This window comes from Streptomyces laurentii, assembly GCF_040635425.1.
Lineage (GTDB): Bacteria > Actinomycetota > Actinomycetes > Streptomycetales > Streptomycetaceae > Streptomyces > Streptomyces laurentii.
This window is the reverse complement of sequence record NZ_JBEYHT010000063.1, coordinates 1-44973: the sequence shown is the minus strand read 5'-3', so window position 1 is coordinate 44973 and position 44973 is coordinate 1. Positions and strand designations below refer to the sequence as shown.

Genomic DNA, 44973 nt, shown 5'->3' with positions numbered 1-44973 from the left:
AAGACCGCGTCAGTGGTGACCGCCCTGCTGTTCGTCGCGGCGGCGCTGCCACCGGTCCTCGATCCGGGTCATCATCGTGCGGCGCTGCCGGGTCTTGATGACCTCGCCCTTGACGAAGATCTGGCCCTTGCCGTTGCCGGAGGCGACACCGAGATCGGCCTCGCGGGCCTCGCCGGGGCCGTTGACGACGCAGCCCATGACGGCCACGCGCAGCGGGACCTCCATACCGTCGAGGCCGGCGGTGACCTCCTCGGCGAGCTTGTAGACGTCGACCTGGGCGCGGCCGCAGGACGGGCAGGAGACGATGTCCAGCTTCCGCGGGCGCAGGTTGAGCGACTGGAGGATCTGGTTGGCGACCTTGACCTCCTCGACCGGGGGTGCGGAGAGGGAGACGCGGACGGTGTCGCCGATGCCCTGGCGCAGCAGCGCGCCGAAGGCGACGGCGGACTTGACGGTGCCCTGGAAGGCCGGGCCGGCCTCGGTGACACCGAGGTGCAGGGGGTAGTCGCAGGCCTCGGCGAGGAGTTCGTAGGCGCGGACCATGACGACGGGGTCGTTGTGCTTCACGGAGATCTTCAGGTCGTGGAAGCCGTGCTCGGCGAAGAGGCTCGCCTCCCACAGCGCCGACTCGACGAGGGCCTCGGGCGTGGCCTTGCCGTACTTCTGGAGCAGCCGGGCGTCCAGGGAGCCGGCGTTGACCCCGATGCGGATGGGGGTGCCGTGGTCCTGGGCGGCCCGGGCGATGTCCTTGACCCGGTCGTCGAACTTCTTGATGTTGCCGGGGTTGACGCGGACCGCGGCGCAGCCCGCCTCGATGGCGGCGAAGACGTAGCGCGGCTGGAAGTGGATGTCCGCGATCACCGGGATCGGCGACTTGGCGGCGATGGCGGGCAGCGCGTCCGCGTCGTCCTGGGAGGGGCAGGCCACCCGGACGATGTCGCAGCCCGCGGCGGTGAGTTCGGCGATCTGCTGAAGGGTGGCGTTGACGTCCGAGGTGAGCGTGGTCGTCATGGACTGCACCGAGATCGGGGACCGGCTGCCCACGCCGACCTTGCCGACCCGGAGCTGGCGGGTGGGGCGGCGGGCGCCGAGGACCGGGGCGGGCATCGACGGGATACCGAGCGCGACCGTCATGGGGTGTCTCCTGCTCTGGTACGGGTGAGGGGTGGGCGGTTCACTGGTCGGCGCCGACGGGCTGCGGGGCCAGGTCGCCGATCGAGACGGAGTCGTCGCGGCCGGCGAGGGCCTCGACGACGGCGCGGGCGATGTGGCGGCCGGTCAGGCCGTGGGCGGCGAGGATGTCGTCGCGGCGGCCGTGGTCCAGGAAGCGCTGGGGCAGCCCGAAGGTACGGACCGGGGTGCGGGCGCCGGCGTCGGCGAGGGCCTGGGAGATCGCGGCCCCGGCGCCGCCGCTGCGGCCGCCGTCCTCGACGGTGGCGACCAGCGCGTGGCCAAGGCCGAGCTCCACCAGGGCGTCGGGGACGGGGGCGATCCAGCGCGGGTCGACGACGGTGACGCCGAAGCCGTGCTCCGCGATGCGGTCGGCCGCCTCCAGGCAGACCCCGGCCATCGCGCCGACGGAGACGAGGAGCACGTCCCGGGCGTAGGAGCCCGGACGGCGCAGGACGTCCATGCCGTCGAGGGTGGCGACGGCGGGGATGTCGGGGCCCGCGGAGCCCTTGGGGAAGCGCAGCGCGGTGGGGCCGTCCTGGACCGCGAGGGCCTCGCGCAAGGCGCGGCGCAGGGTGGCCGCGTCACGCGGGGCTGCCACGCGCAGGCCGGGGACCATCTGGAACAGGGTCAGGTCCCACATGCCGTTGTGCGAGGCGCCGTCGTCGCCGGTGACGCCGGCCCGGTCGAGGACGAAGGTGACCGGGGCGCGGTGCAGGGCGACGTCGAGCAGCATCTGGTCGAAGGCCCGGTTGAGGAAGGTCGCGTACACCGCCACGACGGGGTGCAGTCCTCCGAGGGCGAGGCCGGCGGCGGAGGTGACGGCGTGCTGCTCGGCGATGCCGACGTCGAAGGTGCGGTCGGGGAAGCGGTCGGCGAAGGCGGTGAGGCCGGTGGGGGCGAGCATGGCCGCGGTGAGGGCGACCACCTCGGGGTGCCGGTCGCCGAGTGCGGCGAGCTCCTCGCCGAGCACGTCGGTCCAGGCGGGTTCCGGGGCGGGGCGCGGGGCGGTCCGGGCGGCGGGGCGGGGGCGTACGGCGTGGAAGCGGTCGGCCTCGTCCTGTTCGGCGGGGGCGTGGCCGCGGCCCTTCTCGGTCAGGCAGTGGACGACGACGGGCCGGCCGAGTCCGGCCGCGTGGCGCAGGGCTTCTTCGAGGGCCGCGATGTCGTGTCCGTCGACGGGTCCGACGTACGCGAGGCCGAGGTTCTCGAAGATGGAGTGCGAGGAGCGGTCCTCGGTGCGCAGCCGCGCCAGGTGGGCGGGGATGCCGCCGACGGTGGGGGCGTAGGAGCGGGTGTTGTCGTTGAGGACGACGACCACCGGGCGGTCGGCGCCGTCGGCGAGGTTGTTCAGGGCCTCCCAGGCCATGCCGCCGGTGAGGGCGCCGTCGCCGATGACGGCGACGACGGCGCGGTCGGTGGCGCCGGTCAGCCGGTGGGCCTTGGCGAGGCCGTCGGCGTAGGACAGGACCGTCGAGGCGTGGGAGTTCTCGATGAGGTCGTGCGCGGACTCGGCGCGGGAGGGGTAGCCGGAGAGTCCGCCGGGCTGGCGCAGGGTGCCGAAGGCGGCCGCCCGGCCGGTGATGATCTTGTGGGGGTAGGTCTGGTGCCCGGTGTCCCACAGGATCTGATCGCGCGGGGACTCGAAGACCCGGTGCAGGGCGAGGGTGAGTTCGACGACGCCGAGGCCGGGGCCGAGGTGGCCGCCGGTGCGGGTGACCTCCTCGACGAGGAGGCGCCGGATGTCCGCGGCGAGTTCCTCGGTCTGCGGGAGGGTGAGGGCGCGCAGGCCGTCGGGGCCGTGGACCGATGCGATCGACGTCATGACAGATCCTGTTCTGGTCACAGGGCCTCATCGGCCAGAGGGGTCCGGGGGACCCGGCCGGTGACCGGGTCGGCCAGCCGGGCGGGCATGGAGAAGACGACGTCCTCGGCGATGCCGTCGTCCAGTTCGACGTCGTGCCAGCCGAGTGCGGCGAGCCGGTCGACGAGCCCGCGGACGAGGATCTCCGGGGCGCTGGCGCCGGAGCTGACGCCGATGCTCGACGCCCCGGCGAGCCAGGACTCGTCGAGGTGGCCGGCGTCCGGGACGAGGTGCGCGGCGCTGCCGTGCTCCCGGGCGACCTCGACCATCCGGATCGAGTTGCTGGAGTTGCGGGAGCCGACGACCAGGACGAGGTCGTTGCGGCGGGCGAGGGCCTTGACGGCGTTCTGGCGGTTCTGGCTGGCGTAGCAGATGTCGCCGTCGGCGGGGCCGGCGAGGTCGGTGAAGCGGGCGCGCAGCGCGTCGACGACCCGCCGGGTCTCGTCGAAGGACAGGGTGGTCTGGGTCAGGTAGGCCACCGGCGCGTCGTCGGGCAGGTCGAGCGTGGCGACGTCGTCCTCGTTCTCGACGACGATGGTGCGTTCGGGGGCCTCGCCGCGAACGCCCTCGACCTCCTCGTGGTCGGCGTGGCCGACCAGCAGGATGGTCCGGCCGTCGCGGGCGTAGCGGACGGCCGCCTGGTGGACCTTGGAGACCAGCGGGCAGGTGGCGTCGATGACTTCGAGGCGGCGCCCGGCGGCGCCGTCGCGTACGGCCGGTGAGACGCCGTGGGCGGAGAAGACGCAGACGGCGCCTTCGGGCACGTCCTCCTCGCTGTCGACGAACCGGGCACCGCGCTTCTCCAGCTCGGCCACGACGTGGTGGTTGTGCACGATCTCCTTGCGCACGTACACCGGGGCGCCGTGGAGGTCGAGGGCGCGTTCCACGATGCCGATGGCACGGCGCACCCCGGCGCAGAAGCCGCGCGGCTGGGCGAGGACGACGCGCGGGGGCCGGTCGCCGGCCGGGGCGTCCGGGCCGGCCGGTTGCATGGTGGCGCTCATGAAGCGCTCCGTTCGTAGGAGTCGTGGGTGAGGGTGGTGGGCCGCGGGGCGGGGGCCGCGGGCGGGCGCCCCTGCGAGGCGCGCCACAGTGCGGCGTAGATCCCGTCCAGGGCGAGGAGTTCGTCGTGGGCGCCGTCCTCCCGGATCCGGCCGTCGTCGACGACGACGATCCGGTCGGCGCGGGAGGCGACGCCGAGGCGGTGGGCGACGATCAGGGCGGTACGGTCGCGGACGAGGCGTTCGGTCGCCCGGTTGACCAGGGCCTCGGTGGCGAGGTCGAGGGACGCGGTGGCCTCGTCGAGCAGGAGGACGTCGGGGCGGACCAGTTCGGCGCGGGCCAGCGAGATCAGTTGCCGCTGTCCGGCGGAGAGGTTGTGTCCGCCTTCGGTCACGTGGTGGTCGTAGCCGCGGTCGAGGGAGCTGAGGGTGTCGTGGGCGCCGACCCGGCGGGCCGCGTCGGCGATCTCGGCGTCGGTGGCGTCCGGCCGGCCGTAGGCGATGGCCTCGCGGACGGTTCCGGCGAAGAGGTACGGCTCCTGGGGGACGACGCCGAGCCGTTTCCGGTAGCCGGTGAGGTCCAGGTCGCGCAGGTCGGTCCCGTCGATCCGGACGGCCCCGCGGGTCGGGTCGTGGAACCGGGCGGCGAGCTTGACGAGGGTCGACTTGCCGGCGCCGGTCGTGCCGACGAAGGCGACCGTCTGTCCCCGCGGGATGCGCAGCCGGATCCCGCTCAGCGCCGGACGGCCGTCCTGGTAGTGGAAGTCGACGTCGTCGAAGACGAGTTCGCCGCGCAGGGAGCGGACGGTGCGCGCGTCGGCGGCGTTCGGGGTGGTGCTGCGCAGCCGGAGCAGGTCCCTGATCCGCAGCAGGGACACCCGTGCCTGCTGGTAGCCGTCGAAGAGCTGGGAGAGCTGCTGTACCGGGACGAAGAACAGGTCCATGTAGAGGAGGTACGCGACGAGGGCGCCGACCGTCAGAGTGCCCGCGGCCACCCGGTGCGCGCCGACGGCGAGGACCGCGGCGGTGACGCAGGCGGCCAGGAGCTGGATGAACGGGAAGTAGCGGGCGGACAGGAGCTGGCCGCGGACCCGGGCGCGCCGGTAGGCGTCGCTGTGCCGGGCGAAGGCGGTGACGACGGACTCCTCGCGGCGGAACGCCTGCACGGTGCGCATGCCGGCCGCGCCTTCCTGGAACGCGCCGTTGACGGCGGCGAGCCGTTCCCGGGCGTCCGCGTAGCTGCGGGCGGAGGCCCGGCGGAAGACGACGGTGGCGAGGGCGATCGGCGGGAGGACGACGAGGACGACAAGCAGCATCCCGGCGTCGGCGGCGCCGAGCGCGACGAGCACGCCGAACAGGGTGAGGACGCTGACGAGGACGCTGAGCAGGCCGGTCTGGAGGAAGGAGGAGAGCGAGTCGACGTCGGTGGTCATCCGGGTGAGGGTGCGGCCGGGCGCCTCGTTCTCGAAGTGGTCGAGCCCCAGGCGGTGCAGGTGGGCGAAGACCCGGATCCGCAGGCCGTACAGCAGCCGCTCCCCCGTGCGTCCGGTGACCCGGACCGCGGCCCACTGGACGGCGTACTGGGCGAGGACGAGCGCCAGCGCGGCGAGGGAGGCGGTGGCGACGGCGGTGAGGGCGAGGCGGTGGGCGCCGCCCTCGATGCCCTGCCGCAGCACGAAGGGCAGGGTGAGTCCGGCGAGCGCGTCGGCGACGACCAGGGCGAGGCCGAGGGCGAGCGGCAGGCGGTATCCGCGCAGCAGGTGGCGCAGTCCGAACTCGCCGGTGCCGTCGGCCCCGGGGTCGCGGGCGGCCTCGGTCTCGTCGACGCCGGGGAGGTCGAGGGCCGGCGGCAGCGCCGCGACCCGGGCCTGCATGCGCGCGGCGGCGGAGGACGGGGCGGGGGCCGGCTTCAGGGCTTTCGGGGCGTTCGGGGCAAGGCGGTTCCGGTCCCCCGCGGGGGCCGCGGGCACGGCGGCGGCCGTCTCGGCCGGAGGCGTGGCGGGGTCGTGCTGGAGGATCGTGCGGTAGAGCGGGCAGCGGGCGGTGAGTTCGCGGTGGGTGCCGAGGTCGACGATCCGGCCGTGGTCGAGGACGGCGATCCGGTCGGCGAGCGCGAGGGTCGAGCGGCGGCGGGCGACGATCAGGGTGGTACGGCCCTCGGCCTGGGCGCGCAGGGCGTCGTGGATGCGCTGCTCGACGCGGGCGTCGACGGCGGAGGTGGCGTCGTCGAGGACGAGGACGCGGGGGGCGGCGGCGAGGGCCCGTGCGAGGGCGAGGCGCTGGCGCTGGCCGCCGGACAGCGCGCCGCGTTCGCCGAGCGTCGTGGCGTAGCCGTCGGGCAGGGCGGTGACGAAGGCGTGCGCCTGGGCGGTTCGGGCCGCGGCGTGGATCTCCGCGTCGGTGGCGTCGGGCCGGCCGTAGGCGACGGCTTCGCGGACGGTCCCGGTGAGCAGGGCCGTGTCCTCGGGGACGCCGGCGACCGCGCCGCGCAGGGACTCGAAGGTCAGGTCGCGGACATCGGCGCCGCCGATCCGTACCGCGCCCTCGGCGACGTCGTGGAACCGGGAGAGCAGCAGGGCGAGGGTGGACTTGCCCGATCCAGGGGCGCCGACGAGGGCCAGGGTCTCGCCGGGTTCGACGCGCAGGGAGAGGTCGGTGAGGACGGGCCGGCCGGGGCCGTAGGCGAAGGTGACACGGTCGAACTCGACGCCGAGGGGGCCCTCTTCGGGCAGCCGGCCCGCGCCCTCGGTCAGCAGCGGGCGGGTGTCGATCACTTCGAGGACCCGCTCGATCCCGGCGCCGGCCTGCTGGCCCATGGTGAGCAGGGCGGCGAGGGTCTTGACGGGGCCGACGAGCTGGGCGAGGTAGGAGGAGAAGGCGAGGAGTGCGCCGAGGCTGAGTTCGCCCCGGGCCGCCAGCCAGCCGCCGACCGCGAGGGCGCCGACCTGTCCGAGGGAGGGCACGCACTGGAGGGCGGGCCCGTAGCGGGCGTTGAGCCGCACGGCGCGCATCCGGCCGGCGAAGAGCCGCCGGGCGGCATGGGCCAGCCGGTCCGTCTCCCGCTGTTCCTGGCCGAATCCCTTGACGACGCGGATGCCGGCGGTGGAGCTGGCGACGACTCCGGCGACGGCGGCGGCCTGGTTCTGGGCGTACCAGGTCGCGGGGTAGAGCCAGGTGCGGCTGCGCCGGCCGATGAACCACAGGGCGGGGACCAGGGCGAGCGCGACCAGGGCGAGCAGCGGGGACAGTGTGGCGATGAGGACCAGGGAGACCACCAGCAGGGCCGCGCTGGAGATCGCGGTGGGCAGGGTGGAGACCAGTCCGAAGACCATGTTGAGGTCTCCGGAGGCCCGGCCCAAAAGCTGGCCGGTGCTCAGTTCGTCGCGCCGTACGCCGTCCAGACGGGAGAGCGAGCGGAACAGGTCGACCCGCAGGTCGTGCTGGACGTCGGCGGCGAGCCGCCCGGCGTACAGGCGGCGCAGGTACGCGGCGAGGTAGCCGAGCGCGGCGACGGCGAGCAGCGCTCCGGTCCACCACGCGGCGGAGCGGGCGGGGCGCAGGACGACGTCGTCGACGATCACCATCGTGACGAGGGGGACGAGGGCGCTGGTCGCGGTCCCGAGGAGCGCGGCGAGGACCGCCACGAGCACGCTGCGCCGGTGCCGCAGACAGCGGCGGGTCAGCCGCCCGGTCCAGGAACCCCGGCCGGTGTCGTCGGTGGGGTGGGCCATCCCGGGGCCTCCTCTCGTGAAGGTGGTGGTGGGTGGGGTGCGGTGGGGGGTCATGCGTCGCAGCGGCGCAGGTCGACCGGTGTGCCCGGGCCGCCGAGGCCGGCGACCGCGAGGACGTGCGGGCCGGCGCCGGTCGGCAGGACCGTGCAGGCGGCCCCGGTCCCGCCGGGCAGGGCCCGCAGGGCGGGCGTCCCGCCCGCGGCGGGGGGCGGGGGCCAGTGCGGGGGGTGGGCCAGCGGCTGGGTGAGTCCGCCGTGGGCGAGTCCGTGGCCGCGGGCCTTGCCGACGGCCTCCTTCTGGGTCCAGAGCCAGTAGAAGGCGGGGACCCGGTCCGGCGCGGGGAGGCGGCCGACCCAGTCGGCGTCGGCGGGGGCGAGCCAGCGCCGGGCCAGCGCGAGGGCGGGCACGGGCCGTACGGTCTCGATGTCGACGCCGACCGGGGTCCGGGCGAGCGCCACGGCCCGGGCTCCCGGGCTGTGGCTCACGCTCACGTGGAGCCGGGCGGCGGATCCGGTGAGCCGGGGGCGGCCGCCGGGGTCGTGGGCGAGCCCGATCCGGTGGAGCGGACTGCCGGTCAGCTCCGCGGCGGCGCGCAGCAGCGTGGTGTGCGCCGCGCGCCGTTCGCCGGAGGCGACGGGGCCCCAGAGCACCGTGACGGCGTCGGGGCCGGTCACCGGGTCAGGACGCCATCGCGCGGACGAGGCTCTTCGGGCGCATGTCCGTCCAGTTGGCCTCGATGTGGTCGAGGCAGGCCTGGCGGTCGCTCTCCCCGAAGGCGACCTCCCAGCCGGCCGGGACCTCGGCGAAGTCCGGCCACAGGGAGTGCTGGCCCTCGTCGTTGACGAGGACGAGGTAGCGGCCGTCGGCGTTCTCGAACGGGTTCGTCATTTCTTTTCCCTTTTCCTTTTCCCGAAGCGAATGCAGCGACTTCTTGTTTCCGTTGCCACTCTTTCTAGCCAATCAGAGAAAGAGTGGCAACCTCTTTCGAAAAGATTTCAGCGCATATCCGTGAGGCCGGGTTCCGGCGCGTTCACGAGGACCGCCACATTGCCGGGCGGCTGCTTGTTCTCGTAGACCATCTGGTGCGCCCGGCCGATCTCGGTGAACGGCAGGGCGAGGCTGAGGCAGGGGTCGATGTGGCCGGCCGCGACGAGCTCGATGACCGCCGCGGTCTGGCGTACGTTCGCGGCGTGCGAGCCCTGCAGCCGCTTCTGGAACATCCAGAGGAACCGCAGGTCGATGTCGCCGTTGTAGCCGCTGGTGCCGGCGCAGGTGACGACCATGCCGGCCCGGTCGCAGACGTAGACCGAGGTCGGCAGGGTGGCCCGGCCGGGGTGCTCCAGGACGATGGCGGGGTCTTTGCGCTCGCCGAGCGCGTCCCAGAAGGCGCGGCCGAAGGAGCGGACCCCCGAGAGCCATTCCCGGTAGGCGACGGTGTCGCTCGAATCGGGCAGCCGACCCCAGTGGTCGAATTCATTCCGATTGATGACGCCGCGCGCCCCCAGGCGCTTACAGTAGTCGAATTTGTCGTCGTCCGACACCACGGCGACCGGAATTCCCCCGAAGTATTTCACGAGCTGTATCGCCATGGAGCCGAGACCGCCGGCGCCGCCCCAGACGAGGACGGGATCGCCCGGCCGGACCGTGTGCGGGTGCCAGCCCATGAGCATGCGGTACGAGGTGGAGCCGCCGCCGAGGAAGCAGCCGGCCTCCTCCCAGGTGAGGTGCGGGGGCTTCTTGTGGCACTGGTACTCGTCGGCCACGGTGAACTGCGCGAAGGAGCCGTGGTTCGACTCGTAGCCCCAGGCCCGCTGGGAGCGGGAGGCGGTCGGGTCGGTGCCGAGGCGGATGTCGGGAGCCGACTCGTCCCAGGTGACGCCGCCGACGATGACGTGGTCGCCGACCGTGAACTGGGTGACCCCCTCGCCGACGGCCCAGACCACTCCGGCGCCCTCGGATCCGGCGATGTGGAAGTCGAGCGGGTCGCCGGCCCGTTGACGGTCGGCGATGACATCGGCGGGGGTGCCGAGCCCGGCCCAGACGCCGTTGTAGTTGATCCCGGCGGCCATGACCCAGATGAGGACCTGCCCGCGGCCGACCGGCGGCACGTCCACCGCCTCGACCTGGATCGACTGCTCGGGCGGGCCGTACCGCTCGCGCCGGATCACGCCGGCGTGCATGAGACGGGGCACCTCGCCCAGGGGCGGTGTCTCCCCCAGTGCGTACAACTCCCGGGTCATCAGGTGTCCTTCCGTGTGGTGCGGGCGTTCAGATGGGCGGCGAGCGCGCCGCCGACGACGGCCAGCGGCTCGGGCCGCAGCATGTCCTCGTGGCGGCAGTCGACCGGGTGGACGGCGATCGTGCCGTCGGTGTACGGGCGCCAGCGGCCGGCCTTCTCGGCGAGGGCGCCCTCGGAGATCCCCCCGGAGTCGGGCCGGAAGCCGCCGCCGTCGGAACCGCCGCTCGCGACGAACAGCAGCAGGTCGCCCGAGAACCGGCGCGGGGCGAAGCCCGCGCGCAGCTCGACGCCGGTGCGGTACGCGTCGACGAGGGCGCCGACCCGGTCGGCGAGCAGCGCCGCGAGCGGTCCGCCGCGGGCCCGCAGCAGCGCGGCACCCGCCTCGGGGGTGAGCTCCTCCTCGCCGCGGTCCGGGCCGACGCCGGCCGCGTCGAGGAGGGCGCCGAGGACCCGCGCCGCCGGGGGCACGACGACCGGGTCGCCGGGCCGCGCCGGGTAGGAGTCCAGGACCGCGACAGTCGCGACCTCCTCGCCGGCCTCCTCCAGGAGGACCGCGGCCGCCTGGGCGACCAGGCCGCCGAGCGACCAGCCCACCAGGTGGTAGGGACCGGACGGCTGGACGGAGCGGATCCGCTCGACGTAGTCGGCGGCGGCCTCCTCCAGGCTCGCCGGGCGGTGGCCGGGCTCGGCGAAGGCGCGGGCCTGGAGGCCGTACACCGGGTGGCCGGCCGGCAGGTGCCGCAGCAGGGCGGCGTACCGCCAGCTCAGGCCGCCCGCGGCGTGGAAGCAGAACACCGGCGGAAGGTCGCCGCGGGTGCGCAGCGGCAGCAGGACGTCCAGCGCTCCGGCGGCGTCCGGGTCCTCGTCGTCGAGGGCGGCGGCGAGTCCGGCGACCGTGGGCGCCAGGAACAGCGCCTGGATGCCGAGTTCGACGCCGAGGACGGCACGGATCCGGCTGACGAGCCCGGCCGCGAGCAGCGAATTGCCGCCGAGGGCGAAGAACTCGTCGTCGATGCCGACCTCGTCGGCACCGAGGACGTCGGCGAACAGCCCGCACAGCAGCTCCTCGCGCGGGGTACGCGGGCCGCGTCCGGTGCGCGCGCCGCCGTGGGCGGGAGCGGGCAGCGCCGCCCGGTCCAGCTTGCCGTTCGCGGTGAGCGGCAGCGCGTCGAGCACGACGATCGCGGCCGGGACGAGGTAGTCCGGCAGCTTCTCGGCAAGCCGGGCGCGCATCGTCGCCGGATCCGGGGCGGGTGAGCCGGGCGCGGGCACCGTGTAGGCGACGAGGACCTTGTCGCCGGGCCGGTCCTCGCGGACCAGGGAGGCCGCGTGGGCCACGCCGGGCAGGGCCACGAGCGCGCCGTCGACCTCGCTGAGCTCGATCCGGAAGCCGCGCAGCTTCACCTGGTCGTCGGCCCGGCCGACGAACTCCAGGGTGCCGTCCGGGCGGCGGCGGGCCAGGTCGCCGGAGCGGTACATCCTCGTCCCCGGGCTCCCGAACGGGTCGGCGACGAACGAACAGGCGCTGAGCGCCGGGTCGTTCTCGTAGCCGCGGGCGAGCCCGGAACCCGCGAGGTACAGCTCGCCGACGGCCCCGTCGGGGACCGGCTCCAGCTCCGGGGAGAGCACGTAGGCCGCCATGCCGTGCAGCGGGACGCCGATCGGCACGTTGTCCGGGACCGGGTCGCCCGCCCGCATCGCGTGGTGGGTGGCGAACACGGTGGTCTCGGTGGGCCCGTAGCCGTTGCTGACGACGGTGCCGGGGCAGGCGGCGAGGACCTTGCGGACGGCGTCGGCGGGGACGACGTCGCCACCGGTGCGCACCTCGCGGACGCCGGCGAAACAATCCGGCTCCTCCTCGGCCAGCCAGCGGAACAGACCGGCCGTCAGCCAGAGGCCGGTGACGCGCTCGGCGACCAGGAGCCGGGCCAGGTCCCTCAGGTCGGTCTCGCCGGGCGGGGCGACGACGACCGTGCCGTGGTTCAGCAGCGGCCCCCACACCTCCAGCAGGGCGGCGTCCCAGGCGTGCGGCGAGTGGAACAGCATCCGCTCCCGCGCGCCGGGGGCCCAGCAGGGCTCGTCGGCGAGCTCGACGATGTCGCGGTGGGTGACCGCCACGCCCTTGGGCACGCCGGTGGAGCCGGAGGTGAACATCACGTACGCCAGCCGGTCCGGCTCGACGGCCGCGCCGGGGTCGGTGCCGTCCTGGCGGGCCGGGCGCGGGTCGGTGTCGACGGCGACGGTCGTGACGCCGTGGTCCGGCGTGCCGGCCCGTTCGGCGGCGCGGGCCGCGTCGGTGAGCAGGACGCGCGCACCGGCCCGGTCGAGGACGGTCCGCTGCCGCTCCGCGGGGTGGGCGGGCGCCAGCGGGACGCAGACCGCGCCCGCCTTGAGGACGGCGAGGAAGGTGACGACCAGCAGCGGCGACCGGTCGAGCAGGACGCCGACCCGGTCCTCCGGGCCGGTGCCCAGTTCGCGCAGCAGCCGGGCCAGCCGGTCGGCCCGCTCGTCCAGTTCCCGCCAGGTGAGCCGCTCGTCCCCCAGGGACACCGCGACGGCGTCCGGGGTACGGGCGGCGAGGGCGGCGATCCGGCCGTGGATCGTGTCGCCGAGGCCGCCGTGGGCGCCGGCGGCGAGCGGGGTCCGCGTGCCGCCGGCGGCGAGCGCGCGGCGCTCCTCGTGGGAGAGCCCGGAGACGCGTCCCACCGGCTGCTCGGGATCGGCGGCCACCGACTCCAGGACCCGGGTCAGTCGCTCCATCAGCGTGGGGGCGGTCGCCGCGCCGAGCACGTCGGGCCGGTGGTCGAGACGGAACCGCAGGCCCTGCGCGCGCAGCGACGCGACCAGCAGCAGCGGATAGTGGGCGGCGTCGCGGCCCTGCACCGCGGTGGCGCGCAGCCGGGACGGAGAGCGCTCGGTGTCCTCGGGCAGTGGGTAGTTCTCGTAGACGAGGGCGGTGTCGAACAGCGGCCGGACGCCCGCGATCCGGTGCACGTCGGCGAGGCCGATGTACTGGTGGGTGCGCAGGGCGGTCTGTTCGTCCTGGACGCGGGCCAGGGCGGCGCTCCAGCGTTCGGAGCGGTCGAACCGGACCCGTACCGGCAGGGTGTTGATGAACAGGCCGATCATGTTCTCGGCGCCGGGGAGCTCCGGCGGCCGGCCGGAGACCGTGGTGCCGAACAGGACGTCGTCGCGGCCGAGGTGACGGCCGAGGACGAGCGCCCAGGCCGTCTGGACCACGGTGTTCATCGTGACGCCGGCCCGGGCCGCGTGCGCCTGGAGGGTCGCGGTGAGCTCCGGCGACAGGTCGTGCACGAGTTGCTCGGGCAGCGCGGGTCCGGCCGGTTCCCGGCCGGGGGCGAGCAGGGTGGGCTCCTCGACGCCGGCGAGGGTGTCGCGCCAGGCCCGCTCGCTCGCCGTGCGGTCCTGGGCGGCGAGCCAGGCGACGTACGAGCGGAACGGGGCGGGGGCGGGCAGCGTGGCCGCGTCGCCGTCGTTCTCGTACAGGGTGACCAGTTCCCGCAGGAACAGCGGCATGGACCAGCCGTCGAGCAGGATGTGGTGCTTGGTGATGACCAGCCGGTGCCGTTCGGCGCCGAGGCGGATCAGCAGGAAGCGGACCAGCGGCGGCCGGCTCAGGTCGAAGCGGTGGCCGCGGGCGGCCTCGGTGAGCGCCGCGAGTTCGTGCCGCGCGGCGTCGTCGGGCAGTGTGCCGAGGTCGGCTTCGGCCCAGGGCAGGGCCGCGGAGCGCGGCACGACCTGGACGGCCGCTCCGTCCGCGCGGTGGTGGAAGCCCGCCCGCAGGTTGGGGTGCCGGTCGAGGACGGTCTGTCCGGCGGCGCGCAGGCGGGCCGGGTCCAGCGGGCCTTCGAGGTCGAGGACCAGCTGGACGGTGTAGACGTCCGTGCCGCTGTCGTCCGCCTGGAGCGCGTGGAAGAACAGGCCCTCCTGGAGCGGGGTGAGCGCGAAGGCGTCCTCCAGTCCGCCGGGGGCGGCCGCGAAGCCGTCGATTTCGGGCTGGGTCAGCCCCGACGTCGGCAGGTCGCCGGGGGTGAACCCGTCACCGCGCTCGGACTGGCCGGGGTCGGCGAGGGCGCGCAGGGCGGTGAACCACAGTTCGGCGAGTTCCTCCATCTCGGCGCGGTCGAAGAGTCCGGCGGGCCAGGAGTACGTGACGTGGAGCCGGGGCCCGTCGTCGCCGTCCCGGGTGACCGCGTTGATCTCGACGGAGTGGCCGAACGGCATGCCCGGGTCGGCGGGGAGCAGCGGGATCCGCAGGTCGGACGCGCTGGACCAGCCGGCGGGTCCGCCCTCGCCGAGGGTGTCGCCGCCGCTGCCGACCCGGCCGAGGTAGTTGAAGCCGATCTGCGGGGCGGCGGTGCCCGCCAGGGCGAGCGCGGTGTCGGCGTTGAGGTAGCGGAGCAGGCCGTAGCCGAGTCCGTTGTCGGGCAGGGCGCGCAGTTGCTCCTTGATCCGTCCGAGGGCGGCGACGGTCGCGGCGCCACCGTCCAGGGCCTCGTCCAGGTCGAGTGGACCGGGGTCGAGCCGGACGGGGAAGCGGCTGGTGAACCAGCCGACCGTGCGGGACAGGTCGAGCGTCTCGTCCAGTTCCTCGCGGCCGTGGCCCTCCATGTCGACGAGCACCGCGGGGGACGCGTCCTGGGTCCAGCGGCGGCGCCAGCGGGCGATCGCGAGGGTCAGGCCGGTGAGCAGCACGTCGTTGATCTGGGTGCGGAACCGGGCCGGTACGTCGGTCAGCAGTGCCGTCGTCAGGTCCGCGGGGAGGGCGGCCGTCAGGTGCTCGGCGGTCTCCCGGGTGTCGACGGCGGGGTCGAGCCGGCGGGCGCCGAGGAGCGGGTCGGGGCCCTGCGTCTGCTGCCGCCACAGCGGGAGTTCGGCGATCCGGGCCGGGTCCTGCGCCGCCATGACGAGGGCCTGGGCCCAGCGGCGGAAGGTCGTGCCGACCGGGGCGGGCCGCGGGTCGCGGCCTTCGCGGGCGGCCTGCCAGGCGGCGGCCAGGTCCGGCAGCAGGATCCGCCACGACACGCCGTCGACGACGAGGTGGTGCAGGAGGACGAGGAGGAGGCCCTGCTCGTCCGGGCCGGCGTCGAACCAGACGACCTGGAGCAGGACACCGTTCTCCGGGTCGAGCCGGCGCCGGGCCTCCTCGCCGTGCGCGGAGACCGCGGCGGCGAGGTCGGCGGCGTCGGCCGCCGCGTCCCGGACGTCGATACGGCTGACGCGGGTGCGGGCGTCGACCGCGCCGCGCGGCGCGGTCTCCAGGTTCCACGGCAGGCCGAGCGCGGCACCGGTGAGCCGGGCGCGCAGTACGTCGTGGTGGTCGACGACGGCCTGGACGGCCCGGGTCAGTTCGTCCTGTCCGAGGCCGCCGGGGACCCGGAGCAGCACGGACTGGTTGAGGCCCTGGAACGGGCCGCCGAGCTGGTGCAGCCAGCGGACCACCGGGGTGCCGGGGACGGCGCCGACGCCGTCGTCGGCGACGGGCACGGCTTCGGCGGCGGGCCGGATCGCGGCGGCCAGCTCCGCGACGGTCTGGTGGCGGAAGATGTCGCGTGGGGTGAGGACGAGCCCGGCCCGGCGGGCCCGGCCGGAGACCTGGATGGCGTTGATGCTGTCGCCGCCCAGGGCGAAGAAGTTGTCGTCGGCGCCGACGTCGGCCAGACCGAGGACCTCGCCGACGATCCGGCAGAGCAGCGCCCGCGGGTCGTCGTCCGCGGACGGTTCCGAGGACCGCTGCGCCGCCGGGGCGGCCGGGGCGGTCGCGGGCTGCTCGGGGGCGGGCAGCGCGGCCTTGTCGGTCTTGCCGTTGACGGTCAGCGGGATCCGGCCGATCTCCATGAGGACGGACGGCAGCAGGTGCGCCGGCAGGGCGGCCCGCAGATGGGTGCGTACCGCTCCGAGGTCGAGTCCGGCACCCGCCTCCGGCACGAGGTAGCCCACGAGCTGCCGGACGCCCGGACGGTCCTCCCGTACGGTCGCCACGGCCTGCGCGACACCCGGCGCGCCGGTCAGGGCGGCCTCCACCTCGCCGAGTTCGATCCGGAAGCCGCGCAGTTTCACCTGGCCGTCGGCCCTGCCGACGAACCGCAGCCGGCCGTCGCGCATCCGGCTGACCACGTCGCCGGTGCGGTACATCCGGCCGCCGGCCGGACCGAACGGGTCGGCGACGAACCGCTCGGCGCTCAGGCCGGGCCGGCGCAGATAGCCCCGGGCCACGCCGATTCCGGCGACGTACAGCTCGCCGGGGACGCCGGCCGGGACCGGCCGCAGCCGGTGGTCGAGCACGTACACGCGGGTGTTGGGCAGCGGGCCGCCGATCGGCGGCACCCCGGCCTCGGGCGCCAGCGGCCCGGCCATGGTGCAGGAGACCGTGGTCTCCGTGGGGCCGTACGCGTTGAACATGCGCCGCCCGGGCGCCCAGGTGGCGACCAGACCGGCCGGGGCGGCCTCGCCGGCCGTCACGAGGGTACGGACGGTGCGCAGGCTCGCGGGCGAGAGCTGAGCGAGCACCGCGGGCGGCAGCGTCGCGTGGGTGACGCCCTGCTCGCGCAGCAGCGCGGGCAGTTCGGCGACCTGGAGCAGCATGTCGGCCGGGCCGAGCACCAGGCACGCGCCGGCGGACAGCGGGGTGCAGATCTCCGACATCGCGGCGTCGAAGCTGAGCGACGCGAACTGCAGCGCCCTGCTCCCCGGGCCCATGGCGTACGGACCGGTCCGGGCCAGGACGATGTTGGGGATGCCGCCGTGCTCGACGACGACGCCCTTGGGGCGGCCGGTGGAGCCGGAGGTGTAGATGACGTACGCGGGCGTACGGGCCGTCAGCGGGGCGGTCCGGTCGGCGTCGGCCGGGTTCCGCACCGGCTGGGCGGCGAGCGCGGTGACGGTGTCCGGCGCGTCGACGACGATCCGCCCGGCGGCCGCGGACGGCACGCGCTCCTCGGCCTCGGCGCTGGTGACGACCAGGCAGGGACGGGCGTCCTCGAACAAGTAGGCAATGCGGTCGGCGGGGTATTCGGTGTCGACCGGCAGGTAGGCCGCGCCGGACTTGAGCACGGCGAGCACCGAGACGATCATCTCCGGCGACCGCGGCACCGCGATCGCCACGACCTTCTCCGGACCCGCGCCCCGTCCGCTCAGCAGATGCGCCAGCCGGTTCGCCCGCGCGTTGAGCTCCGCGTACGACAGGGTCACATCGCCCGAGGAAAGGGCGGGCGCGTCGGGCGTACGGGCGACCTGGGCCTCGATCAGTTCCGGGACGAGGAGGTCCGGGAGCGGGCGGGCGGTGTCGTTCCAGCCGTAGAGCAGCAGCTCGCGCTCGGCGGCGCCGAGGATGTCGACATCCTCGATCCGCCGGTCGGCGTCCGCGACCACGGCCTTCAGGACGGTGACGAACCGGTCCGCCATCGCCTCGACCGTCGCACGGTCGAACAAGTCCGCCGCGTAGGCCACGGTGCCGTGCAGGCCGGCCGGTCCGTCCTCGTCGGAGCGCTGCTCGGAGAGCCGCACCGACAGGTCGAACTTGGCCCGCCCGGACCCGTCGCCGGCCGGCTCGCCGACGGCGTCGACGGTCAGTCCGGCGAGGCGTACATCGGCCCGCGAGACGTTGTCCAGGGAGAGCATGACCTGGAACAGCGGGTGGTACGCGGCCGACCGGCGCGGCGCGACCGCGTCCACGACCCGCTCGAACGGCACGTCCTGGTGGCTGTAGGCGGCGAGGTCGGCGTCCCGGACCCGGGCCAGCAGGTCACGGAAGGACGGATTTCCGGACGTGTCCGTGCGCAGCACCAGCGTGTTGACGAAGAAGCCGACCAGGTCGTCGAGAGCCTCGTCGCCGCGCCCGGCCACCGGCGTGCCGAGCGGGATGTCCTCGCCCGCGCCGAGCCGGGTCAGCAGGGTCGCCAGCGCCGCCTGGAGGACCATGAAGACCGTGGTCCGGCTGGAGCGGGCGAGGTCGAGCAGCCCGGCGTGCAGCTCGCCGTCGAGCGTGAGCGGCACGAGTCCGCCGTCGTGGCCGGCCTCCTCCGGGCGCGGCCGGTCGGTGGGCAGCGCCAGCACCTCGGGCAGGCCCGCGAGGGTCCGTGTCCAGTGGGCGAGGTGCCGGGCGATCTCGCTGTCCGGGTCGGACTCGTCGCCGAGCACCTCGCGCTGCCACAGCGCGTAGTCGGCGTACTGAACGGGGAGCGGCGACCACTGCGGCGCGGCACCCCCGGCACGCGCGGTGTACGCGGTGGCCAGGTCCCGGATCAGGGGCCGCATCGAGGAGGCGTCGCCCGCGATGTGGTGCAGCACCAGCACGAGGACGTGGTCCTCCGAGCCCACCTCCAACAGCTGGGCGCGCAGCGGCAGATCGGTGTCCAGGGCGAAGTCGGTGCGCTGCGCCGCGGCCACGGCCGCCTCGACGCCGGACTCCTCGATCTGTACGACGTGCAGATACGGACGTGCCTCGGCCGGGTCGAGCACGACCTGCGTGGGCGTGCCGTCGGACGTCGCGGGGAAGACGGTGCGCAGCGACTCGTGGCGGGTCACCACGTCGGCGAGCGCGGTCTCCAGCGCGACGGCGTCCAGCGGGCCGCGGAGCCGGGTGACCATCGGGATGTTGTACGTGCCGGCCGTCGCACCGAGCCCGCTCAGCGCCCAGAGGCGGCGCTGCGCGTACGACAGCGGGACGTCGGCGGGCCGCTCCCGCGACACGAGGGCGGGCCGGGTCTCCCCTCCTCGCTCCAGGTACGGGGCGAGGGCGGCGACGGTGGGGGTCTCGAACAGGGCCCGGGCGGGCAGTTCTACGCCCAGGACTGTACGAATCCGGGACACGAGGCGGGTCGCGAGAAGGGAATGACCGCCGAGGTCGAAGAAGCTGTCGTCGATCCCGACCCGGGACAGGCCCAGGATCTCGGCGAACAGGCCGCAGAGGATGTCCTCTTGAGCCGTACGCGCCTCACGGCGGACGGTGCCTGAGGTGGTGGGCGCGGGCAGGGCCTTGCGGTCCGTCTTGCCGTTCGGGGTCAGCGGCACCGACTCCAGGACCACGACCGCGGAGGGAACCATGTACTCCGGCAGGAGATCGGCCACCGCACGGCGAACCGACTCCGCTTCGAGGGCTGTTGACTCCGTGGGGACGACGTAGCCGACGAGCCGGCGGTCATTCGCGGTGTCCTCGCGGACCATGGCGACAGCGCGTGCCACGCCAGGGACTGCGGAGAGCGCGGACTCGACTTCACCCAGCTCGATGCGATACCCGCGCACCTTCACCTGGTCGTCGGCACGGCCGACGAACTCCAGGACACCGGCCTCAGTCCAGCGGACCAGGTCTCCCGTCCGATACATACGGGAACCCGGCTCGCCGAACGGGTCGGTGACAAAACGCTCCGAGGTCAGACCCGGACGACCGAGGTAGCCGCGGGCCACGCCGTCACCCGCGATGTACAACTCACCCGGCACACCCGGCGGCACCAAACGGAGCCGGCCGTCGAGGACGTAGACCTGGGTGTTGGCGATCGGAGCACCGATCGGCGTACCACCATCGCCCGTCAGCAGAGCGCTGGTCGACCAGATCGTCGTCTCCGTCGGACCGTACATGTTCCACACCGACGCACCGGCCTGCGCCAGCACACCAGCGAGAGCAGCATCCACGGCCTCGCCGCCGACCAGGACCTTCAGACCCTTCGCGGCATCCGGGTCGGTCTCCATGAGTGCACGCCACAAGCTCGGCGTCGCCTGCATCACGGCAATACCTTCGGAGCGCACCAAGGCGCTCAACCGCGCGGGATCGCGCACGACATCACGGTCCGCGATCACCACGACAGCACCAGAGACGAGCGGCAGGAAGACTTCAAGCAAGGAGATGTCGAAGCCGAACGTCGTCACCGCCAGCCACTTCTCCCCCACCGACAGCCCCACCTGCGAACCCATCGACCACAAGAAGTTCCGCAGCGCGCCATGCGGCACGACCACGCCCTTCGGCCGGCCCGTCGACCCGGACGTATACAGCACATACGCCGCATCCTCGGCTGACACCTCACGCTCGACCACCAGCTCCGAGGCAGGCTCAACGCTGTCAAGGAGCAGCAGCGGGACGGTACTTCCGTCAGGCAGCTGTTCAGCAGCATCAGTAGTCGACAGGATCACCGAAGGCGCGGCATCGGAGAGGATGTAAGCGATCCGGTCGGCCGGGAAGTCCAGATCCACCGGCAGGAACGCCCCTCCCGCAAGACCCACACCCAGCATCGCCACCACCGCGTCCACCGAACGCGGCACCGCCAACGCCACCACCGCACCACGACCCACACCACGACGCGTCAGCTCATTCGCCACACCCACCGCACGCGACCACAACTCGCCATACGACAGACGCTCGTCACCACACACCACCGCCGGCGCCCCCGGCGCCCGCGCCGCACACTCCGCGAACCACACCGGCACCACACCCACCGGCACCACCGCACCTGTCGCATTCCAACCGCTCACCAACCGGTCACGCTCAGCGGCATCGAGGATGTCGATGCCGCCGATGGAGCGGTCGGGGTCGGCGACGGCGGCGCGGAGCAGGCGCTCCAGTCGGCCGACGACGGTCTCGACGGTCTCGCGGTCGAAGAGGTCGGCGGAGAATTCGGCGACGCCTTCGAGGCCGTTCGGGACGCCGTTGGCGGTGTGCCGTTCGCCGAGGCCGAGGGAGAGGTCGAAGCGCGCCCAGGAGGACGCGCCGGCCTCGGCGGCCACGGTCAGGCCGGGCAGTTCGAGCGCGGCGTCGCGGGAGTTCTGCACGGTGAGCGTCACCTGGAAGAGCGGGTGACGGGTGAGCGAGCGTTGCGGGTTGAGCGCCTCGACGATCCGCTCGAAGGGCAGGTCCTGGTTGGCGTACGCGGCGAGGTCGGTGTCCCGGACGCGGGCGAGCAGCTCGCGGAAGGACGGGGCGCCGGAGGTGTCGGTGCGCAGGACCAGGGTGTTCAGGAAGAAGCCGACGAGGTCGTCGAGGGCGTCGTCGGTGCGGCCGGCGATCGGGGCGCCGATCGGGATGTCGTCGCCCGCCCCGAGCCGGCTGAGGACGGACGCGAGTCCGGCCTGGAGCACCATGAAGAGGCTGGTGCCCGTGGAGCCGGCGAGGGCCAGCAGCCGGCGGTGCAGCTGCGCGTCGAGGGCGAAGCGCAGCTTCGCGCCGCGCTGGGCGCCGGTCAGCGGCCGGGGTCGGTCGGTGGGCAGGGCGAGCTCTTCCGGCAGGCCGGCGAGCGCGTCGGTCCAGTGGGCGAGCTGGCGGGCGATCTCGCTGTCCGGGTCGGACTCGTCGCCCAGCACCTCGCGCTGCCACAACGTGTAGTCGGCGTACTGGACGGGCAGCGGCGTCCACTGCGGTGCGTCGCCCTGGAGGCGGGCCCGGTAGGCCGTGGAAAGGTCCGTGGCGAGCGGGGCGAGGGACCAGGCGTCGCCGGCGATGTGGTGCAGCACGAGCACGAGGACATGCTCGTCCGGGCCGGTGGCGAGCAGGGTGGCCCGGAGCGGGACCTCCCGGGTCAGGTCGAAGCCGCCGCGGAGCAGTTCGGCGATCCGGGCCTGCGGGTCGGCGGCGTCGGTGGAGTCCTCGTCGGAGGCGTCCAGGATGGTGAGGCCCACGGGCTGCGCCGCGCCGTCGAGGACGGCCTGACGGGGTTCGCCGTCGGTGGCCGGGAAGACCGTGCGCAGGCTTTCGTGGCGCTGTGCCACGTCGGCGAGCGCCGCGCCGAGAGCAGCGCGGTCGAGGTCTCCGGAGAGGCGCAGGACCATGGGGATGTTGTAGAGCGGGCTCGCCGGGTCCATCTGGTGGATGAACCACAGGCGGCGCTGGGCGAACGACAGCGGGACGGCGTCGGGCCGCTCGGCCGGGGCGGGGGCCGGCCGGGCCGAGCCGGCGCCGTCGAGGCGCTCGGCGAGACCGGCGACGGTCGGGGCCTCGAAGAGGGCCCGGATGCCGAGCTGCACGCCCAGGACCGAGCGGATACGGCTGAGGAGCCGGGTCGCGAGCAGCGAATGGCCGCCGAGCGCGAAGAATCCGTCGTGGATGCCGACCCGGCCGACGCCGAGGACCTCGGCGAACAGCCCGCACAGGATCGCTTCCTGCGGGGTGCGCGGTTCCCGGCCCCGTACCGCCGCGGTCTGCTGCGGCGCGGGCAGGGCCCTGCGGTCGGTCTTGCCGTTCGGGGTGAGCGGCACGGCGTCGAGGGTGACGACCGCCGAGGGGACCATGTACTCGGGCAGGACGGCGGCGACGTGGCGGCGGGCCGTCTCGGCGTCCAGGGCGGCGCCCTCGACGGGGACGAGGTAGCCGACCAGACGGCGGTTGCCGGGCGTGTCCTCGCGGACGGCGGCGACGGCGCGGGCGACGCCGGGGACCGTGGAGAGCGCGGACTCGACCTCGCCGAGCTCGATGCGGTGGCCGCGGACCTTCACCTGGTCGTCGGCACGCCCGACGAACTCCAGGGTGCCGTCGGCCCGGTGGCGGACCACGTCGCCGGTGCGGTACATCCGCGTGCCTGCCGGGCCGAACGGGTCGGCGACGAAGCGCTCGGCGGTGAGAACGGTGCGGTTCAGATAGCCGCGGGCCACGCCGTCGCCGGCGAGGTACAGCTCGCCGGGGACGCCGGCCGGGACGGGGCCGAGCCGCCGGTCGAGGACGTACGCCTGGGTGTTGCGCAAGGGGCGGCCGATCGGCACGGCTCCGTCCGGCAGTTCCTCGCCGGGGGTGGCGCGGTGCTGGACGGCGCTGACGGTGGTCTCGGTGGGGCCGTAGACGTTGAAGACCGCGCCGTCCGGGTGCCGGCGGCGCCAGGAGGCGACGGCGGCCGAGGTGAGGGCCTCGCCGGCGACGAGGAGTTCGGCGTCGGCCTCGGCCGGTTCGACGGCGTCGGTGAGCATGCCGAGGTGGCTGGGCGTCACCTTCAGCAGGCTGAAGTCCTGCTCGACGGCTCCTTCGAGGAAGTCGGTGAGCCGGATGTGCCCGCCGACGGTGAGCGGGACGTGCAGCGAGGTCACCGTGGTGTCGAAGGAGACCGAGGAGTGCAGCAGCACCGTGCCCGCGACGCCGCGGTAGTCGGCGGCGGCGCCCGCGGCGTAGTCGGCGAGGCTGGTGTGACGGACGACGACGCCCTTCGGGGTGCCGGTGGAACCGGAGGTGTAGATGACGTACGCGGGGTGGTCGGCCAGCAGAGTGCTCGTGCGGTCCACGTCGGCGGGGTCGTCCGCGCGCCGCCCGGCGAGTTCGGTGAGGGTCGCCGGGGCGTCGAGGGCGAGGACGGGCTGGGTGGCGCCCTTGGGCAGGTGCGGCACGACGTCCTGGGCGGTGACGACCAGGGCGGGCGCGGCGTCGGCCAGCATGTAGGCGATGCGGTCGGCGGGGTATTCGGTGTCGACCGGCAGGTAGGCCGCGCCGGACTTCAGTACGGCGAGTACGGCGACGATCATCTCCGGCGACCGCGGCACCGCGATCGCCACGATCGACTCCGGGCCCGCGCCCCGTCCGATCAGCAGATGCGCCAGCCGGTTCGCCCGCGCGTTGAGCTCCGCGTACGTCAGGGTCAGATCGCCGCCGGTCACGGCGGGGGCCTCCGGGGTGCGGGCGGCCTGGGCCTCGATCATCTGCGGGACGAAGAGGTTCGGCCGGGGGCGGGCGGTGTCGTTCCAGCCGTAGAGCAGCAGCTCGCGCTCGGCGGCGCCGAGGATGTCGAGGTCCTCGACCCGCCGGTCGGCGTCCGCGACCACGGCCTTCAGGACGGTGACGAACCGGTCCGCCATCGCCTCGACCGTCGCGCGGTCGAACAGGTCCGTGGCGAACTCGACGAGGGCGTCGAGGCCGGCGGGCGCACCGTCGGCGGTGAGACGCTCGTTGAGGCCGAAGGACAGGTCGAATCGGGCCACGCCGCCGCTGCCCGGCTCGGCGCCGATGGTCAGACCCGGCAGCTCCAGGGTGGGCTGCGCGGTGTTCTGCAGGGCCAGCACGATCTGGAACAGGGGGTGCCGGCCGAGGGAGCGGGGCGGGTTCAGTGCCTCGACGAGGCGCTCGAACGGCACGTCCTGGTGGGCGTACGCGGCGAGGTCGGTCTCCCGGACCCGGGCCAGCAGGTCACGGAAGGACGGGTTTCCCGAGGTGTCCGTGCGCAGCACGAGCTCGTTGATGAAGAAGCCGACCAGCTCCTCCACGGCGTCGTCGGTGCGGCCCGCGATCGGGGTGCCGATCGGGACGTCCGTACCCGCGCCGAGGCGGGTCAGCAGGCTCGCCAGCGCCGCCTGGAGGACCATGAACAGGCTGGTGCCGGACTCCCGGGCGAGGCTCAGGAGCTGCCGGTGCAGCGCGGCGTCCAGCTCGAAGCGGATCCGCTCGCCCCGGTGCGTGGAGGCGTCGGGGCGCGGGCGGTCGGTGGGCAGGGTCAGCTCGTCGGGCAGGCCGGCCAGGGTCTCCGTCCAGTGGGCGAGCTGGCGGGCGATCTCGCTGTCCGGGTCGGACTCGTCGCCCAGCACGTCGCGCTGCCACAGCGCGTAGTCCGCGTACTGGACCGGGAGCGGCGACCACTGCGGCGCGGCGCCCTCGCACCGGGCGGTGTAGGCGTCGCCCAGGTCGCGGGCGAGCGGTCGCATGGACCAGGCGTCGCCGGCGATGTGGTGCAGCACCAGGACGAGCACGTGCTTGTCCGGACCGACGGTGAGCAGCGTGGCCCGCAGCGGGGTCTGCTCGGCCAGGTCGAAACCGTGCCGGACGGTCGCGGCGACCCGCGCGGCGACCTCGTCCTCCGTGACGTCGACGGTCCGCAGAATCCGGCCCGCGACGGTCCCGGCGTCGAGCACGACCTGTGTGGGGGTGCCCTCAGGTGCGGGGAACACGGTGCGCAGCGACTCGTGACGGGTCACCACGTCGGCGAGCGCGGCCTCCAGCGCGACGGCGTCCAGCGAGCCGTGCAGGCGCAGGCCCAGGGAGATGTTGTACAGCGGGCTGGCGGTGTCGAGCTGGTTGATGAACCACAGGCGGCGCTGCGCGTACGAGAGCGGGATCTCGGCCGGCCGCAGCTGCGGGACGAGGGCGGTACGGGCCGCCGCCGTGCCACCGCCGTCGAGGTGACGGGCGAGGGCGGCGACGGTGGGGGTCTCGAACAGGGCCCGGACCGGGAGCTCGACGCCCAGGACCGTACGAATCCGGGAGACCAGACGGGTCGCGAGGAGGGAATGACCGCCGAGGTCGAAGAAGCTGTCCTCGATGCCGACCCGGGACACGCTCAGGATCTCCGCGAACAGACCGCAGAGGATGTCCTCCTGGGCCGTACGCGCCTCACGCCGGACGGCACCCGAGGTGGTGGGGGCGGGCAGGGCCTTGCGGTCCGTCTTCCCGTTCGGGGTGAGCGGCACCGCGTCGAGAACGACCACGGCGGAGGGAATCATGTACTCCGGCAGGACATCGGCCACCGCACGGCGAACCGACTCCGCTTCGAGCACCGTCCCTTCGACGGGGACGACATAGCCGACGAGCCGGCGGTCGTTCGGAGTGTCCTCGCGGACCATGGCGACGGCGCGGGCGACACCCTCCACCTTCGACAGGGCCGATTCGACCTCGCCCAGCTCGATGCGATACCCGCGCACCTTCACCTGGTCGTCGACACGACCGACGAACTCCAGAACACCCGCATCCGTCCAACGGACCAGGTCACCCGTCCGATACATCCGCGCGCCAGACGCGCCGAACGGGTCCGTGACGAAACGCTCCGACGTCAGACCCGGACGACCCAGATAGCCACGGGCCACACCCTCACCCGCGATGTACAACTCACCCGGCACACCCGGCGGCACCAGACGCAGCCGGCCGTCGAGGACGTAGACCTGGGTGTTGGCGATCGGAGCACCGATCGGCGTGCGACCGTCACCCGTCAGCAGAGCGCTGGTCGACCAGATCGTCGTCTCCGTCGGACCGTACATGTTCCACACCGACACACCAGCCTGCGCCAGCACACCAGCGAGCGCGGTGTCCACGGCCTCGCCGCCGACCAGGACCTTGAGCCCTGTCACGGCCTCCGGGTCCGTCTCGGCCAGTGCGCGCCAGAGGCTCGGCGTCGCCTGCATCACCGCGATGTCCTCGGACCGCACCAGAGCGCCCAACCGCTGCGGATCACGCACCACATCACGATCCGCGATCACCACCACAGCACCGGACAGCAACGGCAGGAAGACCTCCAGCAGAGAGATGTCGAAGCCGAACGTCGTCACCGCCAGCCACTTCTCCCCCACCGACAGCCCCACCCGCGAGCCCATCGACCACAAGAAGTTCCGCAGCGCACCGTGAGGCACGACCACGCCCTTCGGCCGGCCCGTCGACCCGGACGTATACAGCACATACGCCGCGTCTTCCGCCGACACCTCGCACTCCGCCATCAGCTCCGCTGCAGGCTCGACGGTGTCCAGAAGAAGCAGCGGGGCCTCGGTCCCTTCCGGCAGCCGATCAGCAGCGTCGTGGGTCGACAGGATCACCGAAGGCGCGGCATCGGAGAGGATGTAAGCGATCCGGTCGGCCGGGAAATCCAGATCCACCGGCAAGAACGCCCCGCCCGCAAGACCCACACCCAGCATCGCCACCACCGCGTCCACCGAACGCGGCACCGCCAACGCCACCACCGCACCACGACCCACACCACTACGCGTCAACTCATTCGCCACACCCACCGCACGCGACCACAACTCCCCGTACGACAGACGCTCGTCACCACACACCACCGCCGGCGCCTCCGGCGCCCGCGCCGCACACTCCGCGAACCACACCGGCACCACACCCACCGGCACCACCACACCCGTCGCATTCCAACCGCTCACCAACCGGTCACGCTCAGCGGCATCGAGGACATCGACCGCACCCACCGGCCGGTCCGCGTCCATGACCGCGGCGCGCAGCACGCGCTCCAGGCGTCGCAGGATCCGTTCGGCCGAGGCGTGGTCGAAGAGGTCAGGGCGGTAGTCGAGGCGCACCTGCACGCCGGCGGTCGTCCGGGAGACCACGAGGGTGAGCGGGTAGTGGGTGGCGTCGCGGCCCTTCGCGCCGACGAGGCGCAGCCCGGACTCGAGCCGGGCGCCCTCGGCGGCCGGGTCCACGGGGTAGTTCTCCACGAGGACGGTGGTGTCGAAGAGTTCGCCGGCGCCGGCCAGCGCCTGGATCTCGGCGAGGCCGAGGTGCTGGTGCGGGCCGAGGTCGGCCTGTTCGTTCTGTACGCGGGCGAGGGCCTTCGACCACGGTTCGTCGTGGTCGAGGGCGACGCGGACCGGGACGGTGTTGATGAAGAGGCCGACCATGGACTCGACGCCGGGTACCTCGGCCGGGCGGCCGGCGACGGTGGTGCCGAAGACGACGTCGTCGCGGCCGGTGAGGCGGCCCAGGACGACGGCCCAGGCCAGCTGGACGACGGTGTTCAGGGTGACCGCGCCGGAGGCGGCGAGGTCCGCGATGCCGTCGCCGAGGTCGGCGGGGAGCAGGCACTCGACGCGCTCCGGCATGCGGGCCTCGCGGCCGGCGTCGGCGGGGGCGAGGCGGGTGGCCTCCTCGACGCCGGCGAGGGTGCGGCGCCAGACCTGCTCGGTCTCGTCGCGGTCCTGGCCGGCCAGCCACTGGAGGTAGTTCTTGTACGGGGTGACCGGCGGCAGGGCCTCGACGCCGTGCTCGTACGCGGTGAACAGTTCGCGCAGGACGACCGGCATGGACCAGCCGTCGAGCAGGATGTGGTGGTTGGTGACGACCAGCCGGTGCAGCGCGTGCTCGCGGCGGATCAGGAGGCAGCGGATCAGCGGCGGCGCGGCCAGGTCGAAGCGCTCGGCGCGGTCCTGGTCGGCGAGCCGGCCGAGTTCGGCTTCCCGCTCCTCCGCGGGCAGGTGGGTGAGGTCGGCCTCGTGCCAGGGCAGTTCGACCTCGCGGAGGAGGAACTGCACGGGCTTTCCGGAGCGTACGGAGCGGAATCCGGCCCGCAGGTTGGCGTGGCGCCGCAGCAGGGCGGCCATCGCGTCCTTGAGGCGGGCCGCGTCGAGCGGTCCCTCCAGGTCGACGGCGAGCTGGACGGCGTAGACGTCGGGGCCTTCGCCGTCGTCGAGCAGGGAGTGGAACAGGAGGCCTTCCTGCAGGGGGGACAGGGGCAGGACGCCCTCGAGTCCGGACGGCTTGCGGGCCGGTCGGCTGGTGTGCGTCACGTCAGATCCTCCAGGTCGGCCAGTTCGGCCTCGAGCTCGTCGATCTCGTCCTGGTCCAGGTCGGCCAGGGAGAGGTCGGATGTCGTCAGGCTGCGGGGGGCGCCGCCGGCGGGGGCGGCGTGTGCGGTGCTGTACCGCGTGAGGGCGTCGAGGGCCTCGAACCAGAGGCCGGTGAGGAACTCGACGTCGGCCTCGTCGAAGAGGCCGCCGGGCCAGGTCCAGGTCACGGTCAGTTCGGGTCCGGAGGGCCGGTCGTGGGTGACCGCGTTGACCTCCAGGCTGTGGGCGAACGGCAGGTCGGGGTCGGTCGGGGCGATGCGTACGTCCTCGGGCGCGGCACCCCAGTCGGCGGGGCCGGCGGAGTGGTCGGTGCGGACGCGGCCCAGGTAGTTGAAGCCGATCTGCGGTGCGGCGCCGGCCGCGAGGAGGTCCGCGGTGCGCGGGTTGAGGTGGCGGAGCAGGCCGTATCCGGCGCCCTTGGCGGGGACCGCGCGGATCTGGCCGCTGACCCGGCGCAGGGCCTCGCCGGCGGCGGGGGCTCCGCCGTGGACCTCGTGCCACTTGACGCCGGGGTCGAGGCGCAGCGGGTGCATGGTCGTGAACCAGCCGACGGTGCGGGAGAGTTCGGCGCCGTCGTCGTCGGTGCGGCCGTGGCCCTCCACGTCGAGGAGGACGGGTCCGGCGCCCGGTGCACCGCGCCTGCGGCCGCGTCGCCATTCGGCGAGGGCGAGGGCGAGGGCGGTGAGCAGGATCTCGTCGGGGCTGGTGCCGGTCGCCGCGGGGATCGCGGCGAGCAGGGGCTCGGTGCGGTCGGCGGGGAGGGTGCGGGTGCTGCGGTGGGTGGTGGCGTGGGTGTCGGCGGCGGGGTCGAGGGGGCGTTCGGCGAGGAGCGGGTCGGCTTCCGCGGTCATCCGTTCCCACAGCGGGAGTTCGGCCTCGACGGCGCCGGTGAGGGCGCGGTCGGCGAGGCGGCGGGCCCAGGTGCGGAAGGAGGTGCGGGCGGGTGCGACGGCGGTCTCGCGGCCGGCTTCGGCGTCGGCCCAGCAGGTCATGAGTTCGGGGACGAGGACGCGCCAGGAGACGCCGTCGACGACGAGGTGGTGGGCGAGGAGCAGGAGTCGTCCGTCGCGGTCGGGTCCGGCGTCGAACCAGACGGCGCGGAGCATGTCGCCCTGGTCGGGGTCGAGGGCCCGGCGGGCGGTCTCGGCGTGGTCGGTGAGGAGGGGGGCGAGGGCGTCGTCGGGGACGGCGGCGATGTCGACCCGGGTGACGTGGTCGGCGGCGTCGGTCTTGCCGGCGGGCGGGACGTCCAGCGTCCAGGGGCCGGCTGCGGTCCGGTCGAGGCGGGCGCGGAGCAGGTCGTGTCCGTCGAGGACGGCCTGGACGGCGGCGATCAGGGCCTGTTCGCCGAGGCCGGTGGGGGTGCGGAGCAGGACGGACTGGTTGAAGCCCTCGACGGGGCCGCCGAGGCCGCGCAGCCATTCCATGACGGGGGTGGCGGGTACGGTGCCGGTGCCGTCGTCGGGGGCGCTCGTGGTGTCGGCGTCCGGGGCGGTCGCGGCGAGGGCGAGGGCCTCGACGGTCTGGTGCTGGAAGATGTCGCGCGGGGTGAGGACGAGTCCGGCTTCGCGGGCCCGGCTGACGAGCTGGATGGAGACGATGCTGTCGCCTCCCATGGCGAAGAAGTTGTCGTCGATGGCGACTTCGGCGACGCCGAGCAGGTCGGCGAAGAGCGAGCAGAGCAGTTGCTCGCGCTCGTTGCGCGGGGCGCGGGCGCCGCCGCCCGCGTACTGGGGTACGGGCAGGGCCCTGCGGTCCAGCTTCCCGGTGCGGGTGAGGGGCAGTTCGGCGAGTTCGACGAACACGGCGGGTGTCATGTAGTCCGGCAGCAGGGCCGCGACGTGGGCGCGCAGCGCGTCGGCGTCGAGCGGCCGGCCGGCGGCCGGGACGGCGTAGGCGACCAGGCGCTTGTCGCCGGGCCGGTCCTCGCGGACCACGACGACGGTCTGGGCGACGGCCGGGTGGGCGGCGACGGCGGCCTCGACCTCGCCGAGCTCGATGCGGAAGCCGCGGACCTTGACCTGGGCGTCGGCGCGGCCGGCGAACTCCAGGGCGCCGTCGGCCCGCCAGCGGACCCGGTCGCCGGTGCGGTACATGCGCGCGCCGGGCGGGCCGTACGGGTCGGCGACGAAGCGTTCGGCGGTGAGGCCGGGGCGGCCGGTGTAGCCGCGGGCCAGGCCCTCGCCGGCGACGTACAGCTCGCCGGTGACGCCGTCGGGGACGGGGCGCAGGGCCGCGTCGAGGACGTAGACGCGGGTGTTGTCGAGCGGGCGGCCGATGGGGAAGGAGTTGCGGGCGACGTCCTCGTCGGTGAGGGCGTGGTGGACGACGCACAGGGTGGTCTCGGTGGGGCCGTAGCTGTTGGTGAGGCGGGCTCCGGCGGTCTGCTCCAGGACCTTGCGGACGGCGGCCGCCGAGGCGGTGTCGCCGCCGACGTAGATGTCGCGCACGTCACGGAAGGCGTCGGCGTGGTTCTCGGCGAGGAGCCGGAACACGCCTTCGCTGAACAGGCCGACGGTGACGCGGTGCCGGGTCATGGTCGCGGCCAGGGAGGCGATGTCGGTGGCGTCTCCGTCGGAGGCGACGATCCGGGCGCCGTGGAGGAGGGGGCCCCACAGTTCGTAGGTGGAGGCGTCGAAGGACGGCGGGGAGTGCATGAGCACGCGGTCGTCGGCGCCGTGGCCCCAGTAGCGGTCGCGGGCGAGCCCGGCGACGTTGCGGTGGGTGACGGCGACGCCCTTCGGCTCGCCGGTGGAGCCGGAGGTGTACATGACGTACGCGAGCCGGTCCGGGTGGATCGCGGGCGGTGCGGCGTCGGGCGCGCCGGCCGGCGGGAGCTCGTCGTCGACGAGCAGGACGGGCGCGGAGCCGTCCGGGACGCGGGCGGCGGTGGCCGTCTCGGCGAGGACGAGGACGGTCGCGGTGCCGTCGAGGATCCGGCGGGTGCGGGCCTCGGGGCTGCGCACGTCCAGCGGGACGTACACGCCGCCGGCCTTGGCGACGGCGAGGGTCGCCACGACGTGGGCGGCCCGGTCGGCGAGGAGCAGCGCGATCCGGTCCTCGGGGCGGACGCCCCGGCCGAGCAGGGCGCCGGCGAGCCGGTCGGAGCGGGCGTCGAGTTCGGCGTAGGTGAGGGCGAGGTCGCCGCGGACGAGGGCGGTGGCCTCGGGGGTACGGCGGGCCTGGCGGCGGAACAGTTCGGGCAGCGACGCCTCGGGGCGCGGGTGGCCGGTGGCGTTGCGGTCGACGAGGAGGTCGTGGAGTTCGGCTTCGTCGAGGACGGCGAGGCCGCTGATCGGCAGTTCGGGGGTGTGCGCGGCGGCGGTGAGGAGCCGCTGGAGCCGGGTGGCGAGGGTCTCCGCCGTGGAGCGGTCGAACAGGTCGAGGGCGTACTCGATCCGGCCGAGGATGCCGTCGGCGGCGCCGTCGTCGGTGTGCCGCTCCCAGAGGCTGACGGACAGGTCGAACTTGGCGACCGGGGCGTCGGCGCCCTCGACCTCGACCCGCAGGCCGGGCAGGTCGATCTCGGCCCGGGCGGTGTTGTGCAGGATCAGCATGATCTGGAAGAGCGGGTGGCGGGCCAGCGACCGTACCGGGTTCAGCTCCTCGACCAGCCGCTCGAACGGCAGGTCCTGGTGGGTGTACGCGGCGAGGTCGGTCTCCCGGACCCGGGCGAGCAGTTCGCGGAAGGTCGGGTCGCCGGAGGTGTCGGTGCGCAGGACCAGGGTGTTGACGAAGAAGCCGACCAGTTCGTCGAGGGCGTCGTCGGTGCGTCCGGCGATGGGCGTGCCGATCGGGATGTCGCCGCCGGCGCCGAGCCGGGTCAGCAGGGCGGCCAGGCCGGCCTGGAGGACCATGAAGACGCTGACGCCGTGGGCGCGGGCGAGCGTGACGAGCGCGGCGTGGGTCTCGGCGTCGAGTTCCAGCGGCACGTTGTCGCCGCGATAGGTGGCCACCTCGGGACGGGGCCGGTCGGCGGGCAGGTCGAGCTCCTCGGGAAGGCCGTCGAGGGCGTCCTTCCAGTGCTGGAGCTGCCGGGTGAGCCGGCTGTCCGGGTCGGACTCGTCGCCCATGACCGTGCGCTGCCACAGGGTGTAGTCGGCGTACTGGACGGGCAGCGGCTCCCACGCCGGCGCGGCGCCGCGGGTGCGGACGGTGTAGGCCCGGGACAGGTCGGCGAGCAGCGGGGTGAGGGACCAGCCGTCGCTGGCGATGTGGTGGGTGACGAGGACGAGGACGCGGGCGCCGTCGGGTCCGTCGGGGCCCTCGGCGGTGAGCAGACGGGCCCGCAGCGGCGGCTGGACCGTCAGGTCGAAGCCGCCGACGACGGTGTCGGTGATCGCCTGCTCCAGCTCGTCGGCCGGCACGGCGCGTTCGTCGAGGACGGCGCCGCCCTCGACCGGGCCGAGGACGTGCTGGCGGGGGACGCCGTCGGTCTCCGGGAAGACGGTGCGCAGGCTCTCGTGGCGGTCGGTGACGTCGCGGAGCGCGGCCCGCAGGGCGGCCCGGTCGAGCGTGCCGGTGAGACGGAGCACGAGGGGCACGTTGTAGGTGGCGTTGGGGCCTTCGAGCCGGTTGAGGAACCACAGCCGGGTCTGGGCGAAGGACAGCGGGACACGGTCGCCGCGGTCGGCGGGGACGAGCGCGGGGCGCGTCTCGCCGGGGCCGGTGAGCCGGGCGGCGATGCCGGCGACGGTGGGGGCGTCGAACAGTGCCTTGACGCCGACGCGTACGCCGAGGGTGGAGGCGATCCGGCTGAGCAGCCGCATGGCGAGCAGGGAGTGGCCGCCGAGGGCGAAGAAGTCGTCGTCGACGCCGACGCGGGCGACGCCGAGGACGTCGGCGAACAGGCCGGCGAGGATCTCCTCCTCCGGGGTGCGCGGGGCGCGGGTCACCGGGCCGCCGACGGACTCGGGGGCGGGCAGCGCGGCCCGGTCCACCTTGCCGTTGGCGGTGAGCGGGAGCGCGTCGAGGACGACGACGGCGGTGGGCGTCATGTACTCGGGGAGCACCTCGGCGACATGGGCGCGGACGCGGTCGGGCACGAGCCGTTCGCCGGGGGCGGGAACGACGTAGGCGGTGAGCCGCTTGTCGTCCCGCTGGTCCTCGCGGACCAGGGGCAGGGCCTGGCGGACGCCGGGGGCGGACAGCAGCGCTGCCTCGACCTCGCCGAGTTCGATCCGGAAGCCGCGGACCTTGACCTGGTGGTCCGCCCGGCCGACGTACTCGAGGACGCCGGCGGCGTTCCAGCGGACCCGGTCGCCGGTGCGGTACATGCGCGCGCCGGGCGGCCCGTACGGGTCGGCGACGAAGCGTTCGGCGGTGCCTGCGGGGCGGCCGAGGTAGCCGCGCGCCAGGCCGGTTCCGGCGATGTACAGCTCGCCGGTGACACCGTCGGGCACGGGCAGGAGGGCCGCGTCGAGGACGTAGGCGCGGGTGTTCCACATGGGACGGCCGAGCGGGACCGGTCCGGCGGCGAGCGGGGCGCCGGCCGGGACGCGGTGGTCGAGGACGCCGACGGTGGTCTCGGTGGGGCCGTAGTGGTTGACGACGGCGACCCGCGGGTGGCGGGCGCGCCAGGCGGCGAGCTGTTCGGCGTGCAGGGCCTCGCCGCCGGTCATCAGCTCGGCGGTCGGGGAGAGTTCGTCGGGCAGGGTGTCGAGGATCGGCAGGTGGCTGGGGGTGGCCTTGAGGAAGGTCAGGCCGCCGGGGACGTCGAGGGTCTCGTCGAGGTCGCCGACGTACAGGCAGCCGCCGGCGAGGAGGGTGCCGTACAGGGTGGTGAGGCCGAGGTCGAAGGAGAGCGGCGAGTGCAGCAGGGTGCGTCCGCTCAGGCCGGGGTACTCGGCGGCGCAGCGCACCACGTAGTCCACCAGGGCCCGTTGCTCGACGACGACGCCCTTGGGCGCGCCGGTGGAGCCGGAGGTGTAGACGACGTACGCGGCGTCGAGGGGGGTGACGGGCGCGGTCCGGTCGGACGCGGCCGGGGCGTCGGCGCGGGCGCGGGCGAGCGCGCCGGCGGTGTCGGGGGCGTCCAGGACGAGGACGCGGGCACCGGCGCCGGCCAGGTGCGGAGCGGCGTCCAGGGTGGCGGTCGTGGTGAGCAGGAGGGCGGGCCGGGCGTCCGCGAGGAGCCGGGTGACGCGCTCGCCGGGGTGCTCGGGGTCGAGCGGCAGGTAGGCGGCGCCGGCCTTGCCGACGGCGAGCATCGCCGCGACGGCGGTGGCCGAGCGGGGCAGGGCGAGGGCGACCAGGGTGTCCTGGCCGGCGCCGTGCTCCAGGAGCAGGTGGGCGAGCCGGTTGGCGCGGGCGTCGAGCCCGGCGTAGCTGAGCCGTTCGGCGCCGCAGACGACGGCGGGGGCGTCCGGGGTGCGGGCGGCCTGGGCCTCGAAGAGCTGCGGGACGGTGGCGTCGGGGGTGTCCTGGCCGGTGGCGTTACGGGTGACGAGCAGGTCGTGCCGCTCGCTGCCGTCCATGACGGCGAGCCGGGTGAGCGGCCGGTGCGGGTCGTGCAGGGCGGATTCGAGGAGCCGGACGAACCGGCCGGCGAGCGCCTCGACGGTGGGCCGGTCGAACAGGTCGGCGGAGTAGCCGGCGGCGGCCTCGACACCCTGCGGTTCGCCGTGCTCGTCGTAGCGTTCGGCGACGGAGAAGAGCAGGTCGAACTTGGCCATGTCGGGGTCGATCCGGGCAATGTCGGCGCGCAGGCCGGGGAAGTCGACCTCGGCGCGGTCCAGGTTCTGCAGGACGAGCTTGATCTGGAACAGCGGGTGGCGGTTGAGCGAGCGGCGCGGGTTGACCGCCTCCACGAGCCGTTCGAACGGCAGGTCCTGGTGGGCGAAGGCGGCGATGTCCGCGGCGCGGGTGCGCTCCAGGAGTTCGGCGAAGGTGGGGTCGCCGGAGGTGTCGGTGCGCAGTACCAGGGAGTTGACGAAGAAGCCGACCACGTCGTCGAGGGCCTCGTCGCCCCGGCCGACGACCGAGCCGCCGATCGGGATGTCGGTGCCGGCGCCGAGGCGGGTGAGGAGGGCGGCGAGCGCGGCGTGCAGCACCATGAACGGGGTGACGCCGTGGGTGCGGGCGAGGCCCAGCAGCGCGCGGTGGGTCTCGGGGCCGAGGTGGAAGGGCACGAGGCCGCCGCGGTGGCTGGGCAGCGCGGGCCGGGGCCGGTCGGTGGGGAGCGCGAGCTCCTCGGGGAGGCCGGCGAGGGCGTCCTTCCAGTAGGCGATCTGGGCGAAGACGACGCTGTCCGGGTCGCTCTCCTCGCCGAGCCGGTCGCGCTGCCACAGGGTGTGGTCGGCGTACTGGACGGGCAGCGGGGTCCAGTCGGGGTTGCGGCCTTCGAGGGCGGCGGCGTAGGCGAGGCTGAGGTCGCGGGCGAGCGGCGCGGTGGACCAGCCGTCACCGGCGATGTGGTGGACGACGACGACGAGGACGTGTGTCTCGGGGCCGATGGCGACGAGCCGGGCGCGGAGCGGGGCCTCGCGGGTGATGTCGAAGCCGCGGCCGACCGCTTCGGCGACGAGGGCGTCGGCGTCGGGTCCGGCGGCGGTGACGACGTCGAGGACGGGACGGGCCTGCTCGGGCGCGAGGACGAGCTGGTGGGGGACGCCGTCGGTCTCGGGGAAGACGGTGCGCAGGCTCTCGTGCCGGGCGGCGACGTCGGCGAGGGCGCGGCGCAGGGCGTCGTGGTCGAGCGGGCCGGAGAGCCGCAGCACCAGGGGGATGTTGTAGGTGCCGTCGGCCGGGTCCATCCGGTTGAGGAACCACAGGCCCCGCTGGGCGTACGACAGCGGCAGCAGGTCGGGGCGTTCGCGGCGTACGAGGGCGCCGCGGGCGGGTCCCGCGTCGGCGAGCCGGGCGGCGAGGCCGGCGACGGTCGGCGTCTCGAAGAGCGCGGCGACCTCCAGGTCCGTGTCCAGGGCGGTGCGGATCCGGGCGACGAGCCGGGTGGCGAGGAGGGAGTGGCCGCCGAGGGCGAAGAAGTCGTCGTCGACGCCGACCCGGTCGAGGCCGAGCATGTCGGCGAAGACGCCGCACAGGATTTCCTCCTGTGGGGTACGCGGGGCGCGGCGTTCGACCGTGGTGAAGTCGGGGGCGGGCAGGGCCTTGCGGTCGGTCTTGCCGTTCGGGGTGAGCGGCATCGCGGGCAGGGCGACGAGGACGGCGGGGACGAGGTGTTCGGGCAGCGTGGCGGCGAGGGCCTCGCGCGGGCCGCGGACGTCGGCGGCGCCGACGACGTAGCCGACGAGGTGGCGGTGTCCGCCGGGGCCGGGGACGACCGCGGCGGCGGCGTCGGTGACGCCGGGCAGGGCCCGCAGATGGGCCTCGACCTCGCCGAGTTCGATGCGCTGGCCGCGGATCTTGACCTGGGCGTCGCGTCGGCCGATGAACTCCAGCTGCCCGTCGGGGCGGTGGCGGACGAGGTCGCCGGTGCGGTACATGAGGCTGCCGTCGTCGGCGAACGGGTCGGGGACGAACGCGGCGGCGGTGCGCTCGGGGTCGCCGAGGTAGCCGAGGCCGACGCCGACGCCGGCCACGTACAGGTCGCCGGGGGTGCCGGGCGGGACGAGCTGCCGCTCGTCGCCGAGGACGTAAAGGGTGGTGTTGCGCACGGCATGGCCGATGGGGGCGGTGATCCGCCGCTCGTCGAGGGTGTCGGGGGTGAGGACGGCGTGGGTGACGTCGTCGGAGCACTCGGTGGGCCCGTACGCGTTCATCATCGGGATGCCGGGGAAGCGGGCGAACCAGCGGCGGCACAGGTCGGCGGGGAGTTCCTCGCCGGTGACGACGAGCCGGCGCAGGGTGGGCAGGGCGGGGACCTCGGCGCCCTCGTCCCAGATGTCCAGGGCGGCGCGCAGCAGGGAGGGGACGACTTCCAGGACGGTGACCTCGTCGTGGGCGACGAGCCGGAACAGGCCCAGCGGGTCGGCGGCGAGGAGCTGGTTCACGGCGAGGACGCGGCCGCCGGTGAGCAGCGGGGCGATCATCTGCCAGACGGAGACGTCGAAGGTGAGGGGCGCGTTCTGGACGACGGTGTCGGCGCCGGTGAGGACGAGGTCGTCGACCTTGGCGAGCAGGTGGTTGTTCATGCCCCGGTGGTGCACCATCGCGCCCTTGGGGCGGCCGGTGGAGCCGGAGGTGAAGATGACGTACGCGAGCCGGTCGCCGGGCGGGACGGTGATGTCGGCGGCCGGGGCGGGGCCGTTCGGTTCGTCGACGGCCAGAACCCGCGTGCCGGTTCCGTCGACGACGACGGCGGCGGTCTCCTCGTGGCCGGGCCCGGTGAGCAGCCAGGCGGCGGAGGCGTCGGCGAGCAGGGAGGCGTTCCGCTCGTGCGGGGCGCGGGTGTCCAGCGGGAGGTAGGCGGCGGACGCGGCCTGGATGCCGAGGAAGGCGGTGATCGCGGCGGCGCCCCGGTCGGCGAGGACGGCGACGACGGTGTCCTCGCGGGCGCCGCGGGCGCGCAGCCGGGCGGCGAGCCGGTCGACCCGGTCCATGAGTGCGGCGTACGTGACGTCACCGTGGTCGTCGGTGACGGCGACGGCCTCGGGGCGCTCGGCGGCGACGGCGCGGACACGGCCCACGACGTCGGTCATGGTCTCCGGCGCGGCGGTGTCGTTCCATTCGACGAGGAGCCGGTGGATCTCCTCGTCCGACAGGAGCGGGGCGCTGCCGATACGGGTGCCGGGGGCGGCCGTGGCGGCGTCGGCGAGCCGGGCGAAGCGGGCCAGGAACGCTTCGGCCGTGGTGCGGTCGAAGAGGTCGGTGCGGAACTCCAGGGCGACGAGCAGGCCGGCCTCGGCACCGCCGGGCGCGCGGTGCTCGCGGACGTTGAACGACAGGTCGAACTTGGCGGCGCCGGTGGGCACGTCGACCAGGCCGAGCGCGAGCCCGTCGACGGCGGGCAGGGAACGCTCCGAGCTGTCCATGGAGATCATGACCTGGAACAGCGGGTGGTGGGAGGTGGAGCGGGCCGGGTTGAGCACCTCGACCAGCCGCTCGAAGGGCAGCTCCTGGTGGGCGTAGGCGTCCAGGTTGCTCGTGCGGACGCGGGCGAGGAGTTCGGCGAAGGTGGGGTCGCCGGAGGTGTCGGTGCGCAGCACGAGGGTGTTGGTGAAGAAGCCGACGAGGGCGTCCAGGCAGTCCTCGGGGCGGCCGGTGACGGGCGTGCCGAGGGCGATGTCGGTCCCGGCTCCGTGCCGGGTCAGCAGGGTGGCGACGAGCGCCTGGACGACCATGAAGGTGCTGGTGCCGGTGGCGCGGGCGAGCTCGGCGAGGCGGCGGTGGGCGGCCGCGTCGAGGCCGAGGGCGACCAGGTCCGCGGGGGCCGCCGAGCCGGCGCCTCGGGGGTGGTCGGCGGGCAGGTCGAGGTGGTCGGGCAGGCCGTCGAGCTGCCGTTTCCAGAAGGCGATCTGACGGGCGGCGGCGCTGTCGGTGTCGCTCTCGTCGCCGAGGGCGTGTCGCTGCCAGGCCGCGTAGTCGGCGTACTGGACGGCGAGCGGGGCCGGTGCGGGGGTGTGTCCGGCGCGGCGGGCCGTGTAGGCGTCGGTGAGGTCGCCGAGCAGCGGGGCGAGGGAGCCGGCGTCGGCGGCGATGTGGTGCAGCAGGAGCAGCAGGACGTGCCGGTCGGGGGCGAGGGCGAACAGGGTGGCCCGCAGCGGGGGTTCCGCGGCGAGCTCGAAGCGGTGGGCGACGGCGGTGGCCAGCTCGGCGTCCAGGGTGTCGTCGCTCGCCGTGCGGACGGTGAGCGCGGGTGTGTCGCCGGGCGGCAGGATGTGCTGGGCGGCGACGCCGCCGGTCTCGCGGTAGACGGTGCGCAGGATCTCGTGGCGGCCGGTGAGGTCGCCGAGCGCGGTGACGAGGGCGGACCGGTCGAGCGGGCCGTCGAGGGTGAGCACGAGCGGGATGTTGTACGCGGCGCCGGGTCCTTCGAGCTGGTCGAGGAACCACAGGCGCTGCTGGGCGTAGGAGAGGGCGAGGTCGCCGTCGCGGGGCACGGGGGTGAGCGCGGGGCGCTCGGCGATCGCGCCTTCGAGGCGTCCGGCCAGCCGGCGGACGGTGGGCGCGGCGAAGAGGGCCTCGACGCCGCAGTCCCGGCCGAGTTCGGCGGCGATCCGCCGGGCGAGCCGGGCGGCCATGAGGGAGTGGCCGCCGAGGGCGAAGAAGTCGTCGTCGGCGAGGACGGCGTCGCGGCCGAGGGCGTCGGCGAACAGGGCGGCGAGGGCGTGTTCGAGCGGGGTACGGGGCTCCCGGCCCGCACCGGAGGCGGACGGGCCCGGCTCGGGCAGGGCCTTGTGGTCGACCTTGCCGTTGGGCGTGACGGGGATGGCGTCGACGACGGTGACGGTCGCGGGGACGAGGTAACCGGGCAGGACCTCGGCGAGCGCCTCGCGGACGGCGGCCGGGTCGAGTCCGGCCGGGGTCGTGGGGACGACGTACCCGGCGAGCGCGGGAGTTCCGTCGGCGGACCGGCGTACGGTCACGGCGGCCTGGGCCACGGCGGGCAGGCGCAGCAGCGCGGCCTCGGCCTCACCGGGCTCGACGCGGTAACCGCGGATCTTGGCCTGCTCGTCGGCGCGTCCGACGAACTCCAGTGATCCGTCGGCGAGTTGGCGTACGAGGTCGCCGGTGCGGTACATGCGCTCGCCGGGCAGCCCGAAGGGGTGGGCGACGAACCGCTCGGCGGTGAGCGCGGAGCGGCCCAGGTAGCCGCGGGCGAGGCCGGGCCCGGCGACGTACAGCTCGCCGGTGACACCGGGCGGCACGGGCAGCAGGGCGCTGTCGAGGACGTACACCCGGGTCTGGGCGATGGGGTCGCCGATGGGGGGTGTGCGGGAGCCGTCGAGGGCCTCGCTCATGGTGGCGCAGACGGTGGTCTCGGTGGGGCCGTAGCCGTTGACGAAGAGCCGGCCGGACGCCCAGCGGGAGACCAGTTCCTCGCCCGCGGCCTCGCCGGCGATGAGGATGGTCATGCCCGGGGGCAGGTCGGTGGCGGGGTCCATGACGGCCAGCGACGACGGCGGCAGGATCGCGTGGGTGATCCCGGCCTCGCGGGCGAACGCGGCGAGCGGGTCGCCGGGCAGCAGCCGCTCGGCGGGGGCGAGGACGAAGGTCGCTCCGGCGAGCAGGCCCATGCACAGCTCGGGCACCATCGCGTCGAAGCCCATGGAGGCGAACTGGAGGACCCTGCTGCCCGGGCGGACGTCCAGCCGCCGGACGAACGTGTCGGCGAGACCCGGCAGGCCGGCGTGGGTGACCACGACGCCCTTGGGGCGGCCGGTGGAGCCGGAGGTGTAGATGACGTACGCGGCGTGCGCGGCGGTCAGCGGGGCGGTGCGGTCGGTGTCCGCGAGGTCGGCTCCGGACAGCGTGGCCAGCTCGGCGACGACGGCGGGGTCGTCGAGGGCGAGCGGGGTGCGCCCGGCGGCCTCGGCGACGGCGGTGGTGGACGCGTCGACGAGTACGCGGACGGGGGCCGCGTCGCCGAGGATGTGCGCGATGCGGGCCTCGGGGTAACCCGGGTCCACGGGGACGTACGCGGCCCCGGCCTTGACCACGGCGAGGATCGCGACGACGAACTCGGCGGAGCGGGGCAGCAGCAGGGCGACCCGGTCCTCCGGTCCGACGCCGCGGGCGGCGAGCAGCCGGGCGAGCCGGTTGGCGCGCCGGTTCAGCTCGGCGTAGTCGAGGACGGTGTCCTGGAACGCGAGGGCGGGCGCGTCGGGCGAGGCGAGGACCTGACGCTCGAACAAGGCGGCGAGCGTGGGGACTTCGGCGGGGGGCGCGACCGCGGCGGGGCGGGCGACCGCCGCGTCCCGCTCCTCGTCGTCGAGCAGTCCGATCCGGCCGAGCGGGGTCCCGGGCTCGTCGAGCGCGCGGGCGATCCGGCCGACGAACCGCAGGTAGCGGTCCTGGTGGGCGGCGAGCTCGGCGGAGGCGTACAGCTCCGGGTGGGCGTCGAAGTCGACGCGGATGGCGCCGCCGTCGCCCCGGTCGTAGACGGAGACGGCGAGGTCCTCGATGAGCCGCAGCGACATGTTGTGCGCGTCGGCGGGCAGTCCGGCGAAGCGCAGGTCGTAGTCGAACGGGACGACGTTGAGCAGCGGGCCGAAGAAGCGGCGGTGGTCGTTGGGCAGGCCGAGGTCGCGGCGCAGCTCCTCGCCGCGGTAGCGCTGGTGGGCGACGAGACCGCGCAGCGCGACCCGGGTGCGCTCCAGGAGTTCGCCGACGGTCGTGGCGTCGTCGACGGCGATCCGCAGCGGGACGACGTTGGCGGCCATGCCGGGCGCGGTGCGGGACGCGGGGCCCGGGCGGGCGGTGACCGGCAGGCCGAGCACGATGTCGGTGAGGCCGGTCATACGGTGCATGTAGGCGACCGTGGCGGCGATGACGACGCGGGAGCGGGCGGTGCCGGCCCGCTCCGCCGCGCGGACCAGGTCCTGCCGGACGTCCTCGGGCAGGTGGGCGCTGCGCCGGACGAAGTCGGCGGACGGCTTCAGCGGGCGGGTGGAGAGGGCGACCGGTTCGGGCTGGTCGGCGTACCGGCCGCGCCAGAACTCCCGGTCGTCGTCGAGGTCCCCGGACGCGCGGTACGCGGCGTCCTCGGCGAGGAGGGTGCGGACCGAACCGAAGGGCGTGGGGCCGGCGTCGGCGCCGGCGGCGAGCGCGGTGTAGACGTCGGCGACGCGGCGGACCAGCAGAGCGGCGCCGACGCCGTCGAGCAGGATGTGGTGGTAGGCGTGATACCAGAACCAGCGGTCCTCGGCGGCCTTGAACAGCGCGTACGTGAACAGCGGCGAGCCGGTGAGGTCGATGCGGCGACGCAGGTCGCGGCCCATCCACTCCTCGGCGGCGCGGCGGGGGTCTGCCTCGCCGGAGACGTCGACGGTCCGCAGGGTCCAGGCGGGCTCGGACCCGATCACCTGGCGGGGGCCGTCGTCGGTGTCCTCGAACCGGATGTGCAGGGCGTCCGCCTCGGCGGTCATCCGCCGCAGCGCCTGCTCGAAGAGCGCGGTGTCCAGGGCGCCGTGGATCTCCAGGTATTCCGCCGCGCGGAAGATCGGACTGTCGGGTTCGACGGCCTGCGCGAACCACACCCCCGCCTGAGCCCCGGTCAGCGGAAGCCGATGCGCGCCGTCGGCAAAAGACTGAGACTGGTCCATGATTCCTCGCCATCCACCTACAGGTGCGCGACAGGCGACCCCTGGCACACCGCAAGAACAAACAGGTCAGTGGTTTCTCCGCAGACAGCGTCTGCTCACGGTGCGAAACGGTAGTCCGCGGCCCGCCGACCCCTCTGGACAGCGCCTATACGCCAACCTGCCTCTTTTCGGGGGCTCTTGGGTGTGCGAGAAAGACCCTGTCGAGGTCTGTCCGCCATCAGGAGATCCGCATGTCCATTGCCCTCCCAGTGAGTCAAGAATTCACTGGTGTCGCCGCCCGTGAAACACGCGACCGCGTCTTGGCGCGGGTGGAACGACGTATTCATGAATTCCTCGCCGAAGAGCGCCGTTCCTGGGCGGCGCTCAACGCGGATTCCGCCGAACTGATCGACTGTGTGAGCCGCATGGTGGGCAGCGGGGGCAAACGCCTGCGCCCCGCCTTCTGCGTCGCCGGCTATCTCGCCGGCGGCGGCGACCCGGAGGCACAGGTCGTCGTCGACGTGGCGGCCGCCCTGGAACTGCTGCACACCTTCGCGCTGCTGCACGACGACGTCATGGACGACTCGGGGCTGCGCCGCAACGAGCCGACCGCCCACGTCCTGCACTCGACGCTGCACGAGGAGCGGGACTGGCGCGGCGAGCCGCGCCGGTACGGCGAGAGTGTCGCCGTCCTCGCCGGCGATCTCGCGCTGGTGTACGCGGAGCGGCTGCTCGTCGACTGCCCGCCGCACGCCCGGCGGATCTGGGGCGAGCTGTGCACGGAGCTGATGATCGGCCAGTTCCTGGACGTACGGGCCGCCGCCCGGTTCGTTCCGGACCCCGAACTGTCCAGCTGGATCGCCCTGTTCAAGTCCGGCCGCTACACGGTCTACCGGCCGCTGGCCATGGGCGCGGAGCTGGCCGGCGCGCAGGAGCTGCGGCCCGCGTTCGAGCGGTACGGTCTCGCGCTCGGCGAGGCGTTCCAGCTCCGGGACGATCTGCTGGACGCGTTCGGCAGCTCCGACGTGATCGGCAAGCCCGCCCAGCTCGACTTCAAACAGCACAAGATGACGCTGCTGATGTCGATCGCGCTGCGCCACGAGGCGGAGGTCCGGGAGCTGGTCGGCGACGACCTCTCCAGGGCCGATCCCGAGCGGCTGCACGAGGTGCTCATCAGGACCGGGGTGCGCGACCGGGTGGAGGAGGTGGTCGCGGAGCGCATCGAGACCGCGCGGGCCGCGGTGCGCGGGGCGCTGGACCCGGACTGGGCCGCCGAGCTGCACACCATGGCGAGGCAGGCCGCCTACCGTGACAAGTGATCTGATCGGCCCGGGGCCGGCGGCCCCGGGCGCGTCCACCGCGAGCCCGGCCGTCTCCGGGCGGCTGGTCTCCGAACGGGTGCTCACGGACTGGGAGTTCGCGAGGCCGCCGGGCACGGCGGAGTCGTTCTGGGACGGGGTCGCCCCGGCCGAGGGGCTGGACGTCTTCACACGGGCGCTGGCCCGCGGCGCCGGACCGCTCCCCGGCCCGGGGGCGGTCCGGCTGCGGGTGCGGGCGGTGGACGCGTACCGCCCGCCGCCCGGCGAGCCGCCGCCCGCGTCCGGCGGGCCCTGGGCCGCGTACAGCGAGAGCGGGGACGTCCGGCGGATCCACTGGCCGGCCCGGGAGGCCTCGGGCACGGCGGGGCTGCTGACGGCGTCGCCCGCCCCCTCCCCCGGCGCGGCCGGCGCCCTCGTGGAGGTGTCCGCGAGCCATGAGGCGTTCCGGCGCAAGCTGGCGCGGATGGCGCTGATCGCCCCTCTGATGCTGAGCGGCGGGATGGCGCTGATCCACGGCGTGGCCGTCACCCGTGACGACGGGTTCACCGTGCTGCTCGCCGGGGCGTCCGGGTCGGGCAAGTCCACCCTCGGTCTGGCCGCGTTCGCCCACGGCTGGCGGGTGGTCGCGGAGGATCTGGTGTTCGTGACCGCGGACCGGGCCGTCGTCCCGCTGTTCCTGAGCGGCGCGTGGGAGTGCCGGGCGCATCCGGACGACCGGGCGCTGATCGAGCGGGTCACCGGGACGCCGGTCGTGGGGCACGCCTCGGAGCTGCCCGCGGACCACCGGGGGCGGGAATACCTGTTTCCGGTGCGCCCCGGGGCCGGGCCCGCCCCGGCCCGGCCGCTGCCGCTGGACCTGGTGGTCTTCGTGGACCGGGACAGCGACGCCCCGGTGTCCTCCGGGGGACGCGCCGGGCAGGTCCTGGGCGCGGGCCCGCGCAGCACGCTGGGCGCGGTGGCGAAGCTGCTGCGGCTCGACTTCGCGCCGGTCGTCCGGGAGACGGAGGAGACGCTGCGGCGCGTCGTCGAAGGGCTGCCGTCGCGGCGCTTCGCGGCGACCGGCCGGATCGCGGACGACGTACCGGCGTTCCTGGCCGCCCTCGACCGGTGGGCGTCCTGACGCTCCCGTCCTCACGGTGAACGCCTCGAAGGGCCGGCCCCTTCGGGGCCGCCTCGGCGGGGCGGGGCCGGCTGGTGAAGCAGTCGGGCGGGCACGGGCAGTACGCGATCTGCGAGATCGACGTGGAGCCGCT

The 44973-nt window shown here is 74.4% G+C and carries 11 protein-coding genes; 2 read left to right on the top strand and 9 right to left on the bottom strand.

Annotated features, from left to right (window positions below; genetic code table 11):
* Positions 1–9: 9 nt before the first annotated feature.
* The 9 genes from ispG to ABZ693_RS29535 all read right to left on the bottom strand — a co-directional run bounded on the left by ispG (position 10) and on the right by ABZ693_RS29535 (position 42422).
* Positions 10–1134, bottom strand: a complete 1125-nt coding sequence (gene ispG / locus ABZ693_RS29575; RefSeq protein WP_435842579.1) for a flavodoxin-dependent (E)-4-hydroxy-3-methylbut-2-enyl-diphosphate synthase — start codon at positions 1132–1134, stop codon at positions 10–12.
* Positions 1135–1174: 40 nt separating this feature from the next.
* Entirely contained in the window at positions 1175–2995 is a 1821-nt protein-coding gene (locus ABZ693_RS29570; RefSeq protein WP_359883494.1) for a 1-deoxy-D-xylulose-5-phosphate synthase, read from the bottom strand.
* A gap of 17 nt (positions 2996–3012) precedes the next feature.
* On the bottom strand, positions 3013–4038 hold the full coding sequence (gene ispH, locus ABZ693_RS29565; RefSeq protein WP_359883491.1) for a 4-hydroxy-3-methylbut-2-enyl diphosphate reductase: 1026 nt from the start codon (positions 4036–4038) through the stop codon (positions 3013–3015).
* Positions 4035–7766, bottom strand: a complete 3732-nt coding sequence (locus ABZ693_RS29560) for an ABC transporter ATP-binding protein (protein WP_359883488.1) — start codon at positions 7764–7766, stop codon at positions 4035–4037. The genes ispH and ABZ693_RS29560 overlap by 4 nt, the downstream gene beginning before the upstream one ends.
* 50 nt (positions 7767–7816) lie before the next feature.
* Positions 7817–8440 carry a 4'-phosphopantetheinyl transferase family protein gene (locus ABZ693_RS29555; RefSeq protein ID WP_359883485.1) on the bottom strand — a complete coding sequence of 208 codons (624 nt, stop codon included), beginning with the start codon at positions 8438–8440 and terminating at the stop codon, positions 7817–7819.
* A 4-nt stretch (positions 8441–8444) separates the two neighbouring features.
* Positions 8445–8654: an MbtH family protein gene (locus ABZ693_RS29550; RefSeq protein ID WP_359883483.1), complete on the bottom strand. Its 210-nt coding sequence runs from the start codon at positions 8652–8654 to the stop codon at positions 8445–8447.
* A gap of 107 nt (positions 8655–8761) precedes the next feature.
* Complete coding sequence (gene ccrA, locus ABZ693_RS29545) at positions 8762–10006, bottom strand: crotonyl-CoA carboxylase/reductase (protein WP_359883480.1); 1245 nt, start codon at positions 10004–10006, stop codon at positions 8762–8764.
* Positions 10006–28197, bottom strand: coding sequence for a non-ribosomal peptide synthase/polyketide synthase (locus tag ABZ693_RS29540; protein WP_359883477.1), 18192 nt, complete (start codon positions 28195–28197; stop codon positions 10006–10008). The genes ccrA and ABZ693_RS29540 overlap by 1 nt, the downstream gene beginning before the upstream one ends.
* Entirely contained in the window at positions 28194–42422 is a 14229-nt protein-coding gene (locus ABZ693_RS29535; protein ID WP_359883474.1) for a non-ribosomal peptide synthetase, read from the bottom strand. The genes ABZ693_RS29540 and ABZ693_RS29535 overlap by 4 nt, the downstream gene beginning before the upstream one ends.
* A 308-nt stretch (positions 42423–42730) precedes the next feature.
* Here ABZ693_RS29535 and ABZ693_RS29530 point away from each other — a divergent pair, with 308 nt between their 5' ends.
* The gene (locus ABZ693_RS29530) at positions 42731–43720 is read left to right on the top strand and encodes a polyprenyl synthetase family protein (protein WP_359883471.1); all 990 of its coding nucleotides are present in this window, start codon (positions 42731–42733) and stop codon (positions 43718–43720) included.
* On the top strand, positions 43710–44840 hold the full coding sequence (locus ABZ693_RS29525) for a hypothetical protein (RefSeq protein WP_359883468.1): 1131 nt from the start codon (positions 43710–43712) through the stop codon (positions 44838–44840). Before ABZ693_RS29530 ends, ABZ693_RS29525 begins: the two co-directional genes overlap by 11 nt.
* The last annotated feature ends 133 nt before the right edge of the window (positions 44841–44973 follow it).

Excerpts from the sequence above, each read along its gene's own strand:
- ccrA (WP_359883480.1), bottom strand. The coding sequence starts at position 10,006 with ATGACCCGGGAGTTGTACGCACTGGGGGAGACACCGCCCCTGGGCGAG.
- ispH (WP_359883491.1), bottom strand. The coding sequence starts at position 4,038 with ATGAGCGCCACCATGCAACCGGCCGGCCCGGACGCCCCGGCCGGCGAC.
- ABZ693_RS29550 (WP_359883483.1), bottom strand. The coding sequence starts at position 8,654 with ATGACGAACCCGTTCGAGAACGCCGACGGCCGCTACCTCGTCCTCGTC.
- ABZ693_RS29570 (WP_359883494.1), bottom strand. The coding sequence starts at position 2,995 with ATGACGTCGATCGCATCGGTCCACGGCCCCGACGGCCTGCGCGCCCTC.
- ispG (WP_435842579.1), bottom strand. The coding sequence starts at position 1,134 with ATGACGGTCGCGCTCGGTATCCCGTCGATGCCCGCCCCGGTCCTCGGC.
- ABZ693_RS29535 (WP_359883474.1), bottom strand. The coding sequence starts at position 42,422 with ATGGACCAGTCTCAGTCTTTTGCCGACGGCGCGCATCGGCTTCCGCTG.
- ABZ693_RS29560 (WP_359883488.1), bottom strand. The coding sequence starts at position 7,766 with ATGGCCCACCCCACCGACGACACCGGCCGGGGTTCCTGGACCGGGCGG.